The organism is Niabella beijingensis (assembly GCF_020034665.1).
Lineage (GTDB): Bacteria > Bacteroidota > Bacteroidia > Chitinophagales > Chitinophagaceae > Niabella > Niabella beijingensis.
In genome coordinates this window covers 1499461-1557131 of record NZ_JAIQDI010000002.1, presented here as the reverse complement: position 1 = coordinate 1557131, position 57671 = coordinate 1499461, and the positions used below count along the sequence as shown (strand labels likewise).

Sequence of the window (57671 nt, the reverse complement as noted above, 5' to 3'; positions counted from 1 at the left end):
CGCACCCGTTTTTTTAAGCGCTTTAAAAAAGCGGATCAAGGTTTGATTGATATACGCGCGGTCTGCCCCCTGTGCCTGCCCTTCCTTTGCGCCGGCCAATGCCAGGAAGCTTTCCGCCCCGGAAGCCCCGGCAGCGTTGAGCGCTTGTTTGTTGAGCGGGTGCGCAGTGTTTAAGAAAGCCATCATCTCCGGCGCTGTTACCCGGAACTCGATGGTATTGGCGCGGTCCAGCACTTTGGGGCTGAACATATTGGTGGTTTCATCAATATTCACCGTACCAATAATAAATAAATTCGCCGGCCATTTGATGGCAGCCGGAACGCCCGATTTTTTTTGTGCACCACCCGCATGTAAGGAAATGGCTTCCTGCGATTCCATAATGCTGAGGAAATCCGCAAAGTAGCGCTCCACATGGCTCAGGTTCATTTCATCCAGGATCAGGAAACAGGGTTTGTTGGCATGCTCGTTGGCATACAGGAGCAGCTCCAGCGCGCCATTGTCCGGCTTTATATATTCCTGCTGATCCAACGCATTGGGATAGCCCAGCAAGGGTTCCCGGTTTGTCCAGTCGGCCCCCACCGGCACGATGCAATATTGTTGCGCACGCTCACAGATCCATTGCACAAAAGCCTGCGCCAGCCGGGTTTTCCCCGAACCCGAAAGCCCGGTAAGGATCACAAAGGGTTTGGCCAGCAGCGCACCCACAAACCGGGTGACCAGCGCCGGGTTAAAGCTGAGACCGGTTGTATTCAATGCTGCTAAAAAAGCAGATAGCTGAAACTCCTGCTGCTCGGTGGTGGTGTGGGTGGGTGGCATATCGGTATCCTCCTGCATTTCGTTGTACAGATCAATAATATCCAGCAAGTCCTCCTCTATTTCATCCCGGTTTAAGGGATTGTTGGTGTTGTAGACTTTATACACATAAGAGCTGCCATAATTGGTCGGCTTGCCCAAATGGTGTTCGGCAAAATATTTTGTGATGGTGGTGGGGTTCCGGAGCTTCCAGTTGTTCTGCGGCTTGCCGGTATCCGGTTCGCCATAGGCGAGTATTAATAACCCGAGATCCTTATAGAAAAAATAGGCGGGATAAATACGTTCCTGCACGCTGTTGGCTTCATTTAAAAATGCGATGCGGGGCACTTTTGCCTTATTGGCCCGCCCAAACCCCACGCTTACGTTGAGGTTGATAAAACTTTTCTGATAGCTGCTGTATTTGAGATCATCAGTTTTTGTCTGCTCCAGGAAGCGGTTGAGCTCGTCAAAGTAGCTGGGCACTTCTTCCCTTTTCTCCACCTGGAACCCCATTTTGCTGAAGTAGGCTACCGCCTGCTGCGTGGTGAACGCATCCAGGCCCAGTTCCTGTCCGTTGGCGTATTGATTGGCCCGGGAGAGGATGTATTTGGGTGGGTATTTTTTGCCATCTACTACCAGGTAGTACTTGGTGTAGAATCTTCGGGGCGGTATGGCGGAAAGCTCCGTTTCCTGAACGGCTTTGTGGATGTCGGCGTTGGTGATATTTAAGGGGATGGGGGTCAAATTGTTGATTTTTATCGGGTAATTGGTAGTCGTCAGGCCATTGTCGCCCCGGGCTTCGTATTTTATTTTTGAGGACCTTTGTCAGGCTATTGGACAGCAGAGCAAGATAGGAAATATTTGCTTATTTACCTGAAGACGCCGGGCCGAAGCCCCGAACAACCCCGGTGCGCATTACCCCCGGACTGCTTACCCCCCCCCGTACTTTAAAGGTGGGAGCCCTACCTTTTTCTTAGCGCACCTACCTCTTTGCTAAATTGCCGAAGCTTTTGCCTGGAGTACCCCTGCCTATACAGGTGGGGGTACCTACCTTCAGCCATCGGTCAATTAAGCTTTTGCCTACCCTCCACCCACCCTTAAGCAGTACACCCCCCACCTTTTAGGTGGGTCGTTTATGCATATTTCTTCGCCGGTTTAGGTTTTTGCTTCGTCAGTTCAGGTTTGGGGTACCCCTCCCCACCTTAAAGGTACCCCCTCCCTGCCCACACAGGTGGGGTACCGGCTTGCTGATGCGCCGGGCTATATACATTGCAGCATCACTTTATTATAACAAATTGGCATTAATAATTTTACGGACCCGCTTTCGGCCTTTACCGCAGCTTATGCAACCGGTGTTAAATGAGAGATCACATTATTTAGCCATCAGATGATCATACCTGGTAAGTAAATACGAAAATCTTCGCATATATTTGAACCGGTAATCGTTTTGAACGCGTTAACTGAAAAAAAGCATGAAAAAAGCATTCACCGTCCTTCTTATACTGGCTGCCACCGGTGTCTATTCCCAACCGGCCAATAAAGTATTTACCGCAGATATTGATCACTTTTGGATGGCCTTTGACAGCATCCGGCAAACAAGTGATTATTCAAAAAAACTGTACTTCATTAACAAACTGTATATTGAAAAAGGTACCGAAGGCCTGAAAGCCTTTATGAAAATTGAAAACTACAGCGATACAGGGTATGTTGAACTTATTGATAAATATCCCCGGTTTTGGAACGCTATTAGGCCACATACCTTAGCCATAAAGAACAAGACTGCTGCGCTGAATAAAGGAGTAGAAACCCTGAAAGGCCTTTACCCCGACTTAAAAGATGCCAATATGTATTTTACCATAGGCGCATTGCAGGCAGGGGGCACAACGCTTGATAACAGGGTGCTGGTGGGTGCAGAAATTGCTACCGGAACCCCCGGTATTGATGTTTCTGAATTTAATAACGACTGGCAATGGTTAAAGAACACGTTTGCCAAACAGTCGGTTGAAGATATTCTGTATTTCAACATCCACGAATACATCCATACCCAGCAAAAGGCAAATAACAGTTATCAATTGCTTAATAAAGCCATCAAGGAAGGCGCTTGTGATTTTATGGCGGAGCTGGTGCTTGGTCAGCCCCTGCAACGGCCTTATATGTTGTATGGCAACCTGCACAGGGCAAAAATAAAAGAGCAGTTTAAAAAGGACATGTTTTTAGGCTACGATGCTAATTGGCTGTACAATGGCGCACAAAAAGGCGATACGGCAGACCTGGGGTATTTTATCGGTTATGAAATCTGTAAATCCTACTACCAGCAGGCAACGGACAAAAAGCGGGCAATAAAGGACATCATTGAACTGGATTATAGTAACAACAAAGCGGTTGAATTATTTCTTGCCCAATCAAAATTCTACAAAAATGTAAATAAAAAGAAATTGATTCAGGAGTATGAAAAAAAGCTCCCCCGCGTTGTAAAAATAGAGCCGTTTAAAAATGGAGCTGCCAATGTGGATCCGAAAGTAACCGAGCTGCGGATAACCTTTTCCAAAGAAATGATTCCGGTAAACTATTCCTTTGACTACCCGGAAAAAGGGAAAGACTATTTCCCCATAAAAAAGGTAACCGGTTTTGAGAATAACGACAGAACATGTGTGGTAAGCGTTGAATTGCTGCCGGGTAAAGAATACGGATTTATAATAACGAACAAGAGTTTCAGATCAAAAGACGGCTATCCGCTAAAAGCCGAAAAATATCCCGTAAAATTCAGAACCAGATAAAACCATTTGCAACACAGGTGTTGCTTTTGGTTGAGCTTACAGGTGCAGCGCGCCGGCAATCTTTGTAACACGGAATAATAAATGAGCACCCCAGCTGCGGAGCAGCGGTAATTTGTACACCGGCCCCGTATAAATCCTGTGACCGGTGTACTGCACCTTCGATACCTGTTATGGCCTGCTTGCTTCGGGGATCAACGCTGCGTTGCAGCTGTTTGACAGTAAAAAAAATATCCGGCACATATCCGGATCGTTATCCTTAAAGAACAATCGTAGGAAGAAATGTTATCGCTTTATGGGGTGGCCGGAATGACGGCGAGGTCTTTCTTATTCTTCAATGAACGTTTATCGGTTTTATGGCGCGGATGCCCGCGTGAGGGATAGAAAGGGCGGCCGTCAACAGCGGCCGGTGCGCAGCACGGAACCCCTGCATAGCCCGACCCAGCCCTGCGTGGGCCCTCGCATAGCGGGCTGGGGCACGCCCAAAAATATCCCGCTAATCCCTACTGTGATATGTCACCTTCATGAGCTATGTTAGCGTTGTGGCAAAGGGAAAGTCGGGGGGCTGGCCTTTGCCAAAATTATATTAAAAAAAGGCACGTGCCTGGGTTTATATAGCAGGAATCGTATATTTATAAAACGCTCTATGAATCCAAAATTAAAAATGCCTGCAATGAAAAAACGAGTATTACCAGCAACTGCTGTATTGTTCCTCCTCTTCGCAATGAATTTTTGCCAGGCCCAGGGGCCTGCATCCCGCCTGAACCTGGATTTTGAAATGGCGAAGGACCAAAAACCGCTGGGATGGGAAGACTTTGGCGAAAAGAACTACCTGCTTTCCCTGGATACAGCGGCTGTAAAAAGCGGCGCTTATGCGGCAACCATCCAGTCGCTCCCGGATCATGGCGGTTACCACGCCTGGGCATTTACGCTTCCGGGCAATTATGCCGGCCGTAGGATTAAACTTTCGGGTTATGTAAAAACAGAAAATGTGAGCGACGGATTTGCAGGGTTGTGGGTGCGGATCGACCCCAATATTGCTTTTGATAATATGCAGCAAAGGGGCATTAAAGGTACCACCGGCTGGCAAAAATATGAGATCGTTTTAGACATGGCTCCTGACAAAACCAAGCAAATTGTAGTGGGCGGTTTGCTGGCCGGCCCGGGGAAAATGTGGATGGACGACCTACAAGTAAGCATCGACGGTGTACCGCTTGAACAGCTGAAACCGCTTGAGAAAAAAGTGGTTCCGGCAGAGGAAGACAAAGCGTTTGACAACGGCTCATATATAGCTGCCATGACACCGGATAAAAAGCAGGTCGCAAACCTGAAAGTGCTGGGGCTGATCTGGGGATTTTTAAAATACCGGCATCCGGATATTGCAAAAGGATTATGGAACTGGGATTATGAGCTGTTCCGGATATTGCCAAAAATATTAAATACGGGAAATCAACCGGAACGGGATGCGGTGCTGGCCTCCTGGATCCGGAACCTGGGGCCTATCGATGCCCCGGGCGGATCAAAAAAGGAAAGCACCTCCGTGATAAAAATGGAGCCGGATCTGGCCTGGATCCGGGATGACCGGTTTTCCCCGGAGCTTACCGGCCTGCTTACCACCATCCAGCAATTGGATGCGCCGGAGGAAAATTATTACCTGGGATTTACAGCTACGGGTAATGCCGACTTTAAAAACGAAAGGGCCTACCCCTCTAACCCCTTCCCGGATGCGGGGTTTCGCCTGTTGGCCCTGTACCGCTACTGGAATATGATCCAGTACTATTTTCCGTATAAACAGCTGATCGGGGAAGACTGGAAAAATGTACTGGAGGAGTTTATTCCAAAATTTATGAGCAACAGAGATACGACGGAATATACCCTTACTGCCCTGGAGCTCATTGCACGGGTGCATGACACGCATGCGAATATATGGGGAAACAATGCCCGGCTGAATGCCTATCACGGCACCCGGTATGCGCCGGTTGAAATTACATTTGTAGAAGATCAGCCCGTGGTTACGGGGTATTACGACAACGAACTGGGTAAAAAAACGGGATTGCTGCGGGGCGACAGGATTGTATCTGTCAATGGCCGGCCGGTTAAAAAAATCATACAGGAACAGCTCAAATACCGGCCCGCATCCAACTACCCCACCCAGCTAAGAGATATTGCCGCCGATTTTTTAAGAACAAACGATTCTGTGCTGCACGTGGGATTTAAAAGAGCGAACAAAACAGAGGACCTGGTATTAAAAACATACACTACCAAAGAAATAAATATTTATGCCAAATACCAGCGCAAAGACACCAGCTTCCGGCTCATCAATAAAGACATCGCCTACCTCAACAATGGTTCTATAAAAAAGGCCGACCTGCCGGAGATCTGGAAAGCTATTGCCCCCACAAAGGGACTCATTATAGATAACCGCAACTATCCTTCGGATTTTGTGATCTATGATCTGGGCTTCTACCTGATGCCCGGAACCCGGCCGTTTGTAAAAATTACCCGGGGCAACCTCCGGAACCCGGGCCAGTTCCGCTTTGAAAAAACGTTGAATATCGGGATGGACAACCCCAATTATTATAAGGGACGGGTAGTGATCCTGGTGAACGAAACCTCCCAAAGCTCTTCTGAATTTCATGCCATGGGCTACCGCGCGCATCCCAATGCCATCGTAATGGGCTCAACCACGGCCGGGGCAGATGGAAATGTATCCCGACTTCAATTGCCCGGTGGCATCAGCTCGATGATCAGCGGACTCGGCATCTATTACCCCGATGGTGAGGAAACCCAACGGGTGGGCATTGTGCCGGATGTAGTCGTAAAGCCCACCATCCGGGGAATAAAAGAGGAACGGGATGAGGTACTGGAAAAAGCCATAGAGCTCATTAACAGGGAACAACCCGCCGCAGCTGTGCGATAGCGGCTCGCCGTTTTAAGACCGTGTGCCTGTAGCGGTTCCCTGCTGCGGTAAAGGAGAAAGATGAGATGATGGCGCGATTGGAACAGTTGATAGAAAAGAAATAATTTTTAGGGCGTCCCCCCTGCCAGCGCTGCGTGGCCCAGCACACGGCCGGGGTCGGGCAACGGCGAAGCTCTCATGAGCTCCATTAAAAAACAATAAAAAAGATGGCGGATAATCCGCTATATCTTTTGTTCCGTTGCACTCTGCAAAAGGATGCCGCTGCTATTCCTCACGCTACTTCGTCACTCAGGCGGGCTTCACACCGATGGCATTTATGCGCCGTGCCCATGGCACTCTATACATTATAGCATGTTCCTGCCTCCGGAATAAATTCCGGAGTTGTTAAGAAATCAGGCAGGCCGATGGCCTTTATATAAGAAGGGATGCACATGGGAGCTTCATGTTCCTATAGCAGCACTCTGTGCTTCGCATGGTGGAAGAAAGGCCTGTGTCGTGCAAGTCCCGCCCTGTCCCAGCCAAAAACCTTTGCGCGCAGGCTTTAAGTGAGGTAGCTGCGTTTTACTATCTCCACCGGGCGGCGGCCTTTATGGGCCGTGCCTATGGCACTCTGCGCTCCGCAGCATGTTCCTGCCTCCGGAATAAATTCCGGAGTTGTTAAGAAATCAGGCAGGCCGATGGCCTTTATAAAGAAGAGATGCACGTGGGTGCTTCATGTTCCTATAGCAGCACTCTGTGCTCCGCATGGTGGAAGAAAGGCCTGTATCGTGCAAGTCCCGCCCTGTCCCAGCCAAAAACCTATGCGTGCAGGCTTTAAGTGAGGTAGCTGCGTTTTACTATCTCCACCGGGTGGCGGCCTTTATGGGCCGTGCCTATGGCACTCTGCGCCCCGCAGCATGTTCCTGCCTCCGGAATAAATTCCGGAGTTGTTTATGTATAATGCAGCCCTTTGGCCTTTTATACGCCAGGATAAAGCATTGTTGTAAAAAAGCAAGCAAGCCAGGAGACGCATTGCGTCGCCCTTATATACCAACAACGAACCCCCGTTCGTTGTAAAAACCTACAGTGGAAACAGGAGAACCATAGATTCGGACCATAAGTTGATGCTTATGGATCCGGACGTGAGCCAGGGCGTCAACTGGAGATCTATTAAAAACCTGCCAGGCCAATGGCCTTTATAAAGAAGGGATGCACATGGGTATAGCAGCACGCCGCGCTCCGCATGATGGAAGAAAGGCCAGTATCAAGCAAACCACGCCCCGTCCCAGCCAAAAACCTATGCGCGCAGGCTTTAAATGAGGTAGCTGTGTTTTACTATTTCCGCCGGGCGGATGCCTTTATGCACCGTGCCTATGGCACTCTGCGCTCTGTAGCATGTTCCTGCCTCCGGAATAAATTCCGGAGTTGTAAGCAATCAGCCAGGCCAATGGCCTTTATAAAAAAAGTGGGCATATGGTTGATTAACAAAGCACACGACGGCGAGTCTGCGCAACCAAAATAGCATGACGGAACAACAATCACGCTTTCGTCCTGTTGAGCGAAGTGCAGCGCAGCCGAAACATCCCTGTAATGCCAAACAGCTCTATAATTGAGAGATCCTTCGACTCCACTACGTTGCGCTCAGGATGACGGTAGCGAAGGTTTGACATGCCTTCATAGCAGTAACAAATCACACTTCAACGTCCTGTTGAGCGAAGTGCAACGCAGCCGAAACATCCCTGTAATGCCAAACAGTCCTATAATTGAGAGATCCTTCGACTCCACTGCGTTGCGCTCAGGATGATCTGAAAGTATTGATATCTTCCACAGCCGCCTTCAGGTAAACGCCGGTATGTGATCCGGGATAAGCCATCAGTGCTTCCGGTGTCCCTTCAAAGATCACCTGTCCGCCTTTGTGGCCGCCTTCCGGCCCCATATCGATGATCCAGTCCGCATTTTTGATCACCTCCAGGTTGTGCTCGATCACAATGACCGTATTGCCCTTATTCACCAGGCCCTCCATCAGTTCGATCAGCCGGCCTACGTCCGACAGGTGCAGTCCGGTGGTAGGCTCATCCATTACATAGATGCTTCCTTTTTTGTGCAGTTCGCTGGCCAGTTTGATGCGCTGGCATTCCCCGCCGGAGAGGGTGCTCAGCGGCTGCCCCAGGGTCAGGTATTCCAGTCCTACTTCTATCATGGTATCCAGCTTTTTGCGGATATCCTTTGCGGTAAAAAAGGCAGCTGCTTCTTGCACGGTCATGTGCAACACGTCGGAAATGGATTTCCCGTTCAGCCGGTACGCCAGCACTTCCTCTTTATAGCGCCGCCCCTCGCATACCTCGCAGCGGGTCTTCACTCCTTCCAGGAAGGCCAGGTCGGTATAGATGACACCCGTACCCTGGCAGTTTTCACAGGCCCCTTTTGAATTAAAGGAAAACAGCGCTGCATCCACATTATTGGCTGTGGCAAAAGCCTTGCGTATCAGGTCCATCGTGCCGGTATAGGTGGCAGGATTGGAGCGGGTGGACGTGCCCACAGGCGATTGATCGATGACTACTGCCTCCGGATGGGCTTTCAGAAAGGCATGATGGATCAACGAGCTTTTTCCGGATCCCGCCACACCGGTTACTACGGTCATTACCCCCTCGGGAATATTGACATCCACGCCCTGCAGGTTATTGATGCGGGCGCCTGTTACCGGTAACCGGCCGCGTGGTGCTCTGCTGCCGGTTTTCAGCGGCAGGCTTTGTTTCAGGTACCTGCCCGTAAGCGTATCGGTATGCAGCAAACCATCCAGCGGGCCTTCGTACATGATCTGTCCGCCTTTTGTTCCGGCATTCGGTCCCACATCCACAATATGATCGGCAATGCGGATCACATCCGGATCATGCTCCACCACAATTACCGTATTGCCTTTATCGCGCAGCTTTTGCAGCAATCCGTTCAGCCGGTATACATCCCGGGGATGCAGGCCCACACTGGGTTCATCAAAAATATACAGCACATCGATAAGACTGCTGCCCAGGTGTTTTACCATCTTTACCCGCTGCGATTCGCCGCCGGACAAGGTATCCGTTTCCCGGTTCAGGCTCAGGTATTCGAGGCCCATATCCACCAGGTGCTGCAGCCGTTCGGTAAGGGTGCGGATCAGGGGGACCGCCACGGGATCATTAATGGCTTTCAGAAAAGGGATCAACTCCCCCACTTCCATGGCCGATAGTTCGGCGATATTCCTCCCGTTGATCTTACTGGATAAGGCGGCTTCATTCAGTCGTGCGCCTTTACAGGCCGGACAGGGCTGCTCCTGCAGGTAGGGCATGATCGTTTTTTGTTTGCGCTCGGAAAGTGTTTTTATATCGCGCCGGATATAGGCCCGTTCAAATTTCTCGATCAGTCCGAGATAAGTGGCATTCACATCACTGTTGCCAAACTTCAGTTTGAACTTTCTGGGGCCGCTGTACAATAGCAGGTCCATTTCTTCCTTCGTATAATCGGCCAGCTTTTTGTTCACATCAAAAAAACCGCTGTGCGCATACATATCCTTCTCCCAGGAAACGAGCCCCGGAGCCTGTATAGCGCCTTCCTGCAATGATTTTGAACGGTCGACAAATTTTGAGGCATCAAAGCCCAGTTTACGGCCGCGACCGCTGCACTCCGGGCACATTCCCTGCGGATCGTTGAAGGAAAAAACATTGGCATAGCCCACCCAGGGGGTGCCTACCCGGGAGAACAATACACGCAGTACCGGGGAAATATCGGTAATGGTGCCCATGGTGGAATGCGATCCGCCACCCAGGCGCTTCTGATCTACCACTACTGCCATACCGAGTTTTTCGATAACATCTGCATCGGGTTGCGGAAACCTGGGCAACAAACTGCGGATGAACATGCTGAAATTCTCATACAACTGGCGTTGTGCCTCGGTGGCAATCGTATCAAAAACGATCGACGACTTTCCGGAACCGGATACGCCCGTAAAAATATTGATCTGCCGCTTGGGCAGCCGGAGGTCAACGTTCTTTAGATTATTTTCCCGCGCACCGCGGATCTCGATGTACTCCTGTGTCATAACTGTGGGATGCTGATTTTTGGGGGAGACGCAAATTATAGAAATAAATTGATTTGTATGCCCCGGAAAGCACCGAATCTCATTTAAATTTATCCACAGTTGCTTTTAATCCTGTATCCGCATAAAGGGCACCTGCAGCAATTGCAGGTACCCATCGGCCACTTTTTATATCTTTTCAGGATTCCGGCTTGCTGTACCGGCTGCCGCATTGTTCCTGATGACGGGTAAAAAGGAACAACCCGGTCCGCAGCACAGATAAAGAAGCGCCACCATACGAGGAGCCGACCGGTCTAGAACATCGGCGGCGCCGGGCTCAGGTCGGAGTCCAGGAAGTCGGTGATCATGGGGATCAGCCAGTCCGTCCGCAACATCATCCCGATATGGGTGGTGCCGGGCAGAATCGCCAGTCGTGATTTTGGCAGGCCATGAATATCGCCCATTTTGCCGCCGCCTTTGGCTTTGAACAGCTCCAGCGCATGTTCGTACCGCACACCGTCTGCATCACCAATGACCATAAAGAGCGGGGCTTTTATATTTTTGACTTCATTGGTCCAGTCATAGGGTTTCAGATCTATACTGATCACCTTTTTTATGTAGTCCGGAAAACGGGCCGGATCATTTCCCATGCTGTCGTATTGTTTTTCGATAGCACTGCCTTTAAAGATATCCGCATTCATGGTTGCAAAGCTGGCTTCCACATCGGGCCACCAGCCGTCGTGCGCATAGGTGCCGGACAGTACGATCAGCCGGCGTACCTGCTCCGGATGGCGCACTGCCATCTGGAAGGCCACTCCTCCTCCCATACTGTAGCCCAGCACATCGGCACTGTCCACTTTAAGATGCCGGAGCAGACCGGACACATCATCGGCCATGCCCTCATAGCTCAGCTCGCGGGGGATGTCCTTTGTGCGGCCATGGCCCTGCATTTCAGCCACGATCACTTTCCGGTTTTTTGCAAGCAGTGGTATAAACTGCGACCAGGTGAGCGGTATATTCATGAAAGAACCATGGATCATTACAAGAGGTTTTCCCTGGCCGTATACTTCGTAGTACATTTTCAGCCCGTTCACTTCCACATAGCCGCTATCCGTCAGCTTGGCCGGAGATGCGGCCGCGGTATCTTTTGATGCGGCTGCACCCGAAGCAGCCTCTTTTGGCGTCTGCCGGCAGGACACTGCGATCAATATGACCAAGGCAAAAGAGAGAACAATAGCGCGTTGCTTTTTCATATAAATGTCGTTTTGTTAGGGTACAAAGCTCGGCAACAATAGCCAGCCATTTGCTGTACGCATACGACAAATAGAGGGCTAAAAAGCGACACAATGAATGGAAGGGTCCCCGCAGAACGGCGCAGATCTTCTGCGCTGATCCACGCGGAAAGCATCAGCAGCTATCTGCAGGAAATAATCAGCGCTTATCTGCGGGAGAAAAAGAGCTCTTTATTAATTGATCAACGGCTTTACTTTCGACACCATATCTGCCGCTGACTGACGTTCCAGGTTTTTAATTTCAAAAGCAGTGAGCGCCGCTTCCAGTCGCTTTAGTTTTACGGCATTGCCGCTCTCCTTGTATTGTTTTTTGAGAATGCGGATCTTTTCAAAATCCTGTACCCCCTCGATCATTTTTTCAAAACGGATAGAGGTAACCGGTCCGGGATATACCTGGTAGGTATCGCCCGCAGGCCAGGTACGAAAACGGCTGTCGTTTACCGGATCCGCCACCCAGCTGTTATAGGCCCAGCGCAGGTAGCCTTCCATATTCTTTGCAGCCGTATACCAGCCGATCCAAACATGCTCCGCCGGTGGCGAGAAGGTAAAGCCATTGGGATATTTTTCCGTACAGCAGGTATACCAGGTACTCAGCTGTCCGCGCTGTGCCCGCGCCGTCAGCACATCCGCAGGGAACTGGTGTGCCGAAGCGATGCAATAGTCATCGATATCCTTTTCGATCTCCGCATGGTATTCCCCTGCCAGGGCGATCTTCCAGTCCTTGTCAATCCCTTTTAACAATTGGATCACCGCCTTCATCGCATCCATCGGGCGTTCATCCATAGCAATGGTGGTTTTTTCAAACCAGCCTTTCGACTTCAGGTGTTGTGTAAAGTCCTTCAGCATGGGCGTCCAGAACGCATTGTATTCGTCCGAACCGATCTTACCGGTAAACACCGTGTCGCGGCCCAGTCCTTCATCAAAATATTGGAACGCGACCTTCCAGGGTACCATGCTGTAGCAATTGATGCGCTGGTTAATACCGGTGCTCATTACAAAGTCCACGTATTTATCAAACAGGCTGTAGTCAAAGCTCCAGCTGCCGTCCTTCTTTTTGGTCCATTTTATCAGACTGGGATAATCGTCATAGGTCTGATGCCCCCAGGGTTCGTTCACGATGCTGGCCGTAATATATTTTTGTCCTGCTTTTGCCAGCATGGTGTAGTACTTCCGCATCAGCTCGAAATGTGCATCACTCCACAAGGGTACCTTATGTACCCGGGCTACCGCCGCGGGGTGCTGCCACAGATCCAGGCGGAAGGTCCAGTCGGAAGCCGGCGGCAATACCTTATCCAGCACCTTTACAATAAGTTTTAACCGGTATTCTTTATCCGCTTTTACAGTGACAGTGCCTTCATAACTGCCTGCCGGAGCGGTGGCAGGCACATCGATGCTTACCCAAAGGGGTTGCACCTGGTTTGGTTTTACCGTGCCGCTGTTCTTTTCAAAATCAATCGCATCAGCTACCAGCGATGAATCAAAGTCCGCCGGATTACGATGCCCGCAGCCATTGCGGAATTCATCCGTCATAACATAACCCATCATCCCGATCTGAATATTTTCGCCGGGAATTTCCGCGCCTTTCATCTTTAATGCACCAACAGTTGCCGTAAGGGCAATCTCTTTGGCAGACCATATCCCCAGCTGTGTATGCACCCGCTCCCCTTTCCAGGCTGTCAGTGTTGCTACATTTTTTACAACGGCATCCGGCACGCGGTCCTGCGGATAACGTTTGTTACTGTTGAGGAAGCTGACCTGTGTGCCTCCTTTAAGGGTTTGCCAGCGGGCATTTTTTTGTGCCGCGGTCATGGGTGGTTCTTTCTGAAGGGCCAGGCTTACATCCTGGGCGTTGGAAAGCACGATACTGAAAAGCAAGACGAAGGTTAGAAGATAACGCATGATAATGATTTGAATTGCGGCAAAATACAGCATTCCCTTCTTAAAACCAATGTTAGTGAAACCGTTTGCGCAGCTGAAAAACCGGTCTGCAGCAGCTTCTGGTGCCGGCTCCGCCATTTTTTCAGCTCATTGGAGAGGCATCATGAACACGCTATCCTACAAAGAGCTTCGTTATCTAAAACACATCATTATTAATGATCACCTGCTGATCTTCATCCGGTATCTGTGTATTTCGTGCCCGGTCCAGCACCATGGCCCCGGTAAAGCGGTAACGCAACGGGAAAGCGGGGTTGGTCACATCCTCATACTCATAGTTCAGGTTCATCGTGGTAATGGTCCGCTCCAGGTAAGGCTGCACTTCGTCTTTTTTCTTTTCGATCGTGTAGGTGCCACTGTTCTGGCTGAATTTTATAGCAGGGTCTGTGGCAGTAAGTGTAATGGTTCCATCTTCATTGAAGCGTGCCAGTAGTTTATACTTCAGCCGGTCGTATGCTTCTTCTTCGATAACGCCGGCATAAAAGAAAACGGTCTTTTCATCCACCACCCATGCATTCCGGTAGGGCGTGCTCAGTGCAGGATCATCACCTCCCGTTCTTTTTACCTCGCCGGGTACAGAGTATCGGCCCGAATAATCGTTAAAGGGAATGATCTGCATCAGTGATTTTTTATACCATCTGCGGGGGGAAACACTGTATTTTGAGGTGGACACCAGTTTTACCGGCAACAGGTATTTATAATACATGTCCAGGTTTTCCATTTTCAGATTAAGGTCAAAGTACCCTACATTTGAATTTCCGGGGATGGTGGCTGTGTTAGAGCTGAACGAATAATTGGCCTGCGGCAGCTGCAAAAAATACAGATCCTGCCGGTTCCTGAACCGCTCAAAATTCAATGTCTGAAGGGTATCATTGTCCATATCAAGGGTAACCTGTATCTCTTCCGTATTGGTGGTACTGCCGCTTAAAACAACAGGCACTTTAAGTGTAACCGCCCCACCTGTCGCCCGGTACTTCGCATACACAGGTACCACGCCGTTGTTCACAAAAGACACATCCTTTTCAAACAGTTCCTCCTCCCATTCTTTATTACAGGCCATTGCAAAAAGGCCGATCATGAGCAGGTATATATAACGATATTTCATGTGTAGGGTTTTATTGTGTTTCAGCGGAGAACAGCGCGCATCTCTCATTATTGTCTGAAGAAGTGAATGCTATCCTGTGCCATCGCTGAAATTTATGGGGTTATTAATAAGGGTTTGTCCAGCCGGGATTTTGTGTCAGCCGCACATTTCTCCGCATTTCAGCATGTGGTATCGGCCACAGGTACATTTTCCGTACAAACACCGTCGGCAATGAGGCGATGATAATAGGTGTATGAAACAATTCCCGTTGTGCATCGGTCATGTCCATATTACAGCCCATTACCGGTGTTGCTTCTTCCACCGGGGCATCCTTCCAGCGCCGCAGGTCGTAATAACGGTGGTTTTCTCCAAGCAGCTCTACCTGGCGTTCGCGTTTGAGTGATTTCCGGAACAGTTCCTTTGAGGCATAAATACCGGCATCATAATCCGGGACGCCGCCCCTGATGCGGATCTGGCTGATGGCCGCGCTCATTTCTGCCGTATTGCGGGCTACAGCAATACTTGTTTTACCATCATACGCCGGAATATTAAAAGCGCCGTTCAGTTCATTCAACGCCTCGGCATAGATCAGCAATACCTCCGCATAACGGATGGCGGGTTCTGTTTTAGGTACTGTATAAGAGCCCGGCTGGGTGCCCCAGGAATCCATAGGGTTCACGTACTTTTTAATCCCCAATCCGGTACGGATATAAAACTGGGGAGATGCAGGTCGCTTGCCATCCGGCGAACCGCGGTAATAAAATACCTGCTGGCTTCTTTCATTGGGATCGATCAGGCTGTTACGGTACCAGATGCTGCCGTTATATGCAACAGAGGCATAGAACCGGGGTTCCCGGTTCGCGTATTGCAGGGAAACGCCCGCGGGCAGGGGTTTGTAGGAGGTATTATCTTCTGTAAAACCCGGAACACGCGGATTCAGCGGCACATCACTGCCATCGTTCATCGTATAGGCGTCGCATTGTTTTTGTGTGATTCCATGTGCATTCCAGCCGCCCATGGACTGGGGGGTCTGGTGCTTGGGAAGGTCGTTCACTCCGCGGTCGCCGATTTCTGTCACGCGCGAAAAGATAATTTCCGGATTGCCCAGAAACGTAATGCTGCCGTTGAATAACGACCGGTAGGATTCAAAGGGATCGATATCCTTCCATCCTGCGGGAAAATTTGAATTGGAATATTTTGCATTGAAAGGCGGAATAATGGTGGGCGGATAATCCGGTCCCTGGTCTTCTGCATGATAGGGATAAGTATAGATCTTGTAAATACCCAGATCCATCACCTCTTTTGCGGCAGCAGCGGCCCTCGCCCATTTTTCCTCATTGTATTGCTGCGGGATCAGCTGCCGGCCCTTGCCATCCGTAAGATCAGCCATTTCTGTATTCCCGTTGAACAATGGACTTGCTGCGTATAAATAGATCTTTGCCCTGGCTGCCAGTGCCGCTCCTTTTGTGGGGCGCACTACATTACGGCCATCCCGGCCCGTTGGCAGATCCTGCGCTGCCAGCGCCAATTCTTTTGTAATAAAGTCCACACATTCATCATAAGTATTCCTGGGCAGCGAAAGTTCATCATAACTTTTTGTATAATCGAGCCCTTCCTCCGGCACCAGCGGTACAGGGCCATATTTTCTTAGCAGCAGCCAATAATAATACGCTCTTAAAAACCGTGCCTGTGCTTTACGGTCCGTAATTTCAGCCTTTGTCATCTGCCGGTTCTTATCTACATTATCTATAAAAATAGACGCCTTGCGGATACCCTGGTAGCAGGAGGCCCAGGAGTCCTGCCAGGAATTTTCGGTATACTCTCCGTTCTTATACATTTTATAGGTACGGCTGTCAAACTCATCGCCCCTGTCGCCAAAGAACATATCGTCGGAGATCAGGTTCGTTGGCACATAATCTTTACTGCCCACATCCATATTATCCAGCCGCAGGTGAGTGAATACGTCTGCCAGCCATTGTTCTGTATAATCCCTCCTTGCAAAAACGGTATCAAGATTCTGCCGGTCCTTAAAAAAGTGCTCCATATCCATATACTTTTTACAGGAACCAAAAAACTGAAGGAGCAACAGCGAAACTATTATTCCAAAAATGCTTTTTCTCATTATTAATAGTTTTATAATGTAAGATTTAAACCAACAGTTATTGTTTTGGAAGGCGGATAAGCCATACCGTTGCCACTTGCCAGCTCCGGATCCCAGACCTTCAGCTTGTCCCATACGAACAGATTCTGTCCTATCACATAAACCCGCGCACCAGACATCCGGAACCGTTGCAGTAATAATTTGGGGAACGAATAACCCAGCTCAAGGGTTTTGAGCCGCAGGTACTGCCCATCCCTTAGCCAGTAAGTGGAAGCCCGGTAGTTATTGGCGCTGCCATTATAACTGAGTCTCGGGTATTTTGCATTTGGGTTCTCCGTCCTGGGATCTCCGGATATGGCCGAAGAGATCCAGCGGTTCGAAGGGTCTGCAACTTCCGTGAGGATATTCCCCCAGGAACCCTGTATGAACGGATAAACACTGGGACCGTTGAGGAAGTAAGAAGACCGGCCTGCGCCCTGGAAATGTATATTAAAATCGACTCCTTTCCAGCTTGCCGACATACCCAGACCATAGATCAGCGCCGGCCGGAAACTGGCCCCAATGGGTACAATGTCATCGTCATTTATTACACCATCGCCATTTACATCCTTATATTTTATATCGCCGGGCATATAAGGGCCATAGGTCTGTTTGGCACTGTTCCGTATCTCTTCATAATCTTTAAATAGACCTTCGGCGATGAGGCCACTGGACTGATCCAGCCGGAAACCCTCCTGTGAGAGATAGGGATAAAAATTATATTGCTCATCCCGCTCAATGATCTTATTCTTATAATAGGTAATATTTCCGCGTGCGGTAAAGTCGACTGCATGCAAACGCTTATGGAAGGAAAAGTTGCCATCAAATCCGCGGTTCTCTGTTTTGCCGACGTTCGCGTAAGGGCTGCTGCTGATGCCTACCATTGCCGGAAGGAAATTGCGCTGGATAAAAATATCATCCCGTGTCTCTTCAAAGAAATCCATATAGAAGGTGAACATATTCTTCAATATATTGATCTCAAGCCCCAGGTCTTTTTTCACACCTGTTTCCCAGGTCAGCTGATCGGACCCCACCTGCTGGTAGCCCAGCGCGTTATAGATATTGGGGCTGATCAGCTCCCCAAAGTTGAACGACCGGTTGATCACATTTTCATTGTTCCTGTAATAATCAATGGTACTGAGGTAGGCAAAGCGCCGGCCAAGGTTATCGTTGCCTACCCAGCCATGCGAATAGCGAACCTTTAACAAATCCAGCCAGGGGACATTTTTTAAGAATTTTTCCTCCGACAGCACCCATCCTCCGGAGAATGCCGGAAAAAAGCCGAACTGCCGGCCTACCCTGAAATTCTCCGAACCGGTATAACCAAAATCAAAAGCTGCCAGGTACTTGTTCCTGAAAGCATAGCCGGCATGACCGGAAACAGAAACATTCCGGTTAGGGATCCCATTGGCAATATCGGTGCCTACGCTGACAGAGCTGCGGGACTCACGCCGGAATGTCCGCACCAGGGCATCCACATTGTGCCCTGAAAAATTACGGTTGTACACCAGTTCCCCATTCAGTTCAAGGATACGCGTACCACTGGCGGCACTGGTCTGGAACAACAATGCTTCTGTTGACCTGCGCAGCATCACCAGGTTACCATTACGGTCCCTTCTGCGTTCCACATAAAACTGTTCCGGCCATTTTTGCCGGTAGATCTCGTTACGGCTATCAGCATCAAATGCCACCCGCGCCACGGCGCGCAGTCCTTTGGTAATAAAATCAAGGCGCTGTTCCAGGTTTACATTGGTGTTAATATTATTCTGCCAGAATTCTTTATAACCGGTTTGCGTGGTAAGCACCCAGGGATTGGTCTGTGCCGCAGTACCGTAGGCCGGTACCAGTCCGTTTGAGTACAGCACCGGTGTTGCAATGGGATTGGTACCCACCACAGACTCCCAGATAAAATGTCCTAACCCCGGGGAGTTCTTTTTTTCCAGGAAACCCGCAACCCCCAGGCGCAGCAGGGTTGTCTTTGTAATGTCGAAATCAAAATTGGTACGATAGTTCCAGCGCTGGCGGTTGGCATTGGTCTTATATTCTTTCAGCGATTCATCCGATTCATACATGCCTCCTTCATTAAAATAAGCTGCTGAAACAAAATACCGCGCGGTGGTCCCGCCACCCTTAAAGTTAACAGCGGCATTAACATTATTCGTATAGGGGCGCAGCATCAGGTTCATCCAGTCTACATTCGGATAGAGATCCGGATCCAGCTTGTATTTGATGATCTCCAGTTCATTGGCTGAATACAAGGGCTCCTGGTTGCGGGTTACCCTCGCTTCATTTACCAGTTGTGCATATTCGTAACCATCTACATATTCAGGCGTACGGGTGCGTGCCACATAGCCGGCCTGTACCCTTCCGTCAATGGTGATCTTGCCTGCACGTCCGTTCTTGGTAGTGATCAATATCACGCCATTGGCGCCTTTGGAGCCATACAGTGCGGTGGCTGAAGCATCTTTCAACACCGAAAAGGACTCGATATCCTCTATATTGATCTCATTGAAAGGCCGCTCAAAACCGTCCACCATGATCAGTGCGCCCTGGTTGGCCCCAAAGGTAGACATACCCCGGATCCAGAACTGGGAGTTATTAAAACCGGGTTCCCCGGAGGTCTGCATGGCGATAACACCCGCTACATTACCGGCCAGTGCATTGGTAAGGTTTGCCGTCGGCACCCGAAGATCGCTAACATTCACCGTTGTGATCGCTCCGGTTTCCGTAATCTTTCGTTTCACACCAGTTGCGGTAACCACTACCTGGTCCATAATGCTGGAATCTGCCGGTTGCAGTACCACATTGACCAGTGTTTTCTGTCCTACTTTAATTTCCTGTGTTTTATATCCGACGTAGGAAAAAATGAGGATGCTGTAGGGATCGGTTTTAATTTTATAGTGCCCTTCCGCATTAGAGGCCGTCCCCAGCCCTGCCTGGTCCTTGATCGTTATGCTTACACCTGCAAGCGGGATCTGGGTGGGGTCCGTAATGGCACCGGTCACTTCCACCTCCTGGGCCAGCAGGCTTCCTGCCCAAAGAGCTAAAAAGGATACAATTATTATTTTTCTCATCGTAGTTTTTATTCAGTAGTTATCGTTCTGATGCGTCTGTTGATCTGGTCTGCTATGTAAAATGTTCCATTTTCTTTGTTATAAATGATCCCCACCGGCCGGTCGAATTGTGCATCACGCAAAGCACCGTCACTATATCCCGGCTGGTTGGGCCTGCCGGCAAACGTAGTGACCACTCCATCCGGCGTTATTTTTCGGATGCAGTGATTGACCCGGTCGCATACATAAAAGTTATCAAACTCATCAAAGGCCCCCTGGTGGGGTTCGTTAAATAAAGCGGAGGTCCCCACGCCATCCCGGTAGCCGTTACTGCTCCGTTGTCCTACAAAATGCACCGGTGCTTCCAGGGTGCGGGTCTGGCGGTTGTAGGTGGCTTTAAGAATATAATGCCTGTTTACCGCCACCATATAAGCAAAGTCGCCACTGGGCGCAAACTGTATATTAAACTCCCATTGATTGTCACCCACACGGTACAGTTCTTTTACAGTGCGGGTAGCACGATCCCATTTGTACACCTGCCCATTTGCATAGGAATTGAAAAAGTAATCACCCGTCTGTGGCTGTACATCCCCACCATTACACTGCTTGCTGTAGATGAGTGCATTCCACCTGGTAAAGCCACTCGCAGGGGTCAGTACCGCTGTGCTGATGCCTCTGTCATCGCCCTGGTCATTTGTCAGGTACAGCGTATCCCAGGTAGGATTAAAGGCCAGGGTTCTGGGACGTCCCAATCCGTTCCCCACCCGGAAAAGCGTTTTTACAGTAGTAAGTGCGGAGTCGATGAACCGCAATCCGCGGTACTCCTCCAGCAGGTAAATGTTTTTATGCTGGTCGAAGCAAAGCCAGTACGGCTCTTCAAACTGGGCGATCTTAATATCCCCGTCGACGATCGGCGATTCTCCTCTTTCGTTTTTAAAACCGGCCAGCGTACTTACCGAGGGTCTGAAAATATACTGGAAGGCCGATGCGGCTTTTATCTCTTTCAGATCGGCATCCCTCCCCATAACCACCTTTACATCACCGGTGCCGGCCTTCGAGGGCACCAATACATATAATACGCTACCCGTTGACCCTATCAATGGAGCACGTTTGTCGTTAACATATACTTTTATCAAAGAAGTATCTGTGCCGAAATTGCTGCCGTAAATAAGCATCTGTGTACTTACGCCCCCGCTGTCGGGCGTGAAATGATCAATGACCACCGGTTTGGAAGGATCATAGGTGATCCGCTCCGGAACGGGCTCTTTTTTCTTCGAACATGCATGGAACAGCGGCAAAAAAACAAGCAGCAGCAAGCAGGTTCTGACAATTTCAGAAGAAATCATTTTTTTCATATACAAGAATTTCGTTCTTTAAGTTTCGTAACTTGGCCATCAAAATTATTATAAGGCAAAGAGGACGGCTATCCATTTTAAGTCAAAAACCGTTCAAATCGTCTCATTTTAAATTGCACGGTCAACGGGAAAATTGATGCCATTGTTACGATCTATCAGTTTATTGCTCCTCATTTTTGTTTGCAGACCGGCATATAGCCAGTCGCTTTATTTCCGGCATTACGAGGTGGAGAACGGTCTCTCCCACAATTCAGTGATCACTGCCTTACAGGATAAAAAAGGCTTTATGTGGTTCGGCACTCCCGACGGACTGAACCGCTTTGACGGGTATGCCTTTAAGATCTACCGAAGCGGTGCGGGTGATCACGACCTGGGCAGCAATGCCATTTTTTATTTGTATGAGGACGAGGGTGGCACGCTTTGGGTAGGCACAGAAAAAGGGATCTATTCCTTTAATGCCGATGGCGAAAATTTCACCCGGCTGCCCGGTTCGCGCGGCAAAACCATACGCGCCATCCAGGACGATGGCAAGGGCAACCTGTGGTTTGCAGAAGACACAGGGCTTTACCAGTATCGTTTTGCCACAAAAAAGATTACGGCGTTCAGCAATGGGTCCATCCAAAATATCTCCTCCATCCTCTGCGACCATAACGGTACACTCTGGATCGGTTATGGAGAAGGACTGCTGGCGCGCTACAATCCGGCAGTTAACCGGTTTGAACCACTGCCGCCGATTCCGGATGGCCGGCGCCGCAATTCCATTGAGAGGATCTATGAAAGCAGCGATGGCACACTGCTTATCGGTACCTCCGGAGAAGGATTGAAACGGTTTCATCCTGCTTCCGGCTCCTGGGCCAATACCCGCCTGACGGCCCTGAACGGAAAGAAACTTTTTGTGAGGAGCATTCTACAAACCGCCAGCGACGAATACTGGGTTGCTACGGAATCCGGTCTGTTTATTTATAACAGCCGGTACGATACCGCGCGGCATATCCAGAAGATCCGCAATCATCCTTATGCGTTATCGGACAATGCGGTCTATTCCCTGTGCAGGGATACAGAGGGCGGCATTTGGATAGGGACCTATTTCGGAGGTATCAACTACCATCCCAATGCCCATCTTCATTTTGAAAAAGATTTCCCATCCCCGGTTAAACATTCCATTGCAGGTAACGTGATCCGTGAGATCACCGAGGATCCTAACCATAACCTGTGGATCGGGACGGAGGACAAGGGCCTCATAAAGCTGAATGCGCGTACGGGATATTTTGAAAATTATATTGAAAAGGCGGTAAAGCCCGCCATCGCATCCACCAATATCCACGGGTTACTGGCAGACGGACGTCACCTGTACATCGGCACCTTTGAACACGGACTTTATATCATGGATCTGGAACGCGAACGGGTGATCGCCCATTTTGAAGCAGACGGGAGCGGCAAAGGGATCAGCAGCAACTATATCAATATCATTTACAAAACCGCTGCAGGCCATATCATCATCTGCACCGCCAACGGACTGTTCCGGTACCAGCCAGCCACCAAGCAGTTCCTGCCCTTTAACAGCATCCCGCCACAGGCCTTTTATTCGGCCGTAATGGAGGACCGGCAACAACGCCTCTGGCTGGGCACGCACCATGAAGGCGTATTCTATCTCGACAGCGATCAGCGGCTTGTAAGACTATCATTGTTTACCAGGGGCAAGGACCTGTTGAAGGAGACCCGCATCCTGAACCTTTTTGAAGACCACCGCCGGCAGATCTGGATCTGCACCGAGAATGGCCTGTACTGTGTGGATCCGGCGCAAAAAAAATTCCGGCTGTATAATACAGATAATGGATTTCCCGGCAATATGGTATATGCCCTCCTGGAAGACCGGGATTACAATATCTGGGCCAGTACGTCTATGGGCCTTGTACGCATTGATCAAAAAACAGGAGATATAAAAGTCTTTAAAAAAACCGACGGACTGGTAAGCGAGCAGTTCAACCACCGCTCGGCATATAAAGACGGCAGCGGCATGTTCTATTTCGGAAGCGTAAAGGGGCTGATAAAATTTGATCCCAACCGGTACAGCGTCAACCATCACATCCCTTCTATTTATTTTACAAAACTCCAACTGTTCAATAAAAATGTGGAACCACAAACACTTCATTCCCCACTTCGTACTTCTATTTTAAATACCGGAAGCCTCGAACTCGATCATGATCAGGCAACTTTTAGTTTTGATTTTTCCGCGCTCAGCTACACTTCTCCTGACAACCTGCAATATACCTATAAGCTGGAAGGACTAGATAAAACCTGGAATTTTATCGGCGCAGAGCGAAGGGTGCATTTTAATAACCTGGCTCCGGGCAACTATATTTTTAAGGTACGCTCCACCAACAGCAGCGGACTGTGGGTATCCAATGAAAAGGCCATCCGGCTGGAAATACACCCTCCCTTCTGGAAATCTCAAACGGCCTATACCCTCTATTTTGTTGTTACCGTCCTGCTACTCTTTGGCTTGTTAAAATTGCTGCACCACCGGCAGGAGGAAAAACAACGACGCCAGATGCAGCTGTTTGCCTTAAACAAAGAGAAAGAACTCAACCAGGCCAAGGTGGATTTTTTCACCACCGTTGCGCACGAAATCCGCACTCCGCTTACATTGATAAAAGCGCCCATGGACAAACTGCTTAAAATGACCGGCAAAATGCCGGAGGCAGAGCGGGAGTTGTCTGTAATGAACCGGAACACCGAACGGCTGCTGGCGCTTACCAACCAGCTCCTGAACTTCCGGCGTATCGAATCCGGGAATTATGAACTGCACCTGACCACCTTAAATATTGTGGCACTGGCCGAAACGATCTGGGAAAGCTTTAGTCCGGCTGCTGATAAAAAGGGAATGACCTCGCAGTTTCATACAACGGTTAGTTCCCTGCTGCTGCATGCGGATGAGGATGCCTGCATCAAGATCATCAGCAACCTGCTGGACAATGCGATCAAATACGGACACCGCGTGGCACGCTGTGAAGTGGGAACGGGAACAATAGCCGGCTCAAACGCAGTTGTAATAACGGTTTCCAACGACGGCACCATCATCCCGCCGGAGATCCGGGCCAGGATCTTTGTGCCGTTCTTCCGCTCGAAGGAAGGCAGCTCGCAGTCAGGTGCCGGGATCGGGTTGTCTCTGGCCCGATCACTGGCCGCGCTTCACAACGGCACGCTGGAATACAGGGAAGAAAGTGGATTTAATAATTTTATACTGACACTACCCGCAACAGAACCATAACCGGTGTTATTACTCCCTGTTCTTTTTATTGAAAGTATCCGATACCTTGTCAATATACTCCGAGGGCGCCATTTTAAATTGTTTGAGAAAATTCCGTTTAAACTGACTGGGCGAATTATACCCCACCAGCTCCGCCACTTCATTGATCCGGTGATTGCCTTCATTGATCAGCGCCGCTGCTTTTTTCAAACGCGTAAGGTTGATGATATCGTAAGGCGCCAGGCCGGAGATGGATTTAATTTTGCGGTAAAGCGTGGGCCGGCTCATATTCATGCCCAGCGCCAGCTTCTCCACATCCAGACCGGCATCATCAAGGTTGCGTACGATCAGGGCATGCAGTTGTTCCAGGAATTCCACATCCATTTTTGAATAGGCCATGCTGTTGATATGCGCCAGCGGCGAACGGGCATAGAATTCCTTCAGCCGTGTACGGCTCTCCAGCAGGTTGCCGATCTGTACCAGTAAATGTTCCAGGGAAAAGGGCTTTTCAATATAGGCATCCGCACCGGTTTTCAGTCCCTGGATCTTTGATTGCAGGGTATCTTTTGCCGTAAGTAAAATAACGGGCAGGTGACTGTACGCTACACTGGATTTTAATTTTTCACAGAATTCAAACCCGTCCATCTGCGGCATCATCACATCACTGACAATCAGCTGTACCAGCTCGTTTTCAAGTAAAGCCAGCGCCTCTACACCATCACGGGCCTTCAGTACCGAGTAGTGCATACCCAGGTCACCTGCAAGATAATCCAGTATTTCTTCGTTGTCGTCAACCAGTAATACAGCAGGTTTCGGCTCTTTTTGCTCCCGGATCCATTCGTCCATTGTATGTTTCTCCAGTAATTTATGGGGTTGTTGGTTTATATAAACAACCGTAAATTACAAAAACAGCTGCATACTTGCCGGAGATTTTTGCGTGGATCTTCGCGGATTATTTTGAACCCCACTTGCGCCTTATCTGTAGGGGCTGCGAGACACAGAAAAGGGCTGATTGGCCGCGCCCAGCCCGCGCTCTTTAGCCGGCACATCACTCATTTCAAAATAAAGATGACCGCCTTTTACGATATCCTGGTAAGTGATGAAATTTCTGGTATATTCTTTTTTGTTCAGCTTCCCTTTTTTGATGTACACATTTTTAGCCGCATTATTATGCGCTTCGATGACGAATTTCTTACCGTCTTCCAGCGTCAGGGTAATTTTCTTAAACAACGGGCTACCGATCACATATTCATTCGTACCCGGTGTAACACTGTAGATCCCCAATGCGCTCAGCACATACCAGGATGAAGTTTGTCCCTGGTCCTCATCGCCCGGGTAACCATCCTCTGTTGCATTGTACAAGCGCTTCATCACTTCACGTGCATGATACTGCGCCTTCCAGGGTTCATTGGCATAGTTATACAGGTATACCATATGCTGTATGGGCTGGTTGCCATGCGCATACTGCCCCATGTTGGCCATTACCATTTCCGTCATCTCATGGATCATACCGCCATAAGTGCCCACTTTTACGGTATTGGGCACACTGAAAACTGAATCCAGTTTTGCGGTGAATGCTTTGTCGCCGCCCAGCAATCCCTTCAACCCTTCGATATCATGAAATACGGACCATACCCAGTGCCAGGCATTGCCTTCGGTATAAGGACCACCCCATTCCACCGGATCAAAATCCGGTTTCCAGTTACCGTTCTCATCCCTGCCCAGCATAAATCCGGTTGCAGCATTAAAAACATTTTTATAGTTGAACATTTTCTCAGCAAATGCCTTAGCGTATTTTTCATTACCGGATGCTTTCGCAAGTGCATACCCGCAAAAATCATCATAAGCATATTCGAGTGTCTTGGCCGTGGCCTCCCGGTATTTCGGATAGGGCACAAAGCCCAAGCTGTTATACTCCTTATAACCATCTCTGCCGTTGGCAGGCCCCCAGGGACCTTTATTATTGGCTTCATGCTGATAGGCCTCCAATGCCTTTTCCGGATCAAAAGTATGGATCCCTTTCACCCAGGCATCTGCCAGCAATGAAATGGCATGATTACCGATCATGCTTCCCTGTTCGTTGGGAAACGACCAGGATGGCAGCCAGCCGCACTGTGCCTGCGCATCCAGGAGGGCACTTACATAACGCCCGTGCATGGTGGGGTGCAGCAAGGCATTTAACGGGAACTGTGCCCGGAAGGTATCCCAGAACCCGGTATCGGTGAACATATAACCGGTATGCACTGTACCGTCATAGGGACTGAAATAGTACGGCTTTCCATCCTGGTCCAGCTCATAGAATTTTCTTGAAAAAAGGCTGGCCCGGAAAAAACAGGAATAAAAGGTTGCCTTATCTTCTTCGGAATCTCCCTCCACCAGGATGCGGCCCAGGTGCTCATTCCAGGTCTTTTGCGCCCGGGCCTTTGTTTGTTCCAGTGTTTTATCCGCACCCAGTTCCCCTTGCAGGTTGCGCGCTGCCTGCTCCGCACTGATATAGGAAGAAGCCACTTTTACCTGCACGGTGACACCATCGGCAAACTGAAGATAGGCACCTTTGCCCTGCCCTTCTGCATTTAACGCACCGGGCTGCACCGTATTTTCCTTATTCTCCCAGGTGCCCTGGGTGGTAAAGGGCTGATCGAAGCGGATCACAAAAAAACTTTTCCACCCTTTCTGAAAACCACGTCCGTTATTCACATAACCCGTGATCATTCTCTCAGCAGGATGTATCTCAATTCCGCTTAAGCCGGTATACCCATCCAGCACCAGGAAACTTTTATGGCCTTTAGGAAAACTGAAGCGCAGGTGCACGCCTCTTTCGGTGGGCGCCATTTCCGTTGTGATGGCGTTTTCCAGCATCACCTTATAATAATGCGGGTGAGCGATTTCCTTTTCATGCCGGAATTCCGTGGCACGGTCGTTCTCGTTCACCACCAGGTTATCAATTACAGGCATGAACGAGAATACGGCATAGTCGTTCGTCCAGGAGCTGCATTGGTGTGCCTGTTGAAAACCTCTTATTTTATTCTTTGCATACTGGTATTTCCACCCGTCCCCGTTCGGCCCGGTTTGTGGTGTCCAGGTATGCATACCAAAAGGCAAGGCCGTAGTGGGATAGGTATTCCCTCTTGTCAGTTCATGTGCAGAATTGGTACCCTGCAACGTGTTTACATACGACACGAGATCTTTCTGCTGCGAAAGAACGCTACCGGTGGCCATTCCGCAGATCATGCCGGTAAACAATAAATTTCTCAAAGCATTCATAACAAACATTCAATTCGTTAAACCTATACAACTATTATGCGATCGGAAAAATACCAATAAAATCAGTACACAGGAAACTGTGCCACTCTTAATCGTGTCACCCCATATGGAACAAGCGTGATCGGCTCCTCATCCCCGAGGTGCAGTCCGTACGTGACACTATAAGGCAATGGTCCGGCGGACTCATTATACAATTGCCAGCGCGCAAAGCGTTTTCCCTTTGCGGTGATGGACAACGGCACGGAAGCAAGCGACCAGGGATCCTTGCCTTCAGCGGAGTGTTGTTCCACTTTAAACTGCTCATTCAGCTTTTCTTCAGAAAAATCGGGCAATCCGTAATTCCAGGGCGTGGTGGGGCGTATTTCCCAATAGGTATCGCCGTTCTCCACCGGGTCTTTTGTATTGGTAATTTCTTTTGCCTGCTCTCCTATTTTTAATGCATAGGTCAGCGGTCCCCGCTCAATGGACACGGAATTCTGCTGCCAGCGGTTCTTCTTAATGCGCATCGGCAGTTCCAGCGTCACCACATCTCCGCTTTTCCAGTCCCGGTCTATTTTTAAGATGGTATCACCTTTTGCCTGACTGTGAAGAGCGCCGTTTATTTTAACCACGGCAGCATCGCACCAGGCGGGTATGCGCAGGTGAAACGGAAAACGAAGCGGCTTTTTTGATTTTGTTTCCAGCGAAAAGCGGATCGTTTCCTCAAACGGGTATTGGGTCTGTTCTTTAAAGCTCACTTCTGTGCCATCTGCAACTTTTGCGGTTACCGCAGAGGGTGCGTATACCAACGCAGCCAGGCCTTTATCGGCAGTGGCATACCAGAGGTTTTGTGTAAACTTGGGCCAGCCCTGGTGCATATTGGATGTACAGCAGGCATAGCCGGTAAGCAGGCCAAAACAGATATCAGCACCGTCATGGTCCACACTGAAGTTGCGCATGTGCCGGGTGACCATCACCTGGTTGGTTTGCTGATAGTATTGCCGGTTGAGGAACTGCGCATCGATCTGCGCCGGCAATGCATTGAAGGCGATCTTTTCGAGCTGATCGGCATATTTTACATCGCCGGTCACGTTCAGTATACTTTCCAGTGAGAACATCATTTCCACGGCCGTGCAAAATTCCGAACCAAAAGCCGGATCATTACCATGCAATGCTTCATCTCCGCCAAACAGGCCATTGGCCAAACCATTGTATTTGCGCAGATCGGCAAACCCTTTTTCAACAGCATCGAGGAATGGTTGTTCCGGTTTACGCTGGTAATACACTACCGGCTCCTTGATCCCCTGTGCCAGGTTTACACAGTGAATACTGCCCGGGCGGCTCAGCAGGTCGGTATATAAAAACTCATGGGTATAGTTGAAGGTTTGTTTATGGATCAGGTCCGCCAGGTTCAGCAGGAATGCATCGCCTGTAATATTATAGAGCCAAAGCACTACCATCAGGTTGTCGCCGGCACGGTACCGGGCCCAGAAGGTCCAGTGGTCCAGCGGCTTTTCCGGAAGGGTCTTCAGCTGGTAGCGGAAATACTCCGTCATCAGTTTGATCACGCGTTTATCACCGGTTGCGGCATAGTATTGTTTCAGCACTTTCAGCATCACCATCTTGGGCCACCAGTCCTGACTGTTATCCCGCTGGATCCCCGGCTCGCCGGGATAATCCTTTGCAGGACCAAAGTAGCCATTGGGTTGCAGGCTGTTCAGCGACCATTCCACCCAGGGTTTTACTTTTGCAATCAGCGCTTTGTCTTTTAAAAGATAGGCCAGGGGCAGCAGTCCGTCGATCCAGTAAGGCCCGCGTTCCCATTGATCACCGTCGCCCCCCAGCCAGCCGTTGCGTTTGCCCATTACGAGAGGATACAGTTCATCCAGCTTCCCGGTGGCACCGTTCTTCTGGCTGATCAGCTTCTCCTTCAGCCAGCCCTCCGGCGCAATAGCACCCAATGGCAGCTCCAGGAACTGTAATTGCTTCAGCGGTGCGCGGTTATTCCGGTAAAGCGCCTCATCCGTTTCCTGTGCCTGCGAGCTGTTATAAAAAACGATTGCGATCCACAGACAACATAGCGCCTTTAGTATCCTGTATTTTTTGCAAGTCATAAAAGAGGTATTAAAGAAAACAACCAATGCCTGTTCCAGAACAAGCACCGGTTGACTTATACAACAGTAATATTATCGTTTGTTCAGTTTGCGGTCAAAGGCTTTCATAAAATAGCCCCCTACAACGCTCCGTGCCTGGAAACCTACCTGTTTGCCATCCGTTGTTTCATGCCAGTCGCTGATCGGCACACGACTCGTGGTCTCAGTGGCATACCGGTACAACGGCTCAATGAATTTTTCAAAATCATTACGGTTGTCCGTCATTGTGGCCGTCCACATGATCCAGTCGGATTTGGTATAGGTCTTCCGCGAATCCAGCGGCAACCCGTAGCGCTGCTGGTGCGAAAGGTAATAACGGATCTCCGTATCATACAGCGATTGCGGAAATAAGTTAAAGTTCAAAACCTTATCCCAAACCAGGTTATACTTCTGGCTCCAGGTACCTTTTTTCTCAAAGGCCAGGGTATAATGATCTCCATCATTCGCCAGCTCCATCCATTTGGGTATCATTGGCTTTACCAGTGCTATGTATTTTTTTGCGGTAGTAGTCTCGCCCAGCATTTCGGCCAGCATTGCATAACTGCGCAGGGCCATGATGGCCTTTGCAGAAAGATTGACATTCCGCGCCATATGTCCTGCAAAGTCATCGGTACACAGCTGGTTGGCCGGGTCAAATCCTTCTTTGGCCAGGTAACCGGCCCAGGTGGTGAGCGTCTTCCAGTGTTTTTTTGCGAATGTGGCATTGCCATCCACCTTGGCGATCGCTGCCATCAGGATGAGCATATTCCCCGCTTCTTCCACCGGCATGTCCTCCCCGTAGGTCTGCCCGTTCGCCAGCGGATAGGTACCCAGGTCATGTGCCGCAAAGGGCTTGGTCCATTTGCCGCTTTCGCTGTAATAAAAAATCCCGCTCATCATCCCTTTCTGTAATGCCGTATTGTACAGGAGGTATAAGGGCGCCGAAGGATAGGTAAGGTCCACGGTATTGATCGATCCGTTGCTGAAGTTTTCTTTGGAAAGGAACAACAGTTCTTTCTGCGGACTTTCCACTACTGCATGTGCGGCAATGCTCTGGCGGTACACCAGCTCACAAAGTTTTGCATAGACGGCCCCACCGGCATTCAATGCATCATCATGGACTACTTTATCAAAGTCGTTCACCTTTTTCATGACCGGTTTGTAATCAGCCGCAGCTTTATTCATTTCTGCCGTAAAGCTTTTTCCGCCTGTCCGGTTCCACCACGGCCGCAGATTGGTATGAAAATACTGGATGGAGTAGATCTCATCATACCCCAGTAACATGAAACGTTCCTTGGCAGCGGCACCTGTTTTACCCAGATCCAGTACGGTATTTAACACCAGGCTTTTGCCTTTTGTGCCGGCGGATCCGGACAGCCGGTTGTTCATTAAACCCGATATGCCTTCCTGCTGACTGGTTGAAATATATTGCGTGGTACCTTCGCCGGGCGCACCTACATAAAAATAGCCCCAGTCGATGCGCAGGTCGTCGCCTTTTTTTGCCAGCACCGGCTGACTTGTTGTTCCCGCCTGCAGCAGCTTCAGTGTACCATTGTTAGCGGTCTTTGCTTCCACTTCCTGGGAAGCCTCATTAACAGCAATATTGGAGGAAGCACCCAGATAGATCTTTACATCATGCTGTTTGCCGTCGTTTGATTTCACCGTATACGTAATATAAGATACCGGGCGCGCCATCAGGTCGACCTCCTTCAGCAGCAGCGGCGATGTAAAATTCACATCCAGTGCCACCCCGCCGGCTGTAAAACGGTAAACCGTTTGCATTGCTGTAAGCTTTACCTGTTCCTGCTTTGCCAGTAAAAGCCGTTCGGACTGCGGTGATGGCACTTTTCTTGAGATACCCAGATCCAGGTGGCGTCCTCCGGCGGTATTGCGCAGGTGCACCGCCAGGATATTCTTTCCTTTTTTCAGGTTCGTCTTCAGTTCTTTGTCCAGCGGCAGGTAGGTCATCCGGTTTACCCAGCCGGTTTTGTGATAGACCAGTACCCCGTTCAGATAAATATCGATATTGTCATCATGGTTGATCTTCAGGAAAAGATCATCCGAAGGTAACTCGTTCAGGTCAAAGGTTCTTCTTACCCACAGGTCGTCCGTATCCCAGAAGGTATTTGCGATCTTCTTATCGTCCGAAAAGGGCGCAGCACCGGTTTTCCAGGCGTTATCGTTAAAGTCCGGGGCATCCCAGCCTTGTGCAGGTTCCTGTTCGGTATACTGCACATTGTATGATTGCTCATCGCTGGCGGGCAATACCACCGCAAAGGATTCCGGCTCTTTACCCAGGAAGCGGTAGAACTGATCATCTACTTTTATAACTCCCACCAGCGACTGCTCGGTGCCTGACCAATGTGTGGTCACCGATTCATTCAGTTTGTCGGAATGACTCCAGATGCTGAAGTAGGGCGTATGCGTGATAAGCGGATAAGCGGGGGCCTGCTGCTCCTGCCCGCTACTCTGTTTTAAGGTTAAAAATAGTGCCAGCCCCAGAAGCATCCGCCGGCTTTGCTGAAGAAAAAAATGAACCATAAAATTTACTTTTCGATTTAATCATTTGCGGCAGCGAATCTTATCGCAGGGGGAATCGTACACAAAGGGCATCATACCGAGCAATCCTTTTACAGGCAACACATCCAAAAACCGCTTGTTTCTGAAGCGAAATTGCCCAAAAAATACCAGACAACCGCTACAAATCGTCTCAATAGTTAATCAAAATAGTTCATAATCTACCGGCACCCGTCCGTTTTCCACGCCAGGCGGGAACGGCGCTCCGATTATCTTTTGTTCCGGGCCCTTGCCAGCAGGATGCGCCGCTTTCCGCTGTCGAGCTCACCTTCTTCCCCCATCAGCATTCCCCAGGCATGCAATCCCTCTACCCGGTCAAAAATGATCTTGAGGATGGCAAGGAACGGGATACAGAGAAACATACCTGATATCCCCCAGAGCATCTCACCTATAATGATCCCTATAAACGCGATCATCGGGTTCAGCTTTACCTTGGAACCTACCACCAGCGGCATTACGACATTGCTGTCGATCGCATGTACAATGATAAACGCTATCACTACCAGCAACACTTTTCCACTGCCTACCGTGGCAAAGGTGATCAGGCAGCTGAACAGTAATACGATGATGATCCCCAGATAAGGGATCACGTTAAAGATCCCGCCCATAAATCCCAGCAAAATGGGGTATTTAACACCCAATAAAGACAATAACAGCATCAGCATTACAGAAACGATCAGCATCTGGATCAGCAACCCGATAATGTATTTTTTTATGATCGATTTTACACGCTTTACGATCCCCTCCACCCGGTTCTTATGTGCTTCGGCGAAAACAGAGATCAGGAAAACATACAGCACCCGGCGGTAGTTGAGGATAAAAAATGTAAAAAGTATGGTGAATCCCAAAAATATAAGGCTGGAGGATACAGTGGTCAGGGTTGTGCCCAGGATCAGTGCACTTTGAGCCACCAGCTTTTCAGCACCCTGGTTGATATAATTCCATTGTTTTTTGGCATTGATGTGAAACTTTGAGCTGATCCAGTCCTGGGTATGGTAGAATGCCTGCAGACCGTTCTGCCTGAGTTGCGGCCAGTCTTCGGTAAACGACCGCGCCTCGGTACTGAAAAAAGCAATAACGCCGGCAAAGATCAGTATCATAAGTAATACCACCACTGTAGTGGCCAGGCTTCGTTTGAACCGGCATTTCCGTTCAAAAAAAACGGCAACAGGTAAAAATAACAGGGCCATTAGAAAAGAAAAGAACATCGGGGCAAACAAGGTATGCCCCAGCATCAGCAGATAGCCCATGGCAATGATACAAAAAAGGACGAGGGACAACCGTACCAGAAAAGAGAGTGATGGATTCATGGCAGATGATTATTTTTAATGCGGATAATTGATATTTAGCGCTCCTGCGAAGGATATTCTTTTAATATCCGGAGTTCCTTGGGATAATAGTTGTTCACGCGGTTCGGCAGCACATTGATCCAGCCCAGCGGATGGTCTTTAAACGTGGCCAGCTGCCAGCCTTTCTGCGCTGCTTCTATCGAAATATCCTTACGCTGCAGGTAACGGATGGCGGCCTCTTTTGATAAGGGAGCACGGATCACTGCAGCAGCAGTTCTCCCGCTTAATGCCAGTGCATGGTCCGGCACCAGTTTCTCCCGCATCAGCTCCCCCGCAAGCAGCCCGGAATACAGCACCCGCAGCCTTTGTGCCACCAGATCCAGCGACTCGAACAACACCTCGTTCCAGGCATAGACCTTTCCGCCAAAGGAAACAAACCGCAGCCCCGTTGTGCTGATCCATTTTTCCAGCGGCGCTGTTTCTTTTGCAGGCAATGCCTTAGTGGATGCGCGGTATTTACCCAAAGCGGCAGCCGTACTCTTTTTCCGGAATACTCCGATAAAGAAACCCTCTCCTTTCAGCAGGTGTGGCCAGAACCGGTATCCGAAAGCATTGCCGGATCGCGCCGGCACAATATTCCAGGTCTCTTCCGTTTTCAGTTCCAACCCTTCCAGTCCGGCCGTTTCTGTAAGCCATTTCAGCAACACTTCGTCCTCTTCCTCCGAGTAGGAACAGGTGGAGTAGATCAGGATACCGTCTTCCTTTAGCGCCGGCAAAACATCTGCCAGGATACGCTGCTGGCGCTGACTGCAGAGTGCGACATTATTTTCGCTCCATTCATCAATGGCTTCTTCATCCCTGCGGAACAGGCCGCTGCCGCTGCAGGGAGCATCTACCACCACCACATCAAAAAAACCGGGCAGCGCTTCAAAATCCTTCGGATCATTATTGGTTACGGCAATATTCTCCGCCCCCCATTTTATCACATTGTCCCTTAATACCGCAGCACGACTGCGGATCACTTCATTGCTGACCAGCAAACTTTCCGGATGGAGCAATGATTGCAGGTGCGTTGTCTTTCCCCCAGGAGCGGCACAAAGATCCAGCACTTTTAATGGCTGACTGCAATCAGTTGTCTGCAGCAGGGCCTGCTCCAGGAACATACTGCTGGCTTCCTGCACATAATAACAACCGGCATGAAACAGGGGGTCAAAAGTAAATGGGGGGCGCTCTGATAAATAAAATCCGTACCGGGTCCAGGGCACAGGAATACTATTTACATGAATTGGCAGATGATCCGTTTTGGAAGGATTAATACGGACAGAAGTGATCTTTTCGCCGCTCGTATGCACCTGCAGGAAAGCGGCTTCGTCAAAACCCGGAAGTCCCCGCAGAGATGTGATAAATGCTGATGGTAACTGCACCCTGCAAAACTAATGATTTGACACCTGTAAACCCGTGGCGCCGGCAGGGTTTATTTCGGGCAGAGTCTCCGGGAAAGAGCCCGCGAAAAATGCCTGTGCCTGTCATAGCAACAGAAAAGCCCGGCAGGAAAAATAGTTTAAATATTCTTAAGCGCCGCCGCCAGCTCCTGCAGTACTTTTTTGGCATCGCCGAACAGCATGGAGGTCTTCGGGCTAAAGAACAATTCATTCTCAATGCCCGCATAGCCAGGTTTCATGCTCCGCTTATTGACGATCACCATTTTTGCCAGCTCCACTTCCAGCACCGGCATGCCATAGATGGGAGAAGCCGGATCCGTTTTTGCAGCCGGGTTCACCACATCATTGGCGCCAAGTACCAGTACCACATCCGCATGAGGAAAGACCTCATTTGCCTGTTCCATTTCCAGCAGTTTCTCATAGGGCACATCTGCTTCGGCCAGCAACACATTCATATGTCCCGGCATGCGGCCTGCCACCGGGTGAATGGCATATTGTACTTCCACACCCCTGCTCTCCAGCAGTTTTTCCAGCTCATGGCAGGTATGCTGCGCCTGTGCTACGGCCAGTCCGTATCCCGGCACGATCACTACTTTCTGGGCATAGCCCATTACGACCGCAGCATCCGTAAGACTGATCTCCTTTACGGCTCCCTGGGCTTTGTTACCGGCAGCAGCAGCGGTACCGCCGCCAAAAGATCCCACCAGTACATTGAGTAAGGAACGGTTCATAGCCCTGCACATCAGGATCGTAAGCAGGGTTCCGGCTGCACCTACCAGGATCCCGCCGGTCAGCATCACTTTATTATTATATAAAAATCCGCCGCAGGCGGCCGCTACACCGGTAAAAGAATTGAGCAGGGAGATGACCACGGGCATGTCGGCGCCACCGATGGGCAGCACAAACAGCAGTCCGTATACCAGTGCCAGTGCAAGGACCCCGTAAAAGATCCAGCTTGCGGAAGCATCAAACCGGACGACCAGAAAAACGGAAGCCAGCAGGATGACCAGCAATACAAGAAGGTTTACGATATGCTGTCCTTTAAAAGAACGGTCTTTGATTGTCCCGTTCAGCTTTCCCCAGGCCACGACACTGCCGGAAAAAGAGACCGATCCGATGATCAACCCCAGCAGAATGATCACCAGGTGGCCGGTAAATGCGGGAAGCGCTGTGCTTCCGTAATAGGTATCCCTGATGGTATGATGCAATTCCCCCAGGTAATCAAATTCCACGATCGATATCAGCGCCGCGCAGAGTCCGCCCATGCCATTGAACATGCTCACCATTTCCGGCATGGCCGTCATCTTTACTTTTTTTGCAGCAAGCGTGCCGATGACCGCACCGATAAAGATGCCGCCAAAGATCCAGCCGTAATTACCCAGCCGTGTTCCTCGTTCATCCTGGTATAAAAAAACCGTTCCCAGAATGGCCAGCAGCATGCCCGCCGCTGCAATAAGGTTCCCTCTACGCGCAGTAGCCGGGCCAGACAATAACTTCAGTCCGATGATGAAGGTGATGGAGGAGATCAGGTAACAAAACGTAAGCAGATTCATGAAAAATATTAAGTTACTAAGTTCTAAATATTAAACCCTAAATTCTAAATACTAAGTACTAAGCATTAAATTCTAACATCGACCCTTATTGAAATTTATTTAGCTATTAAGCTTCCGTAAAATAGCAGCAAAAATCCTCATCAGCTCATCACTTTCCCGGATCAACGCCTGTCGCTCGTTTTCCAATTCAATTTGATCATAAATTAAAAGATGTTTCATCCAGAGTTTTGTTTCTTTCGATTCCTTTTTACAGATCCTGATTTTATGTTTCAGGTCCTTATCGCCCAAATTATCATTAGCTTCAATATAATTGGCGGCCACAGAACCTGCGGAACGCAATACCTGTTGTATATAAACCCTGTTAAATAAATCTGCCTTTAGCTTCAAACAAAAGTTCCTGACCGCGAGTGAAAACTTCTCAGTTCTGTTTTCCAGGTCATAAACTTTATTCTCAGACATTAAAATTTAGAATTTAGTGCTTAGTGTTTTGAATTTTACCTTTTCTTTTTCCTAAACATCTCCAGCATCCGGTCCGTTACCACAAAGCCGCCTACTACATTGAGCGTGCCTACCACAACCGCCAGGAAGCCGAGTATCAGTGCCAGGTAATTGCCGGGTTCGGCCTTCCCCATGACGATGATGGCTCCGATAATGACCACCCCATGAATGGCATTGGCGCCGCTCATCAACGGGGTATGTAATACGCTGGGTACATGCCCGATGACCTCAATACCCACAAAGATCATCAGCACTACAATGTAGATGATCTGCTGATTTGCTGCTATCCATTCCAACATAATACTTGTTTTATTATTTGTCCAGCAGGGAGCGGATACGTTCATGCACCACGGCTCCGTTATGCGTGATACAGGCCCCTCTGACCAATTCATCTTCGCTATTTAGCTCCAGTTCCCCTTCCTTATTAATGAGGAGTTCCAGGAAATTACTCACATTCCTGCCGTAGAGCTTACTGGCATCTGCCGGCATGGTGGCCGCCAGGTTTGAATTTCCAACAATAGAGATCCCGTTGAGCACCATTGTTTCGTTGTCTTTTGTAAACGGCGTATTACCACCCGTTGCAGCTGCCAGGTCCACGATTACGGATCCGGGGCGCATCGCCTGCAGCATGCTTTCGGTGATCAGCAGGGGAGCTTTTTTGCCGGGTATCTGTGCTGTGGTGATGATAATATCCGCCCTGGCCACACTCTCTGCAATACGTTGCTGCTGCTGCTGCCGGTAGGCTTCCGACTGCTCCACCGCATAACCGCCGGAAGTACTCGCATCTGCAGCGCCCTCCACCTCCACAAACTTTGCCCCAAGGCTCAGTACTTCTTCTTTAACCGCGGGGCGGGTGTCAAACACTTCCACTACTGCCCCCAGACGGCGTGCGGTAGCTATGGCCTGCAAACCGGCCACTCCTGCTCCGAGGATCAGCACTTTTGCCGGTGCAATACTCCCTGCTGCGGTCATGAACATCGGGAAATAGCGGGCGTACATACCTGCTGCCAGTAAAACGGCTTTATAACCGGCGATATTCGCCTGGGAGCTCAATACATCCATGGTTTGTGCCCGGGTGGTACGGGGCAGCATATCCAGTGAAAAAAGTGTACTGCCTTTTGCTGCGTACTCCTGCATCAATTCCGGATTGGATAACGGCTGGTACACACCGATCATCGTTTTTGCTGCCATTTCGGAGGAAAGGAATCCCGGCAAATGAATGGATAACAGTACCAGGGCGTTCTTCTCTACTTCGGCACGCGGTACAATCCCGGCACCGGCTTTTTCATAGTCTGCATCGCTGCAAAGAGCTTTTGTTCCGGCACCCGGCTCCACATAAACCGTATGGTTCTTTTTTACGAGTGCAGCTACTGCATCTGCATTAAGGGACACTCTGGTTTCAAAAGAAGGTTCCTGTAAAACGCCAATGATCATACACAAGGTTATACCAGGTAAGTTAAAGAAATTAACCGTAAAAACGGCGGAGGTCCCTGTGGATTTTTATACCGGTTACCCCCAACTGTTATTTTATCTTCAAAAAACCGGGAGCAGCCGGTGATTGCAAAATAATTTTGCTTTCTTTGTGTTTCACCTATTATATAAATTCAATATTATGGCATCAATTACGTTAAAAGGGAATCCGGTTACCACTGTTGGAGCATTACCTGAAAAAGGAAGCAAGCTGAAAGATTTTACACTGGTCAACTCCGGGCTGGCAGAGAAAAAGCTGTCGGACTATGCCGGTAAAAAGATCGTACTGAATATTTTTCCCAGCGTTGATACCGGTGTTTGCGCGGCATCCGTGAGAAAATTCAATGAAAAGGCCGCGGCCCTGGACAATACAGTAGTACTGAACATTTCCAAGGACCTGCCGTTTGCACTCAGCCGCTTCTGCGCCGCAGAAGGCATCAGCAATGTAGAAACCCTTTCCGATTTCAGGGGTGATTTCGGCGATGCCTACGGGGTCACTTTTGCCGATTCACCGATGAAAGGCCTGCTGAGCCGTGCCGTTGTAGTGGCCAATGCCGACGGCGATGTGGTTTATACGGAACAGGTTCCCGAGATCACTTCAGAACCCGACTATGAGGCAGCACTGACCGCATTACAATAGTCCATCCTGTAAAAAATTCCAAGGTGTATAAATTCTCTTTATATTTATACACCTTTTTTTATTTTACATTATATGACCAAGTCAAGACTCGAAGCCTTCAGCGATGGTGTGCTCGCCATCATCATTACCATTATGGTGCTGGAACTGCGTCCGCCGGAAGAGGACTATACACTGAAGTCGCTGCTGGCATTGCTTCCTACTTTCCTGAGCTATGTATTGAGCTTTATTTATGTGGGTATTTACTGGAACAATCACCACCATATGTTTCACCTGGTGGATAAGATAAACGGAGCCGTTCTCTGGAAGAACCTGAACCTCCTGTTCTGGCTATCGCTCTTTCCTTTTACCACTGCGTGGATGGATCATCACTATATGCAGCCGCTGCCCGTGGCAATATATGGTATAGTGCTGGCCATGGCAGCCGTGGCCTATTTGATCCTGCAGAAGGAACTGATAAAAGCCGGCGGACCGGATTGCAAACTGGCCCGGGCTGTAGGGACTGATTCCAAGGGGAAAATATCCGGCATCCTCTATATTGCGGGGATCGGTTCTTCTTTTGTTTCCACCTGGGTGGGGATCGCGCTGTATACGATCGTGGCGATCATCTGGTTCATTCCTGATAAACGGATCGAAAAAATATACCGCAATGAGGAAGATTAGAACCGGATCGCAAATTGTTGCTTTTCCTTAAATGCTTTCCGGAAACTTACAATACCGATATAGAACAGGTCGATGTCACAGGTCACCGCGGCATCCGACACCACTGTTTTCCAGGCGGCTTCCATTCCGCTGCTCCAGTGAATATCATCGAAGATCAGCAGGGTTTCTTCATGCGTATGCGGCAACAGCTGCCTGAAATAACGTTCCGTAGGCTCCTGGCGGTGATTGCCATCCAGGAAAACAAGATCCAGCTTCGGCATTTTTTCCAGCACTGCCGGAAGGGTATCATCAAAATTCCCCTCCACCAGTTCGATGTTCTTCAGGCCCAGATCAGCAAAATTACTCCGGGCCAGATCCGCCACTGCCGGTGCGCCCTCCATCGTAATGACCCTTGCGTCCGGCGCGGCTGCAGCCAGGTATGCCGTGGTAATACCAAGGGAAGTCCCCATTTCCAGTATGTGCTTAGCACCGTAATGACGGACCATCCGATACATGAGTTGTCCGAACTTGGCAGGCTTGGCTGCATTTTTTGCAATAGATGCCACTTTACGGGCACTTGATTTTGTTTTGGCGGAACCGGCACCAAAATCATCCACGATAAGCACCGCAGGGTCTTTTTTTAGTTTCCGGCGCAGGGATTCCACTTTGTCATAATCCGGATAACGGGTAAAATCATTCATCACCCGCGTGATGAACTCAAACACAAAAGGAGAATGCATTCCATGTCCTTTGCTGTTGGAAGCATGGATATAATAATTGAAATATTTCGATGCAGCAATTAACGGAGAATAGACCAATGTAAAATTTAGAATTTAAAATTTGGAATTAGAATTTGCCGCCGTTATCGCTCCCAGAGCTCAAATGTATAATCAAACAGGTGTTTATCATCCGCTTTATACTCCTGCTTGCTTTTCAGGGTCCAGGCGTTCTGATCAAATACCGGGAAAAAAGCATCTCCTTCAAGAGCGGTGTCCACACGGGTAAGGTAAATGCGGTTGGCCTTTGGAAGATAAAGTTTGTAGATCTCCCCCCCTCCTATGACCATCAGTTCCTTGACATCCATTTCCTTTACCAGCAGTTCCACATCCTTCAGGCTGCGGGCAACAATGGCGTTATCGATCTTCAGGTTTTTGTTATTGCTCAGGACGATATTCTTTCTGCCGGCCAGTGGCTGCTTAAAAGATTCAAAGGTCTTACGTCCCATTACAACCGGCATCCCCCAGGTTACATTTTTAAAATGCTTCATATCATTGGGCAGGGACCACAGTAATTTGTTATCCTTACCGATGACATTATTATTGGATGCGGCGGCTACCAGTGATATAATCATAAATGTAAAATAATAGTATAAAATTTAAATGCAGGCCTGTGTTAAACCGCCACCACACCTTTGATACCGGGATGTGCCTGATAGTTTACCAGTTCAAAATCACCGTAATTAAAATCAAAGATACTTTTCACCTCCGGGTTGATCTTCATTTGCGGCAAAGAATAGGGCGTGCGGGATAATTGCAGCTTTACCTGCTCCAGGTGATTGCTGTAGATATGTACATCCCCAAAGCTGTGTATGAATTCTCCCGGCTCCAGGCCGCATACCTGGGCGATCATGAGCGTCAGCAAGGCGTAGGAGGCAATATTGAAGGGCACGCCCAGGAACACGTCTGCCGACCGTTGGTAAAGCTGGCAACTGAGGCGGGGCTTTCCAGGCATTCCGTCAGCTGTTTTCGGTGCCGCCACATAAAACTGGAACAAGGTATGACAGGGCATCAGCGCCATTTCCGAGAGTTCACCTACATTCCAGGCACTGATGATCAGACGGCGGCTGTCCGGGTTCTTTTTGATCTGCTGAATAAGGTCTGTGATCTGATCCACCACTTTACCGTCCTTTCCTTCCCAGCTTCTCCACTGCTTTCCATAAACAGGACCCAGGTCTCCGTTTTCATCGGCCCATTCATCCCAGATACGTACCCCGTGCTCCTTCAGATAACCAGTATTGGTATCGCCCTTCAGGAACCAGAGCAATTCATAGATAATGCTTTTCAGGTGCAGTTTCTTTGTAGTGACCATGGGAAACCCTTGCTGAAGATCAAAACGCATCTGGTACCCGAATGTGGAAATGGTGCCCGTACCTGTGCGGTCGGTCTTTTCAACCCCCTCATTCAGAATATGTTGTAACAAATCTAAATACTGCTGCATGGCTGCAAGATAACGATTATAGCGCCATCCCGGAAATCTGCGGTATTACCTGTGCGAAACCTGTGCATTCACTCCTTCCCGGCTGCCGCAGCAACGGGCCATTTATAGTTCATCGCCCAGGCCTGTAACTCTTTCATTTGCTCCTGGTGATCCTGCACCCATACTTCGTTCATCACATTCCCGGTGGGAAAAAAGATATGGTGGGCAAAACTTTCCGTAAGTGCTTCCTGGTGCAGCCTGGTGAAAAACGGCATATAAAATGTTCCGTAAAAACCGGTATGCCCCTTCTGTTCTGCCAGGTTCCCGATCACCTGCTTCAGCAGATAGGCAAAACGGTCGGCCGGAAGCATTTCCTTTGTTTTTGATACGGCAGCAGCTGCATTTAGCCCCAGGAACAGCTCCATCGAACTGAAATCATCATCCGCTGCTGCACTTTTATTGCTGCGTTTTACCAAAGCCCCGGGAGCAATATCAATGGAATAATGTGCCGAATCCTGTTGCTTTACACCAGCCTCCACAATGGATCGTACGGTTGTCAGCGCTTCCTCTGCCCGTTTACTTTTGTTGTCATACAGGAGGTATACCAGCAGTGGCATCATGCCCGCCATCTTATTCCTGCGGTGGTACATAATCCGTCCCAGCAAAAAATGCGATGCCGGGTGGCGCGGATTCTTTAATAAAGATTGCTTCAACTCATCGACCCCTTTCCCGGCTTCATTCATCCGGAAATACGTGATGGCCTTGTTGTAATTCAGCATATTATAGGCCGGTACTTTTTTTATTCCGGCATCATAAATTTTCAATGCCTTTTTATGATCGCCTTCTTCGTCCACTGCAGATCCCCAGGTACTGTAGGCATTGCCGATCATAGCAGGCTCTGCGTCTTTATTTTCAATAATAGCCTGGCTCAATTCAATCGCCTCTTTGTATTTTTTTGACGCCATCAGCGAATAGGTCTTCTCGTACTGGGCTACTATATTCGTGGGGTCGGCAGCAAGCACTTCCTCGTATTTTTTGATCGCATCGGCATACTGGCCCCGTTCATGCAGCTGCACCCCCTCCATCATAAGTGTTTTTATCCGTGCCGTATCCTGACCGTTTACACCAGACCCTATCCAGAGTGCTGCTGTCAGTAAGAACCATTTTTTCATCGCTGGCATTTCTTTCAAAGTTACAATGCTGATCCTGTATCTGCCGCATAAAAAAGCGGCCCGAAAAACAATACTTCCCGGACCGCTGCGCCCCATTGAACTTAACGTTAATACGCTGCTGTAAACCGCTTGCCGATGTGTGCCGCTTTTTCAGCCTCATCCACCAGTACCACTGCAAGATCTTCTACTGATAAAGTGCTCCGTCCTTTGTCATCAAAAACAGGTGCCTCGGTACCCAGGCGGTATTTACCCGTACGCCCGGCATCAATCCCCGGGTGCATTTCAATGGCCGGACTAAAGAAGGTCCAATCCAGTTGCTGGTTGGCCCGGATAATGTCCAGATAATCCCTGGCAGCAGTGGCGCCGGCTTTGTATTCCTGCGGGAAATCGGGTCCGTCCACCAGCTGCTTTCCATCAATAAACAGGCTTCCCGCACCGCCTACAACGATCAGGCGTTTAACACCTGCTTTTTCCACAGCAGCTTCGATATGCCGGGAACCGGCCAGGAAATCCGCATAAAGATTGGGGTTGCCCCATCCGGCATTGAAGGCGCTGATCACCACATCATTCCCTTTTACAGCCTCAGCTAGCGCTGTTTCATCCGTTACATCCACATTTTTAAGCGTCAGCCGGTCTGCGCCGGCGATCCCGGATGTATTCCGGGCAAGAGCCGTGACCACATGTCCTCTTTTAAGTGCTTCCTTTACTACAGCGCTGCCTACAAAACCGGTAGCTCCGATAATTGCAATTTTCATTGTTTGAGATTTTTTAAAGATTAAAATGTATTATTTTTTATTACAGTTAAATTGAAAAAAATTATACCTGGTCCAGCAGGTCTTTAATTGTAATGGAATGAAACCGTTTCAGCAGTGCCTGTTCTGCTTCCTGATTCAGGTCGTCCATAATTGTGCTGATGCGTTTGCCCACCGCGCAATGCTGATTGGGCAGGTTCTTGGAATGCGCAAACAGCCCTTCGTTATAAACGATTTTATAAAGATCGGAAAGACGGATCTTCGACGGAGGTACCGCAAGACGGCTCCCTCCGTTCTTCCCTTCCTGTGTAAGTACCAGTCCTGCTTCCCGCAACATGCTGATCTCCTTGCGCACCAGTACCGGATTTATGTTGATGCTGCCGGCAATATAAGAAGAAGCTGCTTCTTCCTTTTCCCGCCCCAGCAAGGTCAATATATGGATTACTGTTGCAAAACGTCCGTTGATCATTCTGTAATTATTTTTATTACAGTACAAAAATATGGATAATCTGCTTTGCAAATCATATCCGGAATGTTAAAATTTTATCCACACAGAATCCCGCCATTTTCAGGTGATTCCGTTAACTTAACAGCAAATTTTTATCATGGCCGACCAGCATTTCAAAAATCACGTCCGTTACTACCCACCTCATCACTTTATTTTTTATCCCGTTTTACTGATCCTGGAAGCGGGCGCGGTTTATAATATCTTCAATGATCCTGCGCTGAAAACGGTATGGGTCTTTATTGCCCTGCTGATCCTGCTGACCGGCTGGCTTTCCTATATGCTGCGCCAGCATTATGCGCTTACGCTTCAGAACCGTATTGTGGTACTGGAAATGCGGCACCGGTATTTTGTGCTGACCGGCCAATCATTTGACGCGCTGGAGCGGCAACTGTCCTTTTCACAGATCGCGGCACTGCGGTTTGCCCCGGATGAAGAACTACAGGCGCTGATTAAAAGAACACTGGAAGAAAAACTAGCTTCCCGCGCCATCAAACAACAGATCAAAAACTGGAAAGCAGATACGATGCGGGTATAAATATCCCCGATTACCACGAAGGCTGCGAAGCACAAATTTTCAGAAAGGCAGCTGCTGCAATATCCTGATGCCGATTAAAACCATTAAGAAGTTAAGGGGCTTTAAGTTTTTTGGTGCTTAATGAATCCTTGCATACAAGTCTAAACTTCGTGTGTCTTCGTGGCTTAGCGTCTTTGTGGCACACTTACCGGTAAAAACCATTAAGGAATTAAGGCTCATTTAGAACACCGGCCGCTTAAAAATTCTTAATAGCTGAATGACTTTCAAAAACCGTTGCAGATAATCCAAGCTTCGTGTTTCTTTGTGTCTTAGCGTCTTTGTGGCATACTTGCCGGTAAAAACCATTAAGGAATTAAGGCTCATTTAGAACACCGGCCGCTTAAAAATTCTTAATGGCTTAATGACTTTCAAAAACCGTTGCAGACAATTCAAACTTCGTGTTTCTTCGTGGCTTAGCGTCTTTGTGGCATATTTACCCGTAAAAACCATTAAGGAATTAAGGCTCATTTAGAACACGGACCGCTTAAAAATTCTTAATGGCTGAATGACTTTCAAAAATCTTTACATACAAGTCTAAACTTCGTGTGTCTTCGTGACTTAGCCTCTTTGTGGCATATTTACCCGTAAAAACCATTAAGGGGTTAAGGCTCATTTAGAACACGACCCGCTTAAAAATTCTTAATAACTTAATGGTTCTCAAAAATCCTTGCATACAAGTCTAAACTTTGTGTTTCTTTGTGTTTTTGCGCCCTGGTAGCATACCATCTACATTGCCCAGGCCTTATCTCCTTTCTTATAAGGATAATTTCCATCATAACGGCCCGGAGTTTCCACATAACGCAGTGCCTTGGTCATGCCGGTTTCTGAGCTGAAGTAGCCCCAGAGCGTGAGCTGCCGCATCATGGTAAAATAATGCGGCGGGTAATTTTCTTTCAGATAGGAGGCCCCAAAATCATTTTTGGCAGCCGCGGATCGTATCAGTTCCTCCTGTTCTTTATCAAATGCTTCTTTTTCTTTTTTGTAGACATCGGTATTGACATAGGTTTTAGCCTCATTATAAAGTGCTGTCAGAAATGCAGCTTTATCGCCCTGGGACAATTTTTCAAACGGTATTTTGTATTTCTTCTCGCAAGCCGTCTTTAGCTGGCTAAGGCCATCTGTAAATACCTGTTGTTCCCGGGTGGTATAGCAATCTGCTATTACTGTCTGCATAAAGGCCCCCACATGCGCCGCTTTTGCCCCTCCGGAATCCGGAGTGGCCGGAATGATGGTTTCGCCGATCTCATCCAGCAGTGCTATATCCGCTGTTGTAAACAAACCGCTTTTTTTACCGGCGGGCTTACAACCCGCTAAAAAGGCCTCTGCTCCCACCAGTGTTCCGCCCAATAAAACGGAAACGGCGGTTAAAGCTTCTCTTCTGTTCATAGTTCTGAAGTTTTTAATGCGACTTAAACCTGTTCAGAGGTTTTGTTTTTTTAATTCATCAATGGCGTGGTCTACAGCACGTGCGGTAAAAGCCATATAGGTCAGGGAAGGGTTTACACAACCTGCCGATGTCATAAATGAGCCATCGGTCACAAATACATTGGGCGCATCCCATATCTGGTTCCATTTATTCAATACAGAAGTCTTGGGGTCATGCCCCATGCGGGCGGTTCCCATTTCGTGGATGCCCTGCCCCATAACGCCGTCATTGTCGAAACCGTAAACATCCTTTACGCCGGCTTTTTCCAGCATTTCCTTTCCGTCACTGATGATCTCCCCGCGCATTTTTTTCTCATTCTCTTTTAATTCCGAATCGATCGCCAGTACATTCAATCCCCATTTATCTTTCCGGTCTTTATCCAGCGTTACCACGTTATCATGATAAGGTAATACTTCACCAAAACCGCCGATCCATACATTCCAGCCACCGGCTTCCGTAAGTGCTTCTTTTAATACCGCCCCCACTGCGATCTCCTCGGCGGCCTGTGTGCCTCTTCCGCGCCCGGCCCCGCCCTGGTAACCAAATCCGCGGATATAGTCCCGCTTTTCCCCATTCAGATTCCGATACCGGGGAATGTACACTCCGTTGGGCCTGCGGCCATAGGTGTATTTATCCTCATAGCCTTCCACCCGCCCGCCTGCTCCGGAGCCCAGGTGGTGGTCCATCAGGTTATGTCCGAGTTCTCCGCTGCTGCTGCCCAGTCCGCCCGGCCACACATTGGTTGCGGAATGCAGCAATACCCATGCGCTGTTGAGGGTGGAAGCATTCAGAAAAACGATCTTTGCCTTGTATTCATAGGTCTTATTCGTTTCTGCATCCAGTACTTCCACACCTGTGGCCCGCTTTTTATCCTTATCATAGAGGATCCGGGTTACAATGCTCCAGGGTCTTAGGGTGAGGTTCCCGGTCTTCATTGCCGCGGGAAGCGTGGAGGACTGTGTACTGAAATACCCGCCGTACGGGCATCCCAGGTGGCATTTATTCCGGTACTGGCATTTGGTGCGCCCCGGCAGTGCTTCCGTCAGATGGGCACACCGGCCAATGATCATACGCCGCTGATCATTATACGCCTGTTTGATGCGGGCCGCAATATCCTTTTCCACAACATTCATTTCCATGGGTGGCAGGAACTGTCCGTCCGGCAGCTGCGGCAGCTTTTCGATACTGCCGCTTACGCCGATAAAACGCTCCACATGATCATACCAGGGAGCGATCTCGGCATAGCGCACCGGCCAGTCGATACCGATCCCTTCTTTGGCATTGGCCTCATAATCGATATCACTCCAGCGGTAGGTCTGCTTCCCCCATAACAGGGAGCGGCCGCCTACCTGATATCCCCGGAACCAGTTAAATTGTTTGACTTCCGTATAGGGGGTTTCGCTGTCATTGGCCCACCAGTCCAGGTTGACCTCACTGGGACCAAATCCCCGGATACGGTTGGAGTTGGCTTTCTTTTGTGCCAGGGTCATATTACCGTGGTGTGCAAATTCCCAGGGGCCCTTGCCTGCGTTTACGTAATCCGTTATATGCTTTACATCTTTGCCGCGTTCAAGCAGCAATACCTTCAGTCCCTTTTCACACAGCTCCTTTGCTGCCCATCCGCCACTGATGCCGGAACCGATCACAATCGCATCATAATTTGTCTCTGCCATAACTTATGAAATTGCTTTAAGGAATGTATCAATAAAAATGGCTATCGTTTTTTGCAAACAATACGCACGTTATCTGCCGATAAATATAGCACATTTTTCCAATTATGTAATCGATTACATAATTTTATAAAAAATAGTACAAAGACATGCCTGCTGCTGTAAATCATATAAAAAGGGAAACCAAATATGCCAACCGGCCTGCATCAAATGCAGTACTGCTTCTGTTGCGGACCTGGCACAATCAGGCGCCTTTTCTTCTTTTAAGCTCTGCCTGGATCAATCCCAGCTCCCGGCCGGTCTGGCCTTTAACAGAAGTGTTTTCCTGCGCGCGCCGCATCAGGTAAGGGATCACATCCTCAATTGGTCCGAAGGGTAGGTATTTACTGACGCTGCATCCGGCTGCAGCCAGGTTAAAAGTGATATTATCGCTCATGCCGTACAACTGGCTGAAATGCACATGCGGATGATTTAGGGGAACCTGGTGTTGCTGCAACCATGCCACCGCGTCCAGGTTACTTTTTTCATTATGGGAAGCAATTACCAACGCGATCCGGTCGAGGTGTTCAAGACTGAACCGTACTCCTGCATTATAATCGCTGTCGGAACTTGCTTTATCCGGCTGTATCGGTGAAGGATAGTTCTGCGCTGCTGCCCGCGCCCGCTCTTTTTCCATATATGCACCACGGACCAGCTTTACAGCCAGCAGGAAATCCCGCTCTGCAGCGGCATCATAACAGTCTTTCAGAAACTGCAGCCGGTCGTGCCGGTACAATTGTACTGTGTTATAAATGACAGCAGTCGTTTTGTTGAACGAATCCATCATTAAAATGGTCAGCGCGTCCACGGGATCCTGTATCCAGGTCTCTTCCGCATCGATCAGTACTCCTATCCTTTTTTCTGCTGCCCTTTCGCAGATGCGCAGTAACCGGGTGCGTACGCGGTGCCATTCCTCTTTTTCTGCCGGATCCAGCTGCTCGATCACCTGCAGGTAGCGCTTGATCAGCGTACCGGAGGCCGCATGCATCAGCCCGTCGATCTTTTCAAGCAGCGAGAACCTGGAGAAGCCCGTGATCTTCACGCTCATAAAAGGAATATTGGGTTGTGTTGCAGCATAATCGATCACCCGGATGAACTCATCCGCTGCATGATCGTATTCCGCCTCCCCGTCGTCCCCTCCTTCCACTCCATAGTCCAGGATCACCTGAACGTTGTATTGTCCCAGCTTTTCAGCCACTTTTGCGGTTTCTGCAAGTGTTTCCCCGCCTACAAACTGCTTAAAGATCGTGCTGCGTATCATCCCTTTAACGGGCAGTTTGTTCTTTATTGCCCAGGGGGTAAGCCGGGTACCCAGCTTTACCAGTGCCGGCTGTCCCATTAAGGAAAACAAGAGTTTCGCCTGCTTTAATTCTTTTTCTGATTTGTATTTAAATGCGAGCTCCGTATTGTCGAATGATACGGATGTGTTTTTTTCCTGCATATAACCTTTAACAATATCCGGCAAAGGTAAGGTCGCCGCCTGTTCCGTTTATAAAAAAATTGACCAGGCGCAACCGTTTGAACAGCGGTTTTATAAATTAACTACATCCCGTTACTTTTGCAAAAAATTTGAAATGGCAAAAAATCCTGCAGACAGTTTAATAGTGATGACCGAGCTGGTATTGCCCAACGATACCAATACCTTTGGCAACCTGATGGGCGGCCGCCTGATGTACTGGATGGATATTGCCGCCGCGCTCTCCGCTCAAAAACATTCCAATCTTCCGGTAGTAACTGCATCTGTTGACAATATTTCTTTCGAGAATCCTATCAAACTGGGAAATTCCGTTCATATAGAAGCAAAGGTTACCCGTGCTTTTAATTCTTCCATGGAAGTACATATGGTGGTGCATGGAGAAGACCTGGTAAACCGCTACCGTTATAAAAGCAATGAGGCTTATTACACTTTTGTAGGGCTCGATCCGCATGGCAAACCCGCTGCTGTTCCTGCAGTGGAGCCGGTGACGGATGTTGAGCTGCTTTTATTTGAGGGGGCACTCCGCCGCCGTCAGCTCCGGCTCATCCTCGGTGGTAAAATGAAACCTACGGATGCGGCAGAGCTGCGGGCACTGTTCCAGATGTAGTGATTATTTATCGTTTCCAAGTGTACCCGACACCCATTCCGAATAGGCTTTCAGAAAACCGTCAAGAAATTTTTCCAGACGCGCTCCTGCTTCCGGTTGTGCCGCATCAAAACAAGCGGCAATATTGCTCAGGTAAGCCTCCGGCTGTTGCATCATGGGCACATTCAAAAATACCATTGATTGCCGCAGGTGATGATTGGCCCCGAAAGCGCCCAGGCCGCCGGGTGTAACGCTTACCACTGCACCGGGTTTTCCATTCCACACACTTTTTCCATAAGGCCGGGAGCCGACGTCTATGGCGTTTTTCAGCAATCCCGGAACCGAGCGGTTGTATTCCGGCGTTACAAAAATAATCCCGTCTTTTTCACGCATGGCTTCGCGGAAACGATGCCAGGAAGGCGGAACCTGTTGCTCCAGGTCTTCATTATACAAAGGAAGATCGCCGATCTCAATAAGTTCCAGCTTCATTCCGGAAGCTGCCAGGCGGATCATTTCCAGTGCCACTTTGCGGCTGTAGGAGGCGGCCCGCAAGCTCCCCACCAGCAGCCCTATTTTTTGAACAGACATTGTAAAAGGTTTGGATAAAAATAGTCGAACCCTGCAAAAAAAACAAACTGCAAAACATTAGACATGCTAAAGCCTTGAAGATATGATTAACTCTCCCTTTGCGTATCCTTGCGAACCTTGCAGTTCTTTACCTCCTAAAATTTCAATTCCAAATAAGCGGTTTCCTCTCCCAAATGTTTATATTAGCCCATTAAAATATCACAGATGCATCTTGTAATTATAAACGGCCCCAACCTCAACCTGCTGGGCAAACGGGAACCCGGTATCTACGGAGACTCCAGTTTTGAATCATTCCTGGATCAGTTAAAGGCTAAATATCCGGCCATCCGCTTTGACTATTTCCAGAGCAATGTAGAGGGCGAGCTGGTAAATGCTTTGCAGCAATACGGGTTTGAAGCGGATGGTATCATCCTTAATCCCGCAGCCTATACCCATACCTCAGTGGCCATAGGCGATGCGATTGCTTCCATCCGCACCCCGGTAGTGGAAGTACATATCAGCAATGTACATGCCCGCGAAGACTTCAGAAAAATATCACATGTAAGCGCTAAATCCGCTGGCAGTATCATCGGACTCGGATTAAAAGGCTATGAACTGGCAGTCAATTATTTACAGGATTTAAAAAAATAATTACTTAACGCTGTATGAACCATCAGAAAAAGGCGTCCATTTTCAGCCTTACCGTAGTTGTGGCTGCCCTCGGTTACTTCGTCGATATTTATGATCTCCTGATCTTTGGTATCATCCGCATTCCCAGTCTGAAGGAACTGGGGCTCACCGCGGATGAAATCACTACGAAAGGCGAATGGATCCTTTCCGCGCAAATGGCGGGTCTGCTGATCGGTGGTATTCTATGGGGAATCTGGGGGGATAAGAAAGGACGTGTAAAAGTGCTCTTCGGATCCATCCTGATCTATTCCATCGCCAATATCTGCAACGGGTTTGTTCAGAACATCACACAGTATACGGCCATCCGTTTTTTTGCAGGCATCGGCCTGGCGGGTGAACTGGGCGCCGGCATTACGTTGGTAGCCGAATTACTACCCAAAGAAAAACGTGGCATCGGAACTTCGATTGTAGCCGGTTTTGGTGTGCTGGGTGCCGCTGTTGCCTTTCTGATAAAAGAAGAGTTTCACTGGCGTACCTGCTATTTTATTGGAGGTGGGCTTGGTATCCTGTTGCTACTCCTTAGAATTTCGGTGCTTGAATCCGGCATGTATCACCGGATGAGCGAAACCAGTGTAAAAAAGGGACAGTTCTCTATGTTATTCAATAACAGGGAACGTTTCGGCAAATACCTGAAAAGTATCTTTATCGGACTTCCAACCTGGTTCGTCATCGGTGTGCTCATCACTTTCAGCAGTGAATTTGGAAAACAATTCGGGATCCGCGAAGAGATTGATCCCGGCCGGTCGATCATGTATGCCTATATCGGGCTTGCTATCGGGGATATTGCCATCGGACTGGTGAGCCAGTGGCTGAAAAGCCGTAAAAAGGCTTTGTACATCTATTATGGCCTTACGATCCTCTCCATTATACTCTATTTTACCACCCAATGGAACGGCTCTGCCGGCTGGATGTACACCCTCTGCTTCGTTCTGGGCTTCAGTATTGGCTTCTGGGCTATTTTTGTTACGGTGGGTGCAGAACAGTTTGGTACCAACCTCCGGGCAACGGCAGCCACCACCGTGCCGAATTTCGTAAGAGGATTACTCCCGCTCATTCTGTTTTTGTTCAAAGAAATACGGGGCATCCAGGGTATCGGATACGTGAACGGAGCTGTTATAACTGCGGTTATTGTCATGCTGGTATCCTCTGTAGCAGTGCTTACCCTGCCGGAAACGTTTCATAAAGATCTGAATTATGAGGAAGCATAGAAATTCTAAAATCTAAACACTAAATGCTGAAATCCCGGTTCCAAAATACAACGGTTCAGTGCTAATTCTGATGGCTATCAGAGCCCGAATCGCAAATCTCAAATCCCAAACGCTTACATTTGCGGGATATTTAATTGTTTACCAGACTTAATAAAACAGCGAATGCATACAGCAGCATGGATCCGTATTTTTCAGCAAAGCATTGAAGCGTATCATAAAACAGATAATGTCGACACCCCCCTGCAAAACCCTTATACAAAAGGGACGCTGGAATTTTTAATGTATGAGAAAAACTGGATCGATACGGTACAATGGCACCTGGAAGATATTATCCGTGATCCGCAGATCGACCCGGTAAAAGCGCTGGAGATCAAGCGGAGGATCGACAGTTCCAACCAGCACCGCACCGACATGGTGGAGTATATCGACAGCTGGTTCCTCCAACAGTACCGGGAAGTACAACCGGAAGCGGGCGCCAGATTTAATACTGAAAGTCCGGCCTGGGCCATCGACCGCCTTTCGATCCTGGAGTTAAAGATCTACCATATGAACCTGGAAGCCACCCGTACTGATGCCTCCGAAGCACACCGGGAAGCCTGTGCCGTAAAGCTGCAGGTATTGCATACGCAGCGGGATGACCTTTCCACTGCCATTGATCAGCTGCTGACCGACATTGAAGCCGGCAGAAAATATATGAAAATATACAAGCAGATGAAAATGTATAACGATGAAAGTCTGAACCCGGTCCTTTATCAAAAGAAATAATGAAGACCGCTCCTGTACACATACTGGCATTGCGGTTTTCCGCACTGGGAGATGTGGCCATGACAGTACCCGTGCTGAAATCGGTACTGGCACAACATCCGCAGCTACAGATCACAATGGTCTCCATCCCCTTTCACGCCCCCCTTTTTGAAGGTATCGACCGGTTGCATTTTTACGGTGTTGATATAAAAAAGGATTTCAAAGGGATTCCGGGATTGATGCGGCTCGCGCGCAAATTAAAGACCGGTATCCGGTTTGATGCTGTGGCGGATCTGCACGATGTGCTGCGCACCAAGATCATCCGCAGGTTTCTCGGGGCCGTACCCATAGCGGTTATCGACAAGGGCCGGAAGGAGAAAAAAGAACTGACACGGCCAAAAAATAAAAAGCTGCGGCCATTGCCCCCTACCTTCGAACGTTATGCGGCGGTATTCAGAAAACTGGGAATTCAGGTGCAGCTCACTGTTGCAGACGGATTATTACCAGCACCACTCCGCTCTGCCGCAACAAACATCCCCCCGCAGCCCTTCGCAGTGGGTATTGCACCTTTTGCAAAGCACGCAGCTAAGATGTATCCTGCGGAAAAAATGAAAGAGGTCATCCGGCAGTTGCAGGCAGACAGGAACCTGCAGCTTTTTTTATTCGGCAGCAGAACAGAAGCACCGTTGCTGCAGCAATGGGCGGGTGACGCTGAGAACATTACGGTTGTTGCCGGAACCTGTTCCTTTAAGGAAGAACTTCAGCTGATCGCAAAAATGAATGTCATACTCACCATGGATTCCGCCAATATGCACCTGGCTTCCCTTTACGGCGTTCCCGTGGTATCCGTCTGGGGCGGTACCCACCCCTACCTGGGTTTCTATGGCTGGGGACAGGATCCTGACAATGCGGTTCAGACCGATCTTCCCTGCCGCCCGTCCTCGGTCTTTGGCAATAAGCCCTGCCCGGTACATGGAGCGGCGGGTTGTATGCAGGAAATTACACCCGGAATGATCGTCGATCAGATCAAAAAGAATTTATATTCTTAAAGGAATTAATTCCTATCTTTTCATAAATATTCCGGATTCTATGCGTGTATTCAATATGGGCTTTATTGTTGGCCTGTTCCTGTTGTTGCTTACATCCTGCGGAGATAAAAACAAGGATGTGGATGTTCCCCCCAACCCGGGTACAGAAAACGAACTGATCGCCGATTCCATTTACCTGTTCTCAAAAGAAATCTATTATTGGGACGCCATTCGCAGCACCAGCTATGAAACCTTTAAACCCCGGCAGTATGTAAAAACAAGTGCATTGGAAACTGCCGAAGCCACTATTGCCAAAGTAAGGAGTTACAGTACCGAAGATCAGCTTAAAGAATACAGCTATGCTACGGATTATTACGACAGTGAGGCCAGCAGTAAGGCCACGCAGCCCGAAAACAGTTATGGCTTTTTTGTAAAACCGGGCTGGAAAAACAGGCAGCTGGCACCAGCAACACCGTCAAATTTTGCGGGCTGGTATGTTACCTATGTTTTTCCTGACTCTGATGCAGGGAAAAAAGGAGTAAAAAGAGGGTGGAAAATGATCAAAGTTGATAATACAACGTTGAACTACACGCAGTCCACTGTTGATGTCCTGAACAACATGTTTTATAATGAGACGACCAAATCAGCAACCGTTACTTTTGAAAGGCCGGATGGCCAGCAGGTGCCGTTGAACCTGACTATTACTTCTTTCACTCCCAATTCCGTTTTATACTCGGACGTAGTGCAATCGCCCAAGAGAACAAAAGCCGGCTACCTGGTTTATAAATTTTTTGACAACCTGACCGATTCCCGCGCATCGCTTATTGCCGCATTTCAGAAATTTAAAGATGCCGGTGTTACCAATATCATCCTGGACCTGAGGTATAATAACGGGGGCTTTACGCTTACGCAGGACTTTATGGCCAACAGCCTGGCCCCGGCCAATGTAAGCGAAGGTGCCAAGATGTACACGTATTATTACAATCAAAACCTCCAGTCGGGCAACTATACCCTGATGCGCACGCGGCATACCTATAGCGCCCGCTATTACTCACCGGATGCCAACACAATCACCTTTACAAAGACGGCCGGAACACGGGGCTTCCCCATCACCCCTGCTAGGTTATTCGTTATTGTAAGCGAGCATACTGCATCGGCGGCAGAACTGCTGATCAATGATCTGAAGCCTTATTTTAACAGCAACATACAACTGATCGGTGATGACAATACCTATGGTAAACCGGTGGGCTTTTTCCCGATTGACCTATTTAAAAAAATAACCTTCTGGACGGTTTCCTTTATGACAAAGAACAGCCTGGATCAATCAGTTCCCTTTAACGGCATTACACCGGATTACCAGGTTTATGATGGAGTAGATAAATCCTGGGGAGATGTAACGGAAGACTGTACAAAAGCTGCGTTAAATCTTATTGACGGCAACCCGGTTCAGGTTGCTGCAACAGCAATCACCAGTGCGCGGGCGGCAATAGCTGCACCAAAGGTGCAGCTTAAAAAGCAGTATTATGATAACCTGCTCCGTTGAGCTGCTGTTCTTTTACCGGAATGCGATCCGGCCTGCAGTTTAAAAGGAAAGGAATTCTCAACGGCAATTGCCCTGGTAAATACAGCACACTTATTTCTTATTCTTACGGCAAAAGATAAAACAACATTTCTTCTTTTTCTTTGCTGTTGCTTTTTCAGTTATGGCTGAAGTACTGTCCTGTGCTGGCTTGATATTTTCGATCCGGTTCTTATTCCTGTTATCCGGATGCCTTCCGCTGCTTTCTTCCTGCCCGATCAAAAAATCACGCGCTGTTTTTGAAGAGTCGCTCCCGGACTGCCCCGATGCCGTTAAAGAACATATGGTAAATAATACCCCGGTTATTATTATTTTAATCATGATGTTTTTTTATAATGATGCAATCAGGCCGCCGGTTCTTATTTCAATTTTGTTAAATCTGCTGCAATGGCCAGCCAGGCCATCATTCCCATGCCCAGTTCAATGGCATTTTCATCAATATCGAAGGTAGGTGTGTGTACCCCGGAAACAATGCCCCGTTCCTGGTTCATCACGCCCAACCGGTAAAAACACCCGGGGATCTGCTGGGTATAGTAACCAAAATCCTCTGCCCCCATACGGATCTCTGTTTCGCCCACCCGGTCGGCACCAGCATAAGTCTCGGCCAGTATTGTGGCGCGCCCGGTCAGCTCCTCATTATTGTATACACTGGGATAGCCTACATCAATATGCAGGTCCAGCGTTCCTCCCATCCCTTTTACCAATCCTTCTGAAATATCCCGCAGGATCTGATGTGCTTCAAAACGCCAGGCTTCGTTCATGGCACGGAAGGTACCCTTCAGCTTTACTTCATCGGGGATCACATTGGTGGTGGTGCCCCCGTTGAATGCGGTAATGGACAGCACCGTGGGGTTTTGCGGATTATTTCGCCGGCTTACTACCTGTTGCAATGCCACCACCAGATGAGAAGCGATCAGTACCGGATCCACACAGAGATTGGGCGCAGCGGCATGTCCGCCTTTTCCTTTTATGGTAAAATAGAGCTCATCGGCGCTGGCCATCACCTTTCCTCCCCTGAAACTGAGCTTTCCAACCTCAAGACCCGGATGTACATGCAACCCGAAAATAGCGGCTGGTGCAGGATTTTGCAATACCCCTTCTTTGATCAGGAGACTTGCTCCACCGGGGTTTTTTTCTTCTCCCGGCTGAAAAATAAGTTTTACCGTTCCCTCCCAGTGCTCTTTTGTTTCATTGAGGATCTTTGCAGCACCCAGCAGACAGGAAGTATGTACATCATGTCCGCAGGCATGCATCACATTCTCATTTACCGAGCGGTAACTTACTTCGTTCAGTTCCCGGATGGGCAATGCATCGATATCCGCTCTCAGGGCTACTATTCTTTTCTCCGGA

General features: G+C 48.9%; 42 protein-coding genes (2 of these 42 only partly in view). 12 read left to right on the top strand and 30 right to left on the bottom strand.

Features of this window, described 5'->3' with window-relative positions:
- On the bottom strand, positions 1-1536 hold the 5' portion of the coding sequence (locus K7B07_RS22540; RefSeq protein ID WP_223712799.1) for a ScoMcrA-related endonuclease. Its footprint begins 333 nt before the window's first position; only the first 1536 of its 1869 coding nucleotides appear in the window; its start codon is at positions 1534-1536; its stop codon lies off the left edge, out of view.
- A 728-nt stretch (positions 1537-2264) separates the two neighbouring features.
- Here K7B07_RS22540 and K7B07_RS22535 point away from each other — a divergent pair.
- Together K7B07_RS22535 and K7B07_RS22530 are read left to right on the top strand one after the other, a co-directional pair.
- The gene (locus tag K7B07_RS22535; RefSeq protein WP_223712798.1) at positions 2265-3569 is read left to right on the top strand and encodes a DUF2268 domain-containing putative Zn-dependent protease; all 1305 of its coding nucleotides are present in this window, start codon (positions 2265-2267) and stop codon (positions 3567-3569) included.
- A gap of 670 nt (positions 3570-4239) precedes the next feature.
- On the top strand, positions 4240-6486 hold the full coding sequence (locus K7B07_RS22530) for a S41 family peptidase (protein WP_223712797.1): 2247 nt from the start codon (positions 4240-4242) through the stop codon (positions 6484-6486).
- A gap of 1774 nt (positions 6487-8260) precedes the next feature.
- Here K7B07_RS22530 and K7B07_RS22525 read toward each other — a convergent pair.
- The 7 genes from K7B07_RS22525 to K7B07_RS22495 all read right to left on the bottom strand — a co-directional run bounded on the left by K7B07_RS22525 (position 8261) and on the right by K7B07_RS22495 (position 21372).
- Positions 8261-10537 carry an ATP-binding cassette domain-containing protein gene (locus K7B07_RS22525; RefSeq protein ID WP_223712796.1) on the bottom strand — a complete coding sequence of 759 codons (2277 nt, stop codon included), beginning with the start codon at positions 10535-10537 and terminating at the stop codon, positions 8261-8263.
- 290 nt (positions 10538-10827) lie between these two features.
- A complete protein-coding gene (locus K7B07_RS22520; protein WP_223712795.1) occupies positions 10828-11766 on the bottom strand; it encodes an alpha/beta fold hydrolase in 939 nt (312 codons plus the stop codon).
- Positions 11767-11979: 213 nt separating this feature from the next.
- On the bottom strand, positions 11980-13704 hold the full coding sequence (locus tag K7B07_RS22515; RefSeq protein WP_223712794.1) for a DUF4091 domain-containing protein: 1725 nt from the start codon (positions 13702-13704) through the stop codon (positions 11980-11982).
- Positions 13705-13879: 175 nt separating this feature from the next.
- Positions 13880-14845: a DUF4973 domain-containing protein gene (locus tag K7B07_RS22510; protein ID WP_223712793.1), complete on the bottom strand. Its 966-nt coding sequence runs from the start codon at positions 14843-14845 to the stop codon at positions 13880-13882.
- Between the two features lie 103 nt (positions 14846-14948).
- A complete protein-coding gene (locus tag K7B07_RS22505; RefSeq protein ID WP_223712792.1) occupies positions 14949-16946 on the bottom strand; it encodes a RagB/SusD family nutrient uptake outer membrane protein in 1998 nt (665 codons plus the stop codon).
- 11 nt (positions 16947-16957) lie between these two features.
- A complete protein-coding gene (locus K7B07_RS22500) occupies positions 16958-20038 on the bottom strand; it encodes a SusC/RagA family TonB-linked outer membrane protein (RefSeq protein ID WP_223712791.1) in 3081 nt (1026 codons plus the stop codon).
- A gap of 8 nt (positions 20039-20046) precedes the next feature.
- Positions 20047-21372, bottom strand: a complete 1326-nt coding sequence (locus K7B07_RS22495; RefSeq protein WP_223712790.1) for an IPT/TIG domain-containing protein — start codon at positions 21370-21372, stop codon at positions 20047-20049.
- Positions 21373-21514: 142 nt separating this feature from the next.
- Here K7B07_RS22495 and K7B07_RS22490 point away from each other — a divergent pair, with 142 nt between their 5' ends.
- Positions 21515-24643 (top strand): ligand-binding sensor domain-containing protein, encoded by a 3129-nt coding sequence (locus K7B07_RS22490; RefSeq protein ID WP_223712789.1) that lies wholly within the window; start codon positions 21515-21517, stop codon positions 24641-24643.
- A 9-nt stretch (positions 24644-24652) separates the two neighbouring features.
- Here K7B07_RS22490 and K7B07_RS22485 read toward each other — a convergent pair whose 3' ends face one another.
- From K7B07_RS22485 to K7B07_RS22440, 10 genes are all read right to left on the bottom strand, one after another.
- Entirely contained in the window at positions 24653-25468 is an 816-nt protein-coding gene (locus K7B07_RS22485; RefSeq protein WP_223712788.1) for a response regulator transcription factor, read from the bottom strand.
- Positions 25469-25597: 129 nt separating this feature from the next.
- Positions 25598-27886, bottom strand: a complete 2289-nt coding sequence (locus K7B07_RS22480) for a GH92 family glycosyl hydrolase (protein WP_223712787.1) — start codon at positions 27884-27886, stop codon at positions 25598-25600.
- A 62-nt stretch (positions 27887-27948) separates the two neighbouring features.
- Positions 27949-29979: a beta-L-arabinofuranosidase domain-containing protein gene (locus K7B07_RS22475; RefSeq protein WP_223712786.1), complete on the bottom strand. Its 2031-nt coding sequence runs from the start codon at positions 29977-29979 to the stop codon at positions 27949-27951.
- 72 nt (positions 29980-30051) lie between these two features.
- Complete coding sequence (locus tag K7B07_RS22470; RefSeq protein WP_223712785.1) at positions 30052-32538, bottom strand: glutaminase family protein; 2487 nt, start codon at positions 32536-32538, stop codon at positions 30052-30054.
- A 245-nt stretch (positions 32539-32783) separates the two neighbouring features.
- Positions 32784-33884 (bottom strand): AI-2E family transporter, encoded by a 1101-nt coding sequence (locus K7B07_RS22465; RefSeq protein WP_223712784.1) that lies wholly within the window; start codon positions 33882-33884, stop codon positions 32784-32786.
- Positions 33885-33919: 35 nt separating this feature from the next.
- The gene (locus tag K7B07_RS27830) at positions 33920-35287 is read right to left on the bottom strand and encodes a methyltransferase RsmF C-terminal domain-like protein (RefSeq protein ID WP_223712783.1); all 1368 of its coding nucleotides are present in this window, start codon (positions 35285-35287) and stop codon (positions 33920-33922) included.
- Between the two features lie 137 nt (positions 35288-35424).
- A complete protein-coding gene (locus K7B07_RS22455; protein ID WP_223712782.1) occupies positions 35425-36858 on the bottom strand; it encodes an NAD(P)(+) transhydrogenase (Re/Si-specific) subunit beta in 1434 nt (477 codons plus the stop codon).
- A gap of 99 nt (positions 36859-36957) precedes the next feature.
- Complete coding sequence (locus tag K7B07_RS22450) at positions 36958-37317, bottom strand: four helix bundle protein (protein ID WP_223712781.1); 360 nt, start codon at positions 37315-37317, stop codon at positions 36958-36960.
- Positions 37318-37352: 35 nt separating this feature from the next.
- A complete protein-coding gene (locus K7B07_RS22445) occupies positions 37353-37655 on the bottom strand; it encodes an NAD(P) transhydrogenase subunit alpha part 2 (RefSeq protein WP_223712780.1) in 303 nt (100 codons plus the stop codon).
- Between the two features lie 13 nt (positions 37656-37668).
- Positions 37669-38790: an NAD(P) transhydrogenase subunit alpha gene (locus K7B07_RS22440; protein ID WP_223712779.1), complete on the bottom strand. Its 1122-nt coding sequence runs from the start codon at positions 38788-38790 to the stop codon at positions 37669-37671.
- A 178-nt stretch (positions 38791-38968) separates the two neighbouring features.
- Here K7B07_RS22440 and tpx point away from each other — a divergent pair, with 178 nt between their 5' ends.
- The gene (tpx, locus tag K7B07_RS22435; protein ID WP_223712778.1) at positions 38969-39466 is read left to right on the top strand and encodes a thiol peroxidase; all 498 of its coding nucleotides are present in this window, start codon (positions 38969-38971) and stop codon (positions 39464-39466) included.
- Positions 39467-39538: 72 nt separating this feature from the next.
- Positions 39539-40126: a TMEM175 family protein gene (locus K7B07_RS22430; protein WP_223712777.1), complete on the top strand. Its 588-nt coding sequence runs from the start codon at positions 39539-39541 to the stop codon at positions 40124-40126.
- Here K7B07_RS22430 and K7B07_RS22425 read toward each other — a convergent pair.
- The 6 genes from K7B07_RS22425 to K7B07_RS22400 form a co-directional block, all read right to left on the bottom strand.
- A complete protein-coding gene (locus K7B07_RS22425; protein ID WP_223712776.1) occupies positions 40123-40923 on the bottom strand; it encodes an O-methyltransferase in 801 nt (266 codons plus the stop codon). The genes K7B07_RS22430 and K7B07_RS22425 overlap by 4 nt on opposite strands.
- A gap of 44 nt (positions 40924-40967) precedes the next feature.
- On the bottom strand, positions 40968-41456 hold the full coding sequence (locus K7B07_RS22420; protein WP_223712775.1) for a dihydrofolate reductase: 489 nt from the start codon (positions 41454-41456) through the stop codon (positions 40968-40970).
- 41 nt (positions 41457-41497) lie between these two features.
- Positions 41498-42322, bottom strand: a complete 825-nt coding sequence (locus tag K7B07_RS22415; RefSeq protein WP_223712774.1) for a thymidylate synthase — start codon at positions 42320-42322, stop codon at positions 41498-41500.
- Between the two features lie 68 nt (positions 42323-42390).
- Positions 42391-43473, bottom strand: a complete 1083-nt coding sequence (locus K7B07_RS22410; RefSeq protein WP_223712773.1) for a tetratricopeptide repeat protein — start codon at positions 43471-43473, stop codon at positions 42391-42393.
- A 107-nt stretch (positions 43474-43580) separates the two neighbouring features.
- Positions 43581-44228: an NAD(P)-dependent oxidoreductase gene (locus tag K7B07_RS22405; protein ID WP_223712772.1), complete on the bottom strand. Its 648-nt coding sequence runs from the start codon at positions 44226-44228 to the stop codon at positions 43581-43583.
- 61 nt (positions 44229-44289) lie between these two features.
- A complete protein-coding gene (locus K7B07_RS22400; protein WP_223712771.1) occupies positions 44290-44694 on the bottom strand; it encodes an Rrf2 family transcriptional regulator in 405 nt (134 codons plus the stop codon).
- Positions 44695-44830: 136 nt separating this feature from the next.
- Between K7B07_RS22400 and K7B07_RS22395 the strand changes: the two genes are divergently transcribed.
- Entirely contained in the window at positions 44831-45268 is a 438-nt protein-coding gene (locus K7B07_RS22395) for a DUF6526 family protein (protein ID WP_223712770.1), read from the top strand.
- Positions 45269-46033: 765 nt separating this feature from the next.
- On the opposite strand, the gene K7B07_RS22390 is transcribed toward K7B07_RS22395, so the two are convergent.
- The 3 genes from K7B07_RS22390 to K7B07_RS22380 form a co-directional block, all read right to left on the bottom strand.
- Positions 46034-46693, bottom strand: a complete 660-nt coding sequence (locus K7B07_RS22390; RefSeq protein ID WP_223712769.1) for a gluconate 2-dehydrogenase subunit 3 family protein — start codon at positions 46691-46693, stop codon at positions 46034-46036.
- A 33-nt stretch (positions 46694-46726) separates the two neighbouring features.
- Positions 46727-48406 carry a GMC oxidoreductase gene (locus K7B07_RS22385; RefSeq protein WP_223712768.1) on the bottom strand — a complete coding sequence of 560 codons (1680 nt, stop codon included), beginning with the start codon at positions 48404-48406 and terminating at the stop codon, positions 46727-46729.
- A 241-nt stretch (positions 48407-48647) separates the two neighbouring features.
- Positions 48648-49883: a proline dehydrogenase family protein gene (locus tag K7B07_RS22380; RefSeq protein ID WP_223712767.1), complete on the bottom strand. Its 1236-nt coding sequence runs from the start codon at positions 49881-49883 to the stop codon at positions 48648-48650.
- A gap of 133 nt (positions 49884-50016) precedes the next feature.
- Here K7B07_RS22380 and K7B07_RS22375 point away from each other — a divergent pair, with 133 nt between their 5' ends.
- Positions 50017-50526: an acyl-CoA thioesterase gene (locus K7B07_RS22375; protein WP_223712766.1), complete on the top strand. Its 510-nt coding sequence runs from the start codon at positions 50017-50019 to the stop codon at positions 50524-50526.
- Between the two features lie 3 nt (positions 50527-50529).
- On the opposite strand, the gene K7B07_RS22370 is transcribed toward K7B07_RS22375, so the two are convergent.
- Entirely contained in the window at positions 50530-51093 is a 564-nt protein-coding gene (locus tag K7B07_RS22370; RefSeq protein ID WP_276225289.1) for an NADPH-dependent FMN reductase, read from the bottom strand.
- Positions 51094-51297: 204 nt separating this feature from the next.
- Here K7B07_RS22370 and aroQ point away from each other — a divergent pair, with 204 nt between their 5' ends.
- The 5 genes from aroQ (at position 51298) to K7B07_RS22345 (ending at position 56285) form a co-directional block, all read left to right on the top strand.
- On the top strand, positions 51298-51723 hold the full coding sequence (gene aroQ, locus K7B07_RS22365) for a type II 3-dehydroquinate dehydratase (RefSeq protein ID WP_223712765.1): 426 nt from the start codon (positions 51298-51300) through the stop codon (positions 51721-51723).
- Positions 51724-51737: 14 nt separating this feature from the next.
- On the top strand, positions 51738-52970 hold the full coding sequence (locus K7B07_RS22360) for an MFS transporter (protein WP_223712764.1): 1233 nt from the start codon (positions 51738-51740) through the stop codon (positions 52968-52970).
- Positions 52971-53132: 162 nt separating this feature from the next.
- A complete protein-coding gene (locus K7B07_RS22355) occupies positions 53133-53735 on the top strand; it encodes a DUF4254 domain-containing protein (protein ID WP_223712763.1) in 603 nt (200 codons plus the stop codon).
- The gene (locus tag K7B07_RS22350; RefSeq protein WP_223712762.1) at positions 53735-54763 is read left to right on the top strand and encodes a glycosyltransferase family 9 protein; all 1029 of its coding nucleotides are present in this window, start codon (positions 53735-53737) and stop codon (positions 54761-54763) included. Before K7B07_RS22355 ends, K7B07_RS22350 begins: the two co-directional genes overlap by 1 nt.
- Before the next feature lie 40 nt (positions 54764-54803).
- Complete coding sequence (locus tag K7B07_RS22345) at positions 54804-56285, top strand: S41 family peptidase (protein ID WP_223712761.1); 1482 nt, start codon at positions 54804-54806, stop codon at positions 56283-56285.
- 90 nt (positions 56286-56375) lie between these two features.
- On the opposite strand, the gene K7B07_RS22340 is transcribed toward K7B07_RS22345, so the two are convergent.
- Both K7B07_RS22340 and K7B07_RS22335 read right to left on the bottom strand, forming a co-directional pair.
- Complete coding sequence (locus K7B07_RS22340) at positions 56376-56642, bottom strand: hypothetical protein (protein WP_223712760.1); 267 nt, start codon at positions 56640-56642, stop codon at positions 56376-56378.
- Positions 56643-56680: 38 nt separating this feature from the next.
- Positions 56681-57671 carry the 3' portion of a M20 metallopeptidase family protein gene (locus K7B07_RS22335; RefSeq protein ID WP_223712759.1) on the bottom strand. 200 nt of this gene lie beyond the right edge of the window, so only the last 991 of its 1191 coding nucleotides appear in the window; its start codon lies beyond the right edge, outside the window — the gene reads right to left on this strand; its stop codon occupies positions 56681-56683.

What these genes read in the sequence shown, in the direction of transcription:
- K7B07_RS22470 (WP_223712785.1), bottom strand. Translation starts at nt 32,538, where the DNA reads ATGGTTCATTTTTTTCTTCAGCAAAGCCGGCGGATGCTTCTGGGGCTG.
- K7B07_RS22415 (WP_223712774.1), bottom strand. Translation starts at nt 42,322, where the DNA reads ATGCAGCAGTATTTAGATTTGTTACAACATATTCTGAATGAGGGGGTT.
- K7B07_RS22495 (WP_223712790.1), bottom strand. Translation starts at nt 21,372, where the DNA reads ATGAAAAAAATGATTTCTTCTGAAATTGTCAGAACCTGCTTGCTGCTG.
- K7B07_RS22450 (WP_223712781.1), bottom strand. Translation starts at nt 37,317, where the DNA reads ATGTCTGAGAATAAAGTTTATGACCTGGAAAACAGAACTGAGAAGTTT.
- K7B07_RS22430 (WP_223712777.1), top strand. Translation starts at nt 39,539, where the DNA reads ATGACCAAGTCAAGACTCGAAGCCTTCAGCGATGGTGTGCTCGCCATC.
- K7B07_RS22385 (WP_223712768.1), bottom strand. Translation starts at nt 48,406, where the DNA reads ATGGCAGAGACAAATTATGATGCGATTGTGATCGGTTCCGGCATCAGT.
- K7B07_RS22535 (WP_223712798.1), top strand. Translation starts at nt 2,265, where the DNA reads ATGAAAAAAGCATTCACCGTCCTTCTTATACTGGCTGCCACCGGTGTC.
- K7B07_RS22465 (WP_223712784.1), bottom strand. Translation starts at nt 33,884, where the DNA reads ATGAATCCATCACTCTCTTTTCTGGTACGGTTGTCCCTCGTCCTTTTT.
- K7B07_RS22485 (WP_223712788.1), bottom strand. Translation starts at nt 25,468, where the DNA reads ATGGACGAATGGATCCGGGAGCAAAAAGAGCCGAAACCTGCTGTATTA.
- K7B07_RS22350 (WP_223712762.1), top strand. Translation starts at nt 53,735, where the DNA reads ATGAAGACCGCTCCTGTACACATACTGGCATTGCGGTTTTCCGCACTG.
- K7B07_RS22480 (WP_223712787.1), bottom strand. Translation starts at nt 27,886, where the DNA reads ATGAATGCTTTGAGAAATTTATTGTTTACCGGCATGATCTGCGGAATG.
- K7B07_RS22410 (WP_223712773.1), bottom strand. Translation starts at nt 43,473, where the DNA reads ATGAAAAAATGGTTCTTACTGACAGCAGCACTCTGGATAGGGTCTGGT.
- K7B07_RS22340 (WP_223712760.1), bottom strand. Translation starts at nt 56,642, where the DNA reads ATGATTAAAATAATAATAACCGGGGTATTATTTACCATATGTTCTTTA.
- K7B07_RS22345 (WP_223712761.1), top strand. Translation starts at nt 54,804, where the DNA reads ATGCGTGTATTCAATATGGGCTTTATTGTTGGCCTGTTCCTGTTGTTG.
- K7B07_RS22355 (WP_223712763.1), top strand. Translation starts at nt 53,133, where the DNA reads ATGCATACAGCAGCATGGATCCGTATTTTTCAGCAAAGCATTGAAGCG.
- K7B07_RS22390 (WP_223712769.1), bottom strand. Translation starts at nt 46,693, where the DNA reads ATGAACAGAAGAGAAGCTTTAACCGCCGTTTCCGTTTTATTGGGCGGA.
- K7B07_RS22440 (WP_223712779.1), bottom strand. Translation starts at nt 38,790, where the DNA reads ATGATCATTGGCGTTTTACAGGAACCTTCTTTTGAAACCAGAGTGTCC.
- K7B07_RS22370 (WP_276225289.1), bottom strand. Translation starts at nt 51,093, where the DNA reads ATGTCTGTTCAAAAAATAGGGCTGCTGGTGGGGAGCTTGCGGGCCGCC.
- K7B07_RS22510 (WP_223712793.1), bottom strand. Translation starts at nt 14,845, where the DNA reads ATGAAATATCGTTATATATACCTGCTCATGATCGGCCTTTTTGCAATG.
- K7B07_RS22375 (WP_223712766.1), top strand. Translation starts at nt 50,017, where the DNA reads ATGGCAAAAAATCCTGCAGACAGTTTAATAGTGATGACCGAGCTGGTA.
- K7B07_RS22505 (WP_223712792.1), bottom strand. Translation starts at nt 16,946, where the DNA reads ATGAGAAAAAGCATTTTTGGAATAATAGTTTCGCTGTTGCTCCTTCAG.
- aroQ (WP_223712765.1), top strand. Translation starts at nt 51,298, where the DNA reads ATGCATCTTGTAATTATAAACGGCCCCAACCTCAACCTGCTGGGCAAA.
- tpx (WP_223712778.1), top strand. Translation starts at nt 38,969, where the DNA reads ATGGCATCAATTACGTTAAAAGGGAATCCGGTTACCACTGTTGGAGCA.
- K7B07_RS22360 (WP_223712764.1), top strand. Translation starts at nt 51,738, where the DNA reads ATGAACCATCAGAAAAAGGCGTCCATTTTCAGCCTTACCGTAGTTGTG.
- K7B07_RS22405 (WP_223712772.1), bottom strand. Translation starts at nt 44,228, where the DNA reads ATGAAAATTGCAATTATCGGAGCTACCGGTTTTGTAGGCAGCGCTGTA.
- K7B07_RS22400 (WP_223712771.1), bottom strand. Translation starts at nt 44,694, where the DNA reads ATGATCAACGGACGTTTTGCAACAGTAATCCATATATTGACCTTGCTG.
- K7B07_RS22525 (WP_223712796.1), bottom strand. Translation starts at nt 10,537, where the DNA reads ATGACACAGGAGTACATCGAGATCCGCGGTGCGCGGGAAAATAATCTA.
- K7B07_RS22395 (WP_223712770.1), top strand. Translation starts at nt 44,831, where the DNA reads ATGGCCGACCAGCATTTCAAAAATCACGTCCGTTACTACCCACCTCAT.
- K7B07_RS22500 (WP_223712791.1), bottom strand. Translation starts at nt 20,038, where the DNA reads ATGAGAAAAATAATAATTGTATCCTTTTTAGCTCTTTGGGCAGGAAGC.
- K7B07_RS22475 (WP_223712786.1), bottom strand. Translation starts at nt 29,979, where the DNA reads ATGACTTGCAAAAAATACAGGATACTAAAGGCGCTATGTTGTCTGTGG.
- K7B07_RS22515 (WP_223712794.1), bottom strand. Translation starts at nt 13,704, where the DNA reads ATGCGTTATCTTCTAACCTTCGTCTTGCTTTTCAGTATCGTGCTTTCC.
- K7B07_RS22455 (WP_223712782.1), bottom strand. Translation starts at nt 36,858, where the DNA reads ATGAATCTGCTTACGTTTTGTTACCTGATCTCCTCCATCACCTTCATC.
- K7B07_RS22380 (WP_223712767.1), bottom strand. Translation starts at nt 49,883, where the DNA reads ATGCAGGAAAAAAACACATCCGTATCATTCGACAATACGGAGCTCGCA.
- K7B07_RS22530 (WP_223712797.1), top strand. Translation starts at nt 4,240, where the DNA reads ATGAAAAAACGAGTATTACCAGCAACTGCTGTATTGTTCCTCCTCTTC.
- K7B07_RS22420 (WP_223712775.1), bottom strand. Translation starts at nt 41,456, where the DNA reads ATGATTATATCACTGGTAGCCGCCGCATCCAATAATAATGTCATCGGT.
- K7B07_RS22520 (WP_223712795.1), bottom strand. Translation starts at nt 11,766, where the DNA reads ATGAAAAAGCAACGCGCTATTGTTCTCTCTTTTGCCTTGGTCATATTG.
- K7B07_RS22445 (WP_223712780.1), bottom strand. Translation starts at nt 37,655, where the DNA reads ATGTTGGAATGGATAGCAGCAAATCAGCAGATCATCTACATTGTAGTG.